This window comes from Clostridium lentum (genome assembly GCF_014287815.1).
In the GTDB taxonomy this organism is placed as follows: domain Bacteria; phylum Bacillota; class Clostridia; order Clostridiales; family Clostridiaceae; genus Clostridium; species Clostridium lentum.
The window spans coordinates 57,672-115,342 of the sequence record NZ_JACOOQ010000002.1 but is presented as its reverse complement, the minus strand read 5'-3'; the positions used below and the strand labels follow the sequence as shown (position 1 = coordinate 115,342).

General features: G+C 28.5%; 56 protein-coding genes, 1 tRNA gene and 1 pseudogene (2 of these 58 cut by a window edge). 12 read left to right on the top strand and 46 right to left on the bottom strand.

The features are described 5' to 3' along the window. The 3 genes from H8R92_RS02070 to H8R92_RS02060 all read right to left on the bottom strand — a co-directional run. Positions 1–51 carry the 5' portion of a hypothetical protein gene (locus H8R92_RS02070; protein WP_186834572.1) on the bottom strand. It extends 435 nt beyond the left edge of the window, so only the first 51 of its 486 coding nucleotides appear in the window; the start codon lies at positions 49–51; its stop codon lies off the left edge, out of view. Positions 52–74: 23 nt separating this feature from the next. Then, positions 75–596: a hypothetical protein gene (locus tag H8R92_RS02065; RefSeq protein ID WP_186834571.1), complete on the bottom strand. Its 522-nt coding sequence runs from the start codon at positions 594–596 to the stop codon at positions 75–77. A gap of 139 nt (positions 597–735) precedes the next feature. Beyond that, on the bottom strand, positions 736–1,992 hold the full coding sequence (locus H8R92_RS02060; protein WP_186834570.1) for a sn-glycerol-1-phosphate dehydrogenase: 1,257 nt from the start codon (positions 1,990–1,992) through the stop codon (positions 736–738). Between the two features lie 248 nt (positions 1,993–2,240). Here H8R92_RS02060 and H8R92_RS02055 point away from each other — a divergent pair, with 248 nt between their 5' ends. Continuing rightward, positions 2,241–3,134 (top strand): LysR family transcriptional regulator, encoded by an 894-nt coding sequence (locus tag H8R92_RS02055; protein WP_186834569.1) that lies wholly within the window; start codon positions 2,241–2,243, stop codon positions 3,132–3,134. Positions 3,135–3,171: 37 nt separating this feature from the next. On the opposite strand, the gene cls is transcribed toward H8R92_RS02055, so the two are convergent. The 11 genes from cls to H8R92_RS02000 all read right to left on the bottom strand — a co-directional run bounded on the left by cls (position 3,172) and on the right by H8R92_RS02000 (position 14,745). After that, positions 3,172–4,599 (bottom strand): cardiolipin synthase, encoded by a 1,428-nt coding sequence (cls, locus tag H8R92_RS02050; protein WP_186834568.1) that lies wholly within the window; start codon positions 4,597–4,599, stop codon positions 3,172–3,174. 260 nt (positions 4,600–4,859) lie between these two features. Beyond that, positions 4,860–5,474 (bottom strand): superoxide dismutase, encoded by a 615-nt coding sequence (locus H8R92_RS02045; RefSeq protein WP_022213080.1) that lies wholly within the window; start codon positions 5,472–5,474, stop codon positions 4,860–4,862. A 63-nt stretch (positions 5,475–5,537) separates the two neighbouring features. After that, on the bottom strand, positions 5,538–7,328 hold the full coding sequence (locus H8R92_RS02040) for an FUSC family protein (protein ID WP_186834567.1): 1,791 nt from the start codon (positions 7,326–7,328) through the stop codon (positions 5,538–5,540). Between the two features lie 156 nt (positions 7,329–7,484). After that, positions 7,485–8,012 (bottom strand): hypothetical protein, encoded by a 528-nt coding sequence (locus tag H8R92_RS02035; RefSeq protein ID WP_186834566.1) that lies wholly within the window; start codon positions 8,010–8,012, stop codon positions 7,485–7,487. Positions 8,013–8,211: 199 nt separating this feature from the next. Then, on the bottom strand, positions 8,212–10,509 hold the full coding sequence (gshAB, locus tag H8R92_RS02030; RefSeq protein ID WP_186834565.1) for a bifunctional glutamate--cysteine ligase GshA/glutathione synthetase GshB: 2,298 nt from the start codon (positions 10,507–10,509) through the stop codon (positions 8,212–8,214). Positions 10,510–10,589: 80 nt separating this feature from the next. Next, entirely contained in the window at positions 10,590–11,900 is a 1,311-nt protein-coding gene (locus H8R92_RS02025; protein WP_186834564.1) for an MATE family efflux transporter, read from the bottom strand. A 124-nt stretch (positions 11,901–12,024) separates the two neighbouring features. Then, on the bottom strand, positions 12,025–12,336 hold the full coding sequence (locus tag H8R92_RS02020) for an ArsR/SmtB family transcription factor (protein ID WP_186834563.1): 312 nt from the start codon (positions 12,334–12,336) through the stop codon (positions 12,025–12,027). Between the two features lie 182 nt (positions 12,337–12,518). Further along, a complete protein-coding gene (locus tag H8R92_RS02015; protein WP_022213085.1) occupies positions 12,519–13,184 on the bottom strand; it encodes an ABC-2 transporter permease in 666 nt (221 codons plus the stop codon). A 2-nt stretch (positions 13,185–13,186) separates the two neighbouring features. Next, entirely contained in the window at positions 13,187–14,041 is an 855-nt protein-coding gene (locus H8R92_RS02010; protein WP_186834562.1) for an ABC transporter ATP-binding protein, read from the bottom strand. After that, positions 14,034–14,417 carry a GntR family transcriptional regulator gene (locus tag H8R92_RS02005; RefSeq protein ID WP_022166860.1) on the bottom strand — a complete coding sequence of 128 codons (384 nt, stop codon included), beginning with the start codon at positions 14,415–14,417 and terminating at the stop codon, positions 14,034–14,036. The genes H8R92_RS02010 and H8R92_RS02005 overlap by 8 nt, the downstream gene beginning before the upstream one ends. Before the next feature lie 145 nt (positions 14,418–14,562). Beyond that, on the bottom strand, positions 14,563–14,745 hold the full coding sequence (locus H8R92_RS02000; RefSeq protein WP_022213088.1) for a DUF1858 domain-containing protein: 183 nt from the start codon (positions 14,743–14,745) through the stop codon (positions 14,563–14,565). Between the two features lie 154 nt (positions 14,746–14,899). Between H8R92_RS02000 and H8R92_RS01995 the strand changes: the two genes are divergently transcribed. Continuing rightward, complete coding sequence (locus H8R92_RS01995) at positions 14,900–15,295, top strand: RrF2 family transcriptional regulator (protein WP_022213089.1); 396 nt, start codon at positions 14,900–14,902, stop codon at positions 15,293–15,295. A 221-nt stretch (positions 15,296–15,516) separates the two neighbouring features. Here H8R92_RS01995 and H8R92_RS01990 read toward each other — a convergent pair whose 3' ends face one another. The 3 genes from H8R92_RS01990 to H8R92_RS01980 all read right to left on the bottom strand — a co-directional run bounded on the left by H8R92_RS01990 (position 15,517) and on the right by H8R92_RS01980 (position 18,162). Next, positions 15,517–16,221, bottom strand: coding sequence for an LrgB family protein (locus H8R92_RS01990; protein WP_022213090.1), 705 nt, complete (start codon positions 16,219–16,221; stop codon positions 15,517–15,519). Beyond that, positions 16,205–16,576 carry a CidA/LrgA family protein gene (locus tag H8R92_RS01985; protein ID WP_186834561.1) on the bottom strand — a complete coding sequence of 124 codons (372 nt, stop codon included), beginning with the start codon at positions 16,574–16,576 and terminating at the stop codon, positions 16,205–16,207. Before H8R92_RS01985 ends, H8R92_RS01990 begins: the two co-directional genes overlap by 17 nt. A gap of 332 nt (positions 16,577–16,908) precedes the next feature. Further along, positions 16,909–18,162: a transposase gene (locus tag H8R92_RS01980; protein ID WP_494545900.1), complete on the bottom strand. Its 1,254-nt coding sequence runs from the start codon at positions 18,160–18,162 to the stop codon at positions 16,909–16,911. 130 nt (positions 18,163–18,292) lie between these two features. On the opposite strand from H8R92_RS01980, the gene H8R92_RS01975 reads away from it, so the two are divergent. Next, entirely contained in the window at positions 18,293–19,231 is a 939-nt protein-coding gene (locus H8R92_RS01975) for an L-lactate dehydrogenase (protein WP_022213092.1), read from the top strand. Positions 19,232–19,289: 58 nt separating this feature from the next. Here the strand turns inward: H8R92_RS01975 and nifJ are convergent, their stop codons facing one another. Beyond that, entirely contained in the window at positions 19,290–22,808 is a 3,519-nt protein-coding gene (gene nifJ, locus H8R92_RS01970; protein ID WP_186834560.1) for a pyruvate:ferredoxin (flavodoxin) oxidoreductase, read from the bottom strand. A 219-nt stretch (positions 22,809–23,027) separates the two neighbouring features. Between nifJ and H8R92_RS01965 the strand changes: the two genes are divergently transcribed. Next, positions 23,028–23,103: transfer RNA gene (locus H8R92_RS01965), tRNA-Met, on the top strand. A gap of 39 nt (positions 23,104–23,142) precedes the next feature. Here the strand turns inward: H8R92_RS01965 and H8R92_RS01960 are convergent. The 5 genes from H8R92_RS01960 to H8R92_RS01940 all read right to left on the bottom strand — a co-directional run bounded on the left by H8R92_RS01960 (position 23,143) and on the right by H8R92_RS01940 (position 28,223). Then, a complete protein-coding gene (locus H8R92_RS01960; protein ID WP_186834559.1) occupies positions 23,143–24,798 on the bottom strand; it encodes a sensor histidine kinase in 1,656 nt (551 codons plus the stop codon). A 226-nt stretch (positions 24,799–25,024) separates the two neighbouring features. Beyond that, on the bottom strand, positions 25,025–25,648 hold the full coding sequence (locus tag H8R92_RS01955) for a cyclase family protein (protein WP_022213095.1): 624 nt from the start codon (positions 25,646–25,648) through the stop codon (positions 25,025–25,027). A 170-nt stretch (positions 25,649–25,818) separates the two neighbouring features. After that, positions 25,819–26,265: a dUTP diphosphatase gene (locus H8R92_RS01950; RefSeq protein ID WP_022213096.1), complete on the bottom strand. Its 447-nt coding sequence runs from the start codon at positions 26,263–26,265 to the stop codon at positions 25,819–25,821. 103 nt (positions 26,266–26,368) lie between these two features. Continuing rightward, positions 26,369–26,806, bottom strand: coding sequence for a hypothetical protein (locus H8R92_RS01945; protein WP_022213097.1), 438 nt, complete (start codon positions 26,804–26,806; stop codon positions 26,369–26,371). 127 nt (positions 26,807–26,933) lie between these two features. Next, positions 26,934–28,223, bottom strand: coding sequence for a uracil-xanthine permease family protein (locus tag H8R92_RS01940; RefSeq protein WP_186834558.1), 1,290 nt, complete (start codon positions 28,221–28,223; stop codon positions 26,934–26,936). A 384-nt stretch (positions 28,224–28,607) separates the two neighbouring features. On the opposite strand from H8R92_RS01940, the gene H8R92_RS01935 reads away from it, so the two are divergent. Further along, positions 28,608–29,333 (top strand): polysaccharide deacetylase family protein, encoded by a 726-nt coding sequence (locus H8R92_RS01935; RefSeq protein ID WP_186834557.1) that lies wholly within the window; start codon positions 28,608–28,610, stop codon positions 29,331–29,333. A 129-nt stretch (positions 29,334–29,462) separates the two neighbouring features. Here the strand turns inward: H8R92_RS01935 and H8R92_RS01930 are convergent, their stop codons facing one another. The 7 genes from H8R92_RS01930 to H8R92_RS01900 form a co-directional block, all read right to left on the bottom strand. Further along, positions 29,463–30,845: an MATE family efflux transporter gene (locus H8R92_RS01930; protein ID WP_186834556.1), complete on the bottom strand. Its 1,383-nt coding sequence runs from the start codon at positions 30,843–30,845 to the stop codon at positions 29,463–29,465. A 248-nt stretch (positions 30,846–31,093) separates the two neighbouring features. Further along, on the bottom strand, positions 31,094–31,276 hold the full coding sequence (locus H8R92_RS01925) for a DUF4250 domain-containing protein (protein ID WP_022213102.1): 183 nt from the start codon (positions 31,274–31,276) through the stop codon (positions 31,094–31,096). A gap of 246 nt (positions 31,277–31,522) precedes the next feature. Next, positions 31,523–32,392: a tRNA 2-thiocytidine biosynthesis TtcA family protein gene (locus H8R92_RS01920; protein ID WP_186834555.1), complete on the bottom strand. Its 870-nt coding sequence runs from the start codon at positions 32,390–32,392 to the stop codon at positions 31,523–31,525. A 152-nt stretch (positions 32,393–32,544) separates the two neighbouring features. After that, positions 32,545–32,889 (bottom strand): BRCT domain-containing protein, encoded by a 345-nt coding sequence (locus H8R92_RS01915; protein ID WP_186834554.1) that lies wholly within the window; start codon positions 32,887–32,889, stop codon positions 32,545–32,547. A gap of 120 nt (positions 32,890–33,009) precedes the next feature. Next, a complete protein-coding gene (locus H8R92_RS01910) occupies positions 33,010–34,650 on the bottom strand; it encodes a site-specific integrase (protein ID WP_186834553.1) in 1,641 nt (546 codons plus the stop codon). Positions 34,651–34,728: 78 nt separating this feature from the next. After that, a complete protein-coding gene (locus H8R92_RS01905; protein WP_022213107.1) occupies positions 34,729–35,466 on the bottom strand; it encodes a metallophosphoesterase family protein in 738 nt (245 codons plus the stop codon). A 38-nt stretch (positions 35,467–35,504) separates the two neighbouring features. After that, a complete protein-coding gene (locus H8R92_RS01900) occupies positions 35,505–36,374 on the bottom strand; it encodes a hypothetical protein (RefSeq protein WP_022213108.1) in 870 nt (289 codons plus the stop codon). 162 nt (positions 36,375–36,536) lie between these two features. On the opposite strand from H8R92_RS01900, the gene H8R92_RS01895 reads away from it, so the two are divergent. Then, on the top strand, positions 36,537–36,692 hold the full coding sequence (locus H8R92_RS01895; RefSeq protein WP_022213109.1) for a hypothetical protein: 156 nt from the start codon (positions 36,537–36,539) through the stop codon (positions 36,690–36,692). Between the two features lie 56 nt (positions 36,693–36,748). On the opposite strand, the gene H8R92_RS01890 is transcribed toward H8R92_RS01895, so the two are convergent. The 3 genes from H8R92_RS01890 to pepV all read right to left on the bottom strand — a co-directional run bounded on the left by H8R92_RS01890 (position 36,749) and on the right by pepV (position 40,844). Further along, the gene (locus H8R92_RS01890) at positions 36,749–38,098 is read right to left on the bottom strand and encodes an FAD-binding oxidoreductase (protein ID WP_186834620.1); all 1,350 of its coding nucleotides are present in this window, start codon (positions 38,096–38,098) and stop codon (positions 36,749–36,751) included. A 103-nt stretch (positions 38,099–38,201) separates the two neighbouring features. Further along, entirely contained in the window at positions 38,202–39,416 is a 1,215-nt protein-coding gene (gene pepT, locus H8R92_RS01885) for a peptidase T (RefSeq protein ID WP_186834552.1), read from the bottom strand. Between the two features lie 24 nt (positions 39,417–39,440). Then, positions 39,441–40,844 (bottom strand): dipeptidase PepV, encoded by a 1,404-nt coding sequence (pepV, locus tag H8R92_RS01880; RefSeq protein ID WP_186834551.1) that lies wholly within the window; start codon positions 40,842–40,844, stop codon positions 39,441–39,443. A gap of 243 nt (positions 40,845–41,087) precedes the next feature. Between pepV and H8R92_RS01875 the strand changes: the two genes are divergently transcribed. Genes H8R92_RS01875 through H8R92_RS01865 form a run of 3 tightly spaced genes read left to right on the top strand, consistent with a single transcriptional unit; the run spans position 41,088 to position 42,199 of the window. Beyond that, positions 41,088–41,357, top strand: a complete 270-nt coding sequence (locus H8R92_RS01875; protein WP_022213113.1) for a spore coat associated protein CotJA — start codon at positions 41,088–41,090, stop codon at positions 41,355–41,357. Beyond that, positions 41,354–41,617, top strand: a complete 264-nt coding sequence (locus tag H8R92_RS01870) for a spore coat protein CotJB (protein ID WP_330606852.1) — start codon at positions 41,354–41,356, stop codon at positions 41,615–41,617. Before H8R92_RS01875 ends, H8R92_RS01870 begins: the two co-directional genes overlap by 4 nt. 3 nt (positions 41,618–41,620) lie before the next feature. Continuing rightward, the gene (locus H8R92_RS01865; protein WP_022213115.1) at positions 41,621–42,199 is read left to right on the top strand and encodes a manganese catalase family protein; all 579 of its coding nucleotides are present in this window, start codon (positions 41,621–41,623) and stop codon (positions 42,197–42,199) included. Between the two features lie 207 nt (positions 42,200–42,406). Here H8R92_RS01865 and H8R92_RS13565 read toward each other — a convergent pair whose 3' ends face one another. The 4 genes from H8R92_RS13565 to codB all read right to left on the bottom strand — a co-directional run bounded on the left by H8R92_RS13565 (position 42,407) and on the right by codB (position 46,801). Beyond that, positions 42,407–42,997 carry a zinc-ribbon domain containing protein gene (locus H8R92_RS13565; protein ID WP_022213116.1) on the bottom strand — a complete coding sequence of 197 codons (591 nt, stop codon included), beginning with the start codon at positions 42,995–42,997 and terminating at the stop codon, positions 42,407–42,409. Between the two features lie 219 nt (positions 42,998–43,216). Then, positions 43,217–44,128 (bottom strand): DUF2935 domain-containing protein, encoded by a 912-nt coding sequence (locus H8R92_RS01855; protein ID WP_022167511.1) that lies wholly within the window; start codon positions 44,126–44,128, stop codon positions 43,217–43,219. 147 nt (positions 44,129–44,275) lie between these two features. Continuing rightward, positions 44,276–45,541: a cytosine deaminase gene (locus H8R92_RS01850; protein WP_022213118.1), complete on the bottom strand. Its 1,266-nt coding sequence runs from the start codon at positions 45,539–45,541 to the stop codon at positions 44,276–44,278. A 12-nt stretch (positions 45,542–45,553) separates the two neighbouring features. Further along, positions 45,554–46,801: a cytosine permease gene (codB, locus tag H8R92_RS01845; RefSeq protein WP_022167509.1), complete on the bottom strand. Its 1,248-nt coding sequence runs from the start codon at positions 46,799–46,801 to the stop codon at positions 45,554–45,556. Positions 46,802–47,191: 390 nt separating this feature from the next. Between codB and H8R92_RS01840 the strand changes: the two genes are divergently transcribed. Then, the gene (locus tag H8R92_RS01840) at positions 47,192–47,407 is read left to right on the top strand and encodes a hypothetical protein (protein WP_022167508.1); all 216 of its coding nucleotides are present in this window, start codon (positions 47,192–47,194) and stop codon (positions 47,405–47,407) included. Between the two features lie 4 nt (positions 47,408–47,411). Beyond that, on the top strand, positions 47,412–47,714 hold the full coding sequence (locus H8R92_RS01835; protein WP_186834550.1) for a spore coat protein: 303 nt from the start codon (positions 47,412–47,414) through the stop codon (positions 47,712–47,714). 119 nt (positions 47,715–47,833) lie between these two features. Here the strand turns inward: H8R92_RS01835 and H8R92_RS01830 are convergent, their stop codons facing one another. The 5 genes and pseudogenes from H8R92_RS01830 to H8R92_RS01805 form a co-directional block, all read right to left on the bottom strand. Next, positions 47,834–48,466, bottom strand: a complete 633-nt coding sequence (locus tag H8R92_RS01830; RefSeq protein ID WP_207722788.1) for a YczE/YyaS/YitT family protein — start codon at positions 48,464–48,466, stop codon at positions 47,834–47,836. A 180-nt stretch (positions 48,467–48,646) separates the two neighbouring features. Beyond that, a pseudogene (locus tag H8R92_RS01825) lies at positions 48,647–49,056 on the bottom strand (peptide deformylase). Between the two features lie 128 nt (positions 49,057–49,184). Then, positions 49,185–49,955 (bottom strand): formate/nitrite transporter family protein, encoded by a 771-nt coding sequence (locus tag H8R92_RS01820; RefSeq protein ID WP_022167504.1) that lies wholly within the window; start codon positions 49,953–49,955, stop codon positions 49,185–49,187. Positions 49,956–50,594: 639 nt separating this feature from the next. Further along, positions 50,595–51,185 carry a lysozyme inhibitor LprI family protein gene (locus H8R92_RS01810; RefSeq protein WP_186834548.1) on the bottom strand — a complete coding sequence of 197 codons (591 nt, stop codon included), beginning with the start codon at positions 51,183–51,185 and terminating at the stop codon, positions 50,595–50,597. Between the two features lie 336 nt (positions 51,186–51,521). Further along, a complete protein-coding gene (locus tag H8R92_RS01805; RefSeq protein WP_186834547.1) occupies positions 51,522–51,767 on the bottom strand; it encodes a hypothetical protein in 246 nt (81 codons plus the stop codon). 212 nt (positions 51,768–51,979) lie between these two features. Between H8R92_RS01805 and H8R92_RS01800 the strand changes: the two genes are divergently transcribed. Then, positions 51,980–53,413 (top strand): IS1182 family transposase, encoded by a 1,434-nt coding sequence (locus H8R92_RS01800; protein ID WP_186834546.1) that lies wholly within the window; start codon positions 51,980–51,982, stop codon positions 53,411–53,413. A gap of 232 nt (positions 53,414–53,645) precedes the next feature. Here H8R92_RS01800 and H8R92_RS01795 read toward each other — a convergent pair whose 3' ends face one another. From H8R92_RS01795 to H8R92_RS01780, 4 genes are all read right to left on the bottom strand, one after another. Continuing rightward, positions 53,646–55,202, bottom strand: a complete 1,557-nt coding sequence (locus H8R92_RS01795; protein ID WP_186834545.1) for an ABC-F family ATP-binding cassette domain-containing protein — start codon at positions 55,200–55,202, stop codon at positions 53,646–53,648. 103 nt (positions 55,203–55,305) lie between these two features. Continuing rightward, positions 55,306–55,863 (bottom strand): DUF3867 domain-containing protein, encoded by a 558-nt coding sequence (locus H8R92_RS01790; RefSeq protein ID WP_186834544.1) that lies wholly within the window; start codon positions 55,861–55,863, stop codon positions 55,306–55,308. A 68-nt stretch (positions 55,864–55,931) separates the two neighbouring features. Beyond that, positions 55,932–56,969 (bottom strand): ABC transporter substrate-binding protein, encoded by a 1,038-nt coding sequence (locus tag H8R92_RS01785; RefSeq protein WP_022213128.1) that lies wholly within the window; start codon positions 56,967–56,969, stop codon positions 55,932–55,934. A 341-nt stretch (positions 56,970–57,310) separates the two neighbouring features. Then, positions 57,311–57,671, bottom strand: partial view of a RidA family protein gene (locus H8R92_RS01780; RefSeq protein WP_022213129.1) — the 3' portion only. 17 nt of this gene lie beyond the right edge of the window; the window shows 361 of its 378 coding nt (coding positions 18–378); its start codon lies beyond the right edge, outside the window — the gene reads right to left on this strand; the stop codon is at positions 57,311–57,313.

Here is a 57,671-nt window from a genome sequence, read left to right as displayed (position 1 = left end):
TAAGCTTATGATTATTGATATACTACTAAATACAATAGTTAAAATCTCCATTTTATTCCCCCACTCATTAGTTTTTAACTTATTTCTATTTTTTCTTTTATATCTCTATATAAATCTACATTTAAACTTACCCATATTCCATACCTTTCTAATTGTTCTAAACTTATCTCAATATTTTTATAGTCCTCTCGGTTAATATCCTTTGACAATTTTAAAATAACTTTTTGTTCATCATTATCAAGCCACATATCTAAATCAGATATTGATTTTGATGCTAATATATTACTTAAATACATTATGCTATGTAATATATTAAATTTATTTTCTACATTGTAATTATTCATCTTTATTAATACCATTTCATTTTTTATAAATGTAACTTGTTCTTCTTTAGTCTCTAATTTTGTTTCTTCTTTATTTATTATTTCATCAAGTGTGCTATGTAAATTATTTATGGATTTCTCATTGCAATCAATCATTAGTTTTGTATCTTTATTTAATTCTCTTGATAACTTGTTAAAGTGTTCTGATTGATAAACAGCTATACAGCTTATCAAAATAGATAAAACCCCACAAAAAACCGCTATAATTACCATTATCTTCTCCTTAAACTTATTTTTCGTTATTTTACTTAATATTATATAATAGACCTAAATAATACACAATATTTTATTATAACTATATTAATTTATTGTAAATAAGAAATGCTATATTTCTACAGCATTTCTAATATTTTTAATATTCTAACATTTTTGAAATTCTCATAAGAGTAAGTCTATTTCTCACGTATGGTAATACTCTAATGCTATTTTGCTTTACATCATTAGACAACCCTATCTCTTCTAATGTTGTAACAGCTTTTGCTCTCTTTAATGTATTCTTTACAAAGTCTAAGGTAGGAAGTTTTTCTAATATTTCAGCAATACTTTCTAATCTATTTTGTAAGATAACTTTATTTACATTTAATAAAGGATCTGGTGTATTTTCTTTCATAATAGAATCATACATTTCTCTACTCTTAAATACTTCCTTTAGCATATCCTCTTCCAAACCATAATATTTTTTGACTCTACATCTACCATTTTCAATGGATTTTTTTATTTTCTTATATTCTTCCATTACCAATATTAAACCTACTGATACTTTTTCACCATGATATGCATCTAAATGTTTATTAATAACTTCCATTTCCCATAAGTGAGACATATGATGCTCTGCTCCTGAAGCTGGTCTTGAATTTCCTATTATCTGCATTGCAAGTCCTGATAAAATTAAAGCATACATCAATTGTTCATAAGCCTCCAACTTACCAAGAACTAAATCATCTACACATTCACAAAGTTTATTTACTGCATCTATTTCCATATTGCATACTTTATTACAAATATACTCCCCAATTACTATACTTGAAATTTTCCAGTCTACTAAAGCTGTATATTTTCCTATTAAATCCGATACCCCTGATGCAGTAAGCCTATATGGTGCTTCTTTAAATATATCTGTATCTGCTACTACATAAATAGGTGATACTGCAGTAAATGTTTTTTTATCCCCTTTCCAAGTCATAGCAGCTACTGTAGATACAAATCCATCTACACTCGCTGCTGTAGGAACAGATATAAAAGGAATATCTTTATTATATGCCACATATCTAGTTATATCATGAATAGTTCCTGAACCTAATGCTATTAAAACATCATTTTCTACCGATAAGCACTCATATACCTTTTGTACTGCTATTTCATTGGCATGAAGATTTTCAGACTTTAAATTTATAAACTTTCCTTTTGGAATAATTTCTTTAATTTCTTCCCCTGCTGCAGCATAAGTATTTTCATCACATATTATTGTTATGTTTTTAAATCCCTCTTTTTCCATAATCATTGAAAGCTTTTTAATAGCTTCACTTTCAATTATTATATCCTTCACCATAATTTTATGTTCCTTACCACATCCACAAAATCCTATAAACTTATTAATGTCTACTCTCATATATCCTCACCATCCATCTATAATATTCTATATGTAAAATTATACCATTTTTATATTGAAATAAGGATATATTAATTGAAAATAATACACAAGTAATAAAGAGTACTATTTCCTTAAATATTACTTGTATAGTATAATCTTCATATATTATATTCATAAGTAAAATAAATATTAAAAATAATTATCATTAATATTTTTAATAATAAACTTATATTTTACTTTCATTATTACTTTGAAGGGAGAATCTTATGCTAGAAGAATTAAAAACTTTCATTGCCGTAGTAGAACATAAAAATTTTACTAGAGCTGGTGAATACTTAAACTTATCACAACCAAGCGTTAGTACCCATATAAAAAACTTAGAAAGCTCCTTTGATGTTACATTAATAAATCGTTCTGTTAAACAAAAAAACATATGTATCACAGAAAATGGATATAAATTATATGAAAAAGCAAAAGAAATAATAAATTTACTTGATATTACATATATAGAAGTTAAAGATAATAATAACTCCTTAAAAGGTACTTTAAAGATAGGTACAAGTCTTACAATTGGAGAATATTTTCTTCCTAAGTTTATCTCAATTTTTTCAAAGAAATATCCAGACATAGATGTGGAAATTGTTATTGAAAACACTTCTTTAATATGTTCACATCTAAAAGACTTAACTCTTGATATTGGACTTATAGAAGGAACCCCTACCCTAGGAAGTTTTAATCAAGAATATTTCCTAAAGGACCAACTGGTTTTAGCCTTTAATCCTAGTAATAACCAACTGATTAACATCAAATCCTATGAAGAGCTAAATAATCACTTATGGATTGTAAGGGAAGATGGTTCCGGAAGCAGGGAATATTTCAATATGTTCTTGGAAAGCAATAAAATAATTCCTAATAAAATATTAGTTTTAGGTAGTAACTCTGCTATTAAGGAAGCTGTAAAAAATAATCTTGGCATCACTCTTACCTCAAGTTTAGTTACTGAAGCAGCCGTTGCAAATAGAGAAATTTGTATCAATACCTTTAATGATAAGTATTATAGATATTTCTCTTATATAACACCAAAAAACATTACCATGTCAAAAACAATTCAAGTCTTTATCGATGAACTAAATGATTTTTCAAAAAAAACTAGCTGCTAATAAAAAACATGGATTGCATTAATCCATGTTTTTTATTCTATAATATTGAAGAAAATAGCTTTGACAATCCTTCTTTAATTTTAGTTTTATTATTTCTTCCTTTATACATCTCTAAAGTAAGCTCATTACTTTTTGTAATATCTTTTTCAAATTGCTCTTTCTGCTTACACGCTATTTCACTAGAATATATGTATGCATTTATTTCAAAGTTTAATTCAAAACTTCTTGTATCCATGTTTGCTGTACCAATAGAGCAAATCTCATCATCTATAACAAGAGTTTTAGCATGTAAAAATGCATTTCTATCATAATGGTATATCTTTACTCCAAAATCTAAAAGATCACCTGCATAGAAAAGATTAGCCCAATAAACAAATGGATGATCTCCTTTTCCAGGAATCATTATTCTTACATCCACACCAGATAATGCAGCAAGCTTCAAAGCATCAGATATACTATTATCTATAATTAAATATGGCGATTGTATATAAATATAATTTCTTGCTTTTTGAATCATTTTTAAATAAGCAAGCTTAATTTCAAATCTATCACTAAGATTAGGGCCACTTGATAATATTTGAACCCCCTTATCACCTGCACTTTCTATACTATTTTCTGCAAATACCTCTTGTATATCTACTTCTTCTTTAGTAGCATATCTCCAATCAGCTAAAAATCTCGAATTTAAATCCTTAACAGCATCACCTTCTATTTTTACATGAGTATCTCTCCAGTAACCAAATTTCTCATCCTTACCTAAATATTCATCTCCAACGTTAAAACCTCCAACAAAGCCTACTTTATTGTCAATAACAACAATTTTACGATGATTTCTAAAATTCATATTTAAATTTACAATTTTTAGCCAAGATGGGAAAAATTCACCAGTTTTCCCCCCTAATGAAGTTAATTTTTTAAGTACTCTTCTATTCAACGTCCTGCTACCAACAGAATCATATAAAAGCCTTACTTCTACACCTTTTGAAGCTTTCTCTTCTAAAACTGATAGTATCTCGCTTCCTATTCCATCTGTTTTAAATATGTAAAATTCTATATTTATACTCTTTTCAGCTTTTCTTAAAGAATCTAGTAAAACACTGAAAAATTCTTTTCCATCGCTATACATCATCACTTGATTTTTTTCTCTATATGGCGAATATCCCATTCTCTCTATGGAGTTAATCATATCATAATTTTTATTGTCTTTTTCAAGATAACCTTCCTTCTGTGTCTTCCTCATATAATCTTTGAATAACTTTAATTCAATTTCTTTAATGCCAAACATATTAGCATTATTAATTTTTCTTCCCAATAATAAAAATGCAATAAATCCCACCAATGGAGCAATATAAATTACAAGCACCCATGCTATTATACTATTGGCTGATCTCTTTTCTTTGAAAATCATATAAAAAATAGCAAAGAAATTTATTATATCTATTATCATCCTTACTATTTGAAACATTGCTATCACCTCTTTTTTATTATGTCTATTTACCTTACTAATTAAGTATAACAAAAAAAAGAAAATATTAAAATGTATCTTTCAGTATACCTTAAGATAAGTATCTAATATATTCTTTGGATCATCTTCAACCATAAAAACCTTTTCCATATTTATCCTCAATTAAACATAGTCACATAGAAAACTATATATATTAAAAAGGAACCTTACGGCTCCTTTTACCATTACTTTATAAAGTTATAAATTCCTTATATACGCCTTTAGACTTTTCCATTATATAGTTCCTCTACCTTGGCCCAATTTATTATCTGCCATATGTTTTCTAAATATTTACCTCTTAAATTCTTATATTTTAAATAATAAGCATGTTCCCATACATCTATACATAAAATCGGTTTAAAACCACATATAAGTGGTGTATCTTGATTAAGTGTATTCATGACATGAAGCCTGCCATACTTTTCCTTCACAAGAAAGCTATATCCTGATCCAAATCTATTTAATGCATTTTCATTTATAAGTTCTCTTAACTGTTCAAAAGAACCGTACTGTTTTTTTATTCTATCCATTAGTTTTCCTTCTGGTTTCCTTTTAGGCTTAGGATATAAAATTGAAAAGTACAAATTATGATTATATACCCCTCCACCGTTGTTTATTACTTTTTCTCGTATTTCTTTAGGTATTTTTTTAGGATTCATTAATATATCCTCTAATGTTTTACCCTTTGTAAAATCCTCATATCCTTTAAGTACCTTATTCAAATTATCAACATAACCTTGTAAATGCTTAGTATAGTGAATTTCTACTGTTTCCTTATCTATATAAGGTTCCAATGCATTAAATAAATATGGAAGATATATTTTTTCGTATTTCATTATATTTCCTTTCAATATTAATTACTACACTACTATATATGCAAAAATCTATTTTCTTTATCACTATCCATTAAAAACCATATTTGCTTTATTAAATTCTTCATATGCTTTTATGATATTATCTTTTCCTTTCTTTTTAACATTAAAATTAAAAAGTGTATCATAGGATGTTTTAATTAAATAATAATTATTCATATCTATGAATTGATTAATTTTATCATCACCATATTGCATATTTCTGAGATTGAGCTTTTGCATAAGAAGCATCAAATGAATTATTACATCCCTTATATTATTAATATTTTCATTATTATTTAAATAATCTCTACTATCTTCTATTACATATTTATTATATAGCTTGATTTTTTTCACCAGCTGCCTTACTCCATCTTTAAGCCTGTATGGGAATATAACCTTATTGGCTACTAAGACCAATATCACTCCATCTATTACATATATTATTCTTAAAAATATTAATACATTTATATTTTCAGTTAGTGAAGATACGCAAATTGATGCCACAGCTGCAAACAATGAAATCTTATAATACTCTTTAAATCCATATAAAAGATATAGTGAGCAAATTAGAATTAATATAGTTATGAATTTATTATCAACCATATTAATAATAATTCCAGTAATCAATATAGCTAATATATTTCCTTTAATTCTATCTCTTGCTTTTGTTATAGTATCTTCATAATATGGTTGCATAATAGACATTATTGTTATAATGGCCCATATTATTTTATAAAATCCTAAAAACTCTCCTACTAAAAGTGCTATTGTCAATGTTATAGACATTCTTATAGCAAACTTAAACCTTATACTATTTACATTAAAATATTCTTTAAAAACATTTTTGAAGATATCTAAATGAGACCTTTGCCATTCTTTGTATACTTTATTTATTTCTTTTTTATTCATTTCAGATAAACGCATTATGTTCTTATATACCTCCATAAATATATCCCCAACAATTGGGAATACTTCACTCTTATTAATATTATCATCAATAAATAATTGAACTTTTTCTTCTAAGTCATCTACCTCTATATTTCCTGCGGCATATTTTTCTAATCCATCTAAAAGCTGCTCTATATCACAAAGCTCCTTTTCCTTTAAGCTTTTTTCTAAAGCTATATCTTTTAAAAGTAAATTAAAATATTCTAAATTTATCAAAAGATTAAATTGAATAATCCCTATATTGGTAGTTAGGTATTTCCTATGTCTGCTTATGTATACTTTATAAGTTAACTCTCTCATCTTTCCAGTACATTTATTTTTAAGTTCATCTGAATAGTCATTACTTTTAATATTTTCCACCTGCTCTTTTAACATTCTTATATATACAACTATGCTATTACCTAATACAGATTTTTCATTTATTTTCTTTATAAAGCTTGCTGATACAATAACCGCTACCCCAAAAAGCACAGAATAAAGCCTTTCTGGTAATTCACTAAAAGATACCGTAGAATATTGAGTAAATATATAGAGCATAACAAATGGCTTATAAAAAGTTAAATCATATTGTGAAATTATGCTGTACATAATTAAAAATATTGCTATAAAATTTATTATTATTCCACTATAAAGATTTAATGATGATATAAATGAAGTAACTACTATAAGCATATCTAAAATAATTAACCACATAACTTTATAGAAAGTCTTAACATAAAAATTCTGTCTTCCTAATACTGTTGATGTTAATGCAATAGGAAAAGCTATCATTATATTTTTAACTCCAAATAATATCCATACACCAAACATGGTTATAACTGCTACCGTCCCATTTTTAAACATGCCATATAAATTAACATTATATTTTTTTACTAAACTTTTAAACATAAAAATAACTCTATCCTTTCCTTTATGGATAAAGTTATTTTTATCTTTATATGAATTTTTTATTAAATACAAAAAATTGTAGAAGAATTTAAGGTACTAATGGAATCTGGCCAAAACTAGCTTATATTGCTACTGTTAATATAAAATAAATGAAATTTATTTATTAAATATTGGACTTATTCCTTGTGCATAATTTCTCTTTATATTTCCAAAAAGGCTTACTGATTCATCTAGCTCTTCTTGCTCCTTAGTCTTTTCTTGTTCTTTTACATCTAAAGTTGTCAATGAGTTCTTTTCTTGTGCTGTTAAAATTGGTTCTAAGGCTATGTCCTCTTCTTCATCATTAATTATATTATTATTTAATTCTAATTCTTCAGCTTCACTTTCATTTTCTTCTAATTGAATTACTGGAGTTCTCTCAACAGTTATCGTATCTTCTCTTTGCTTATTAAATGCAGTTTCTTTAATAATCATTTCTATATTCTTAATAGCAACTTCATGTATTTGTGAATTATACATAGTACTACAGTCAACTGTAATAGAAGTATCTGCAATTTGTGCAATTCTTCCTTTAATTGATACTGATTTATATTCTAATGATACTATATCATCACTTTTAAAAACTATAATTTCTCCATTATGTTCAACTTTTAAAACTTTAATATTTTCTACATTTACCTTCATTTTACCTTCTCCATTCTATATATATATATCATAATTTATAATACTACATATTTTATATATAATAAACACTTGAATGATGAGTATACTTCAATAATTTAGTCTACTCATACTACTTCATATCTACTTTCCTTTCCATATGCAAATAAAGGAATTTCCTTTATTTGCAGCTCCCTTATCTATATTTTATTTAAATAAAGTTCTATACAAGTTCTAATAACTTAAGTACTTCTACAGCAATTTTTCTTTCTGTACCTATAAATGGATATGAGTGTATATGTATTGCTGGATTAAAGTTAATTTCTATTATTGCGTAATTAGTATTTTCATCACTATAATCCTCTAACATCATATCCACACCGCAAATCTTAGCACCAGCTGCTTTACTTGCCTTTACAGCGATATCCTTGAATTTTTGTGGTATATCATCTGTATAATCTATACTATCTCCTCCAGTGCTGATATTGGAATTCTCTCTTAAATATACTGTTTCTCCTGCAAGTGGTACATAGTCAAAATCCTTATTTTGTTGCTTTAAAAATATAGCTTCATTTTCACCAAGGTTTATTTTTTCAAGAGGTGTTACATATCCCTTACCTCTTAAAGGATTTTTATTTTTTAATTCAACTAATTCTCTTATGGTTTTTACTCCATCACCTAAAACATTTGCTGGCACTCTATGAAGTATTCCTACAACTTTATCATCAATAACCAAGAACCTATATTCTTTTCCTTTGATAAACTCTTCAATTAACACTGTTTTATCAAACTTAAATGCTATTTCAAAAGCTCTTTCTATATCTTCTGCATTTGCTCCTTCAGGAAATATGTTTATTCCAGTACCAAAATTAGTTGATTTAGGCTTTATAACTATAGGCTTTCCTATATAATTATTTATACAAATCTTTGCTTCTGCAAGACTATCGAACTCTTCACCAACTGGAACCTTGATACCTTCTTTAGCTAATACCTTTTTAGTAACAGTTTTATTTTCCATGATAAGTACTGTTACATAATTATCCTTTGATGTCTTCGTGGCTTGCTTTACATATTCAACCTTTTCTCCCTTTGTTAAAGAAATAAAGTTTTCGCTTCTATCTACTATATCAGTCTTAATTCCTCTTTTTATAGCTTCCTTCATTAATATCTGAGTAGAAAGTTCTAAATCCTCAAATCCCTCTAACTTAAATCTATTATTATAAGCACTTTCCTTATAACCTTCAGCTAAATCTACATTAGCCTTTATATATCCTTTTTCTTCTATCAGTTTTCTATACTTATAGGCATATGTTAATGAGCTATCTGCCATTTTTGCTATTGCTTCATTGATTATATCTTCTTTTCCTAAATTCAGCTCTGAATTCATAGCTTTCATTTCATTTAGTATTTCTAAGCCCCAGCTTCTTCTATCAATTATTTCTCCATCTTTAATTAAATCAACATTTTCTATGCCATATTTTGCAACTAAGTGTTGATTTCTTACAGCTTCTTGCTGCCACTTATCATAACTGCTTTCTTCTTTAATAAGCATATATATATTTAATAATTGAAGGAAATATAAATCATTTAAGCTTATACCACCCTTTTCAAATGGGTTTATATCGATACTTCTATATTCTAGATAGCTAATTCCATCTTCTAGTAATGAATTTAAGAAATTTTTAGGATTCTTAGCTTTTAATCTTACCTGGCTATATAATTCCTTATAGCTATCTATCACTCCATCATTTACATATTTATTGATGCTTTCAACATAATCTTCTACCGTATCATAATTTGGATAAAGTTCTTCTTTGTTTCTATATCCACATTCTCCATTTCTATGAGAAACTGCACCATCTACAGTATACCCATCTTCACTTATCTGTTTAAGCTTACAGCTGCATCCATTTAAAAAGCTTTCATGTATTACAGGTGCTGCACCTAAAAGATAAACTATAATCCATCTATATCTTAAATAATTTCTTGCAACCTTTAAATATATAGAATTTTTATACTCCTTGTATGTTAATTCCTTGTCACTACTTTCATATAATTTTCTTATAATCTCTTCATTAAAAGAATAATTATAATGAATTCCTGATATAAGTTGCTTCTTTCCACCATATTTTTTTAAAAGCTTATTTCTATATTCTTCAGCTTCTCTTCCCTCTTCACTATATTTAGCTACAGGTATTTCATCATCTTCTGGAATAAAACATGGCATTGATTGTGGCCATAAAATTTCATCACCTATCTCTAAAGCTACTATGTCATAAAGTGCCTTTGAAAAACTATATGTTTCTTCTATTTTATCTAAGGCAGGAGTTATTATTTCCACCTGACTCTCTGAAAAATCTGTAGTTATATAAGGATTTAAAACTTTATCTCCAAATATCCCTGGATGATCTGTAAATGATAAATATCCATTTTTATCAACTCTTAACATTTCTCGCTCTATACCACAATTTCCTTTTAAAAGTTGCTGTGGTATAAATAACTCTTTAATTTTCTTTAACATTTTTTATATTCCTTCCTTAAATTCTCTATAATTATATCTAATATAATCTATTAAATTTATCTGGTCAAATACTTATAAAACTATAACTTCATCTTAACAACGATCAAGTACATAATGTATGATGTTATACCTTTTAATATACTTGAAATGGAAATACTCATCCATACTCCATTTATACCAAATCTTCCTACAAACATCAAAGCCATAGGTATTCTTAATGCTGTAAAGACAATACTTATAAGTGATGGTATCTTCGGTAATCCAAGACCTGTAAATGTTCCATTGGATATAGTTTCTATAGTGCTAAATATTTGTGAAAAAGCCACTATCCTTAAATAATCAGCTGCAATTATTATAGTTTCATTTTCACTAATAAAAAGCTTAATTATGGGCCTATTTAAAAAGACAAATACAAATACCATCATTAGAGAATAAAGTATACCTAATTTTAATGCTGTTTTATATCCTTCCTTAATCCTATTATATTTGCCTGCACCAAAGTTTTGTCCTACAAAACTTGATATAGCTCCATGAAGTCCACCTATCACCATATATGTTATAGATTCAATCTGCAGACCAATTTTTTGAGCTGCTATGGCATTTGCACCAAAACCACCAATTATTCTTGCCAAAACTATATTTATCAAGGTAAATAATACTCTTTGGAAAGACATTGGAATTCCTAAGACACAAATTTCTTTAACTTTTACAAAATCTAATTTAACACCTCTATAATATCTTAAAAAGCTCATAGATTTTCTTCTATATAATAAAAACATGATAATATTAGCTACCAAGGTTGCCAAAGCAGCTCCTGATACCCCCATATTAAATATATATATGAATATTGGATCTAATATTATATTTGAAACAATTCCTATGGCACTTATAATTAATGCTATTTTATTGTTGCCATAACTTCCTATAATTTTAGAATATAGCATATTAAAAAATCCAAAAAATAAAATTGGTCCATTAATAGCTAAATAATAAAATGAATTTCTTTCTACTATAGTATTATTTAAATTTAAAAAGTCTATAAATATTTTTCCACAAAATATCAATAATAAGCCATAGCTTAATGCTATTATTAAATTTATAACTAACCCAGCATTAATGTATTCCTTTTCTTTTTCAGTTTCTTTCCTGCCAATAGCTTGTGCAAGTTTTATGGTAGTCCCTATTACCACCATTGAATTTATTGCATAGCCTAGACCTACAAAAAAACTTGATGATCCCACACTAGCTACTGCATCACTTCCCACTGCACCAACCCAAAGCATATCAATAAGATTATAGGTGAATTGTAAAAGTGAAGTTGCCATTATTGGTAGTGCAAGCACCGTTAGTACATTTATTACTTTTCCCTTAGTTAAATCTATCTTTTTCATCTTAACTCTACTCCTAAATATAGATATTTATCTATATTTAATATAAATGACTATCTATATAGTGTCAATCTATAAGTTTTCATGAATAAATAATAAAAACCCCAGCTATAACTGAAGTTTTCTGCTATTGCTCTATTTCATTGCCATTAATATCCATGTCTTTATTAGTGATAGATTTTATAAATTTAATGAGTTCCTTAGCACTTTCATTGCTTATTTTATAATAATTCCAAGTTCCACACTTTCTTGCTTCCACCAATCCACATTCTATTAATACTTTCATATGATGTGATAATGTAGGTTGAGTAAAATTAAAATGTTCTAATATCTTGCATCCACATTTCTCCTCATATGATAATAAGTCAATGATCTTTAATCTATTCACATCACTTAAAGCTTTAAATATTCTTGAATTAACTTCATATTTATCGTCCATACAAATCCTCCACTAATCATATATTCCTTTTATAAAATAAAAAAAGGAATACAGACTCTCTCTATATTCCTCAATATATCTCACTATTTTTTTAATGTCAATATTTCTTTATACAATACCCTAATTTGATATAGCCTTGCTTCAATTATAAAGTTACAAGGTAGTTTTCACCATATACTTTTTTATGCAGTTCTATTTATATATAGCCTTTGTGATACTATATTAGATATTTCAAATATTAATAAGCCACATAATATTAAGAAAATGCTGACCATAACTGGATTATTTTCTATATATGCTGCTATTGCTTTAAATTTTTCTGTAGATTCTCCCATTAAACTCCCAAGAAGAGGAACTCCTATTGCTATCACAAAAAAAGGTACATAAGTGAAAATCTTTCCTTTAGTATATCCTAATTTAAAATATGCTGGAAGCTGTAATGACACTAATATAAGTGACATAAAAAAACCTGTTACTAAAACAAATAATAGTTCACTATACTCCAAGCCTTGTTTTAAAATCACATTTCCAACTATCATAATAATATAAGAAAGTATAGTAAAAAATATCATTGTCCCTAAAGTAAAGATATATCTTCCATTAACAATATTTCGCTTCTTTAATGACAAGGTACCATAAAAATTCTCTATATTATTTTTTTCACTTAAGGCAAAAGGATAGCTTACCATTATTACACCATAAAACATAGCTATAAATGACATCATATATATATTTTTAGTGGTTATTATCACTGGAATAGATACTGCAAATAATAATAGCATATACTTCTTCAAATATGGCTTTACCATAAATAAATCTAATTTTGCAAACTTACAAACTTTTTCCATTATTACATGGCCTCCTTATTCATATAAATCATAATTTCATCAAGAGATGCTTTTTCAATAATTACCTTGCTAGAGAACCCTACAGCTTTCTTAAGCTCAATAAGCCCTTCAAAACCTGTGCTATGCATTCTTAAGCCAATGATTTCTTTCTTCTGGCTTTCTGTGATATCTTCTTTTCCACCCTTGATAATGCAATATTTCTCTAAAAACTCATCCTTTTCTCCTGTAAAAATAATCTTGCCATTATTTATATAAGTTATATAATCAGCTATTTTTTCTATATCAGAAGTTATATGTGAAGAAAATATTACGCTTTTTTCTTCATCTTCTATATAATCTCTTAATATATCTAAAAATTCATCTCTGGCCACTGGATCTAAACCACTAGTAGGTTCATCTAAGATTAAAAGCTTTGCTTCGTGAGAAAAGGCCACTGCTATCATCAGCTTCATTCTCATTCCTCTAGACAAATCTTTAACTTTCTTATCTCTAGCTAAATTAAATTCCTTTAAATACTTTTCATATATGCTGCTGTTCCAATTCTTATAAAACATACTTACAGCTTTTTCAACATCATTTAGAGTCCAATCTTCTAAGTAATAGCATTCATCAAATACTACACCAATTTGCTCCTTAATCCTTTCTTCCTCTCTTATATTATCAAGGCCAAAAACCTTTATTTCTCCAGAGTCTCTCTTTATCATATTTAATATAAGCTTAATAGTAGTAGTCTTTCCTGCTCCATTAGCACCTATAAAGCCCATAATATACCCCTTTGGCAAATTAAAAGATATATTATCTATTTTAAACTTTTTATAATCCTTAGTAATGTTGTTTATCTCTAATACATTATTCATAACTTTCCTCCTCTAAGATAAAATCCAACATATTTTTTAATTCTTCTCTGCTAAGCTGCGCCCTTTTAGCTGCCACAATAGCTTTTTCAAAGCATTCTTCTATTTCTCTAAGTTGCTGTTCTTTTAACATCTCGTTATCTTGAGCTAGTACATAGCATCCCTTTCCTTGAACATTTGTTACAAATCCTTCATATTGCAAATCATTATATGCTCTAGTGGTGGTTATTACACTAACTTTTAATTCTTTAGCCAATTGCCTTATAGAAGGAAGCATTTCCCCTTCCTGTAATTCACCTGAAAGAATAGAACTTTTAATTCCTTCCTTTATTTGTTCATATATAGGAATCCCTGAACTATTTGATATAACTATTCTCATAATTACCTCTTTTCCAACTGTATTTAAAGTCATTACTGTATATATTCTATATATACAGTATATACTCCTTACATTAATTGTCAACACTTTCTAAAAAAATAAACTCACAGAAAATATCTTCTGTGAGTTTATTACTATACTTATACTATTTATTTAATGCTTCTAATAATTCTGTTAAGTTTATTCCATGAATTTCTGCTGCATCTTCAATACATTCAGCTTGTGCTGATGGACATCCTACACACCCCATACCAAAGCCCATTAATATTTCAGGTGCATTTGCTTTCATCTTTATTACTTCACCAATTGTCATATCTTTAGTTATCATTATATGTACCTCCATTTATCTAAATAATATTTTTGCATTTATTCTATAAATAATATATCATAAGAGAATAAAATGTTCAATTGAAATGCACATTTTATTTTACATTATTTTTTGATAAAATAATACTTATTAGCAAAAGAAAAGAGGACTATATATGCAACTTTCAAAATTTACTGATTACTCTTTCAGAGCTCTTATTTATTTAGCAGATAAAAAAGATTCCTTAGCTACTGTTGAGGAATTAGCTAATGCTTTAGATATTTCTGAACATCACTTAAAAAAGATAATTCATAAGCTAGCAAAAACAAATTATGTTATTTCCATCAAAGGGCGTGGTGGTGGTTTAAAACTAGGAATGGAGCCTAAAGATATAAATCTAGGGGAAATACTTAAAATTACAGAAGACAATTTAAATATTGTTGAATGTTTTAATAATCCAGAAAACTGCCCATTAATGACTGGTGGTTGTAAACTTAAATACATTATTTCTAACTCTCTTGAAAAATTCATTAAAGAATTTTCAAAATATAGCTTAGAAGACATACTTTAAAAATCAAACAGTGCATATTGCTTTTCTTATGCACTTAATTAAGTCAACATAAATAGCTAAGTTAAGTCGTAAATATCACTTCGCTTATTTATTAGTTTAGCAAAGCTACAAACTAATTTACCTAAGCGAAGCTTAATTTACTTAGCAAAGGGAATTAACATTTTACCTTTTCAGTTGTAACTTCTTAACTATAGCTATACTAAATTTAACTAATAAAGTATTTATGTAATTAAATTAATAAATAATTGATATGTAGCTGGTGCTATAAAAACAGTCATAATTCCAGCAACACCTATGGAAAGACTACTCATTGCCCCTTCTATTTCCCCCATTTCTAAAGCCTTTGTTGTTCCTAAAGCATGAGATGACGTTCCAATTGCTACTCCAATGGCAACTTGATTTTTTATCTTAAATACTTTACATACTATTGGTGCTATGACAGCTCCAATAATTCCTGTTATTAATATTGCCAATACTGTAATAGGTATGATACCGCCTAATTGACTTGATATTTCAATTCCTATGGGTGTAGTTACAGATTTAGGTAAAAGAGAGGCTATTATTTCTTCATTTAAATCAAACACTACACAAGATATAATAATTGATATTACACCTATAATAGTACCAATAAAAATTCCTACTACTATTGGAACAGCATATCTTTTTAAATTATCTAACTGATTATAAAGAGGTACTGCAAGTACAACCGTTGCAGGCCCTAAGAACATATTGATGAAATCTCCACCTACATTGTATATTTCTACATCTATATTAAATAATAACAAAAATACTATTACCATTATTATTGATACTAAAAGTGGATTTAATAATACTATTCCAGTTTTTTTTCTAATAATTAATGCCAATTCAAATGCTATAAGAGAAATAACCACCCCAAAAAGCATATTATTAATTAAGCTTTCCATCTTTATCACCTTCTTTTTTATTAGCTATTTTTTGAACTACTAGTCCTGTACATATCATAGTAATTGCAGTTGTTACAAAACATACAATTAATAACTGTAACCATATATTTTTTATTACTGAAAAAGATGATATTAAACCTACTCCAGCAGGTATAAAGAAAAATGCCAAATGCTCTAAGAAAAAGTTAGAAATGGTGCTTATTTGTTCTACCTTTATTACTTTTAAATACAATAATAAAAATAATATAACCATTCCTATCACATTGCCAGGTATAGGAACTCCAGTAATATCTGTTATTAATACTCCTAAGAGATATATACCAAAAATTATTATGGCTTCTCTAAATAACTTCATTTTTCCACTCTCCTTAATGTTTTTATCTTATTATTCTACAATCCTCATGATGATTATAACACTTATTTTTCAGTGTTATAAAATTTTCAAAAAATTAAAATAATTCTTCTCCTGTCTATAGTACTCTCTATAATCATAAATTATATTGAAAAGAATAAATTCATGGGGCTGTCGCAATAGCGGATAAAAAAATCCGTTAGCGATAGCTCCTTTTCTATACTTTTATAAAATTTAAGGCATATTTTATGATATGGATAGACATTATTTAAAAATAGACGCACTTTAATAAAGCTAACAGAAAAAACTTGAAAAATTTAACTATTAAGCTTCTTTTAGCTCAAATAAATACTTACCAGTTCGGTTATATTGTATTTTATTATGTAATTTATTAACATTATGAGCAATAGCAAGTCTAAATCTTCTTTCCTTTGTCGATTAAACTTTTTTGAAGTTTCAAATTTTTTAGTTCTTTTCTCCAATGGAATTTTAGAATTATTTCCTTTAATGCATTGACTCTTATAGTTGCAATTACTACAGTCCTCACATATATAAATTGTCTTTACACTTTCATATCCAGCATCGGCAACTATTTTTAAATATTTAAAATTTGAATTTTCTTCCATACTTTTAAGAAATAGTATCAATGTAGTTGTGTCTGTTAGCTCAGGACCAACAGTAAGCCACGTAATATATTCAGCATCCACCCCATGTTGCACATTATAAGCTGGTTTAAGTTGTCCATTTTTCATAGCATCTTCTTTCATTCTCATAAATGTAGCATCAATATCCGTTTTTGAGTAACTATTTCTATTTCCGCAAGTGTATACCTTTCTATTATATTCTTTAAATTTTAAAAGATATTCTTCGAGTTTCTCTATAGACTTTTGTAAAGTAGTTTTTCTTTTACCACATCCGTGGACGAACTCTATTCCTTCTAAATTTTTTAATTCATAAAGTTTTTTCCTAAGCTTTTTTACATGCTTCATTTGTACTTTATCTTTATAAATTAATTTAATTCCATAAAGTTCTTCACATTCTTTTACAAGGTCGGCTATTTTTATTAACAATTTAGATAGATTTTTTGTTACAGCTTTTTTCCAAACAAAAGTATATTTATTAGCACAAGCTTCTATTTTAGTACCATCAATAAATATTGACTTACCTGATATTTCCCCAATTTTATAAAGAAACTTGGTTACTTCTGATAAAAGTCTTTTAGCACATGGAGCAAAGTGTAAACTTCTAAACCTTGCAAATGTTGAATGGTCCGGTGGCGAAGCTCCTTCTAGTAGAAACATAAAATTGATATCTCTTCTACATGCAGTTTCTATGTCTCTTGAAGAGTAAAGTCCATTCATATATCCATAAAGCATAATTTTCAGCATATTCATTGGTGATACTTGATTTTCTCTTATTTTAGAATAAGTAGAATATAGCTCAGTTAAATCCATCTCCTCCACAAACAGGCTTAGCAATCTCACCGAATCATTATCTGAAATTATGCACTCTATATCAAAAGGAAGTTTTAATTGATAAAACTTTCGATTTATAGTATAATTCTTGTGTAAGATTTTTTTAAAGTACATAAAAATATTTTACCATACATCTCAGACTCATGGAGTTTGAGATTTATTTTTTAACAAAAATGAGCTGTGCACTAATTATTTAGTGCGACAGCCCCATATGGCTATTAATATTATAAAGGAGTGTTTATTAATGAGTAAAATATCTATAATTGGTGCAGGTTCAATTGGTGCTACTACAGCCTTTGCTCTATTACAAAAAGGAGTTGCCACAGAAATAATCCTTAATGATATAAATCAAGAAAAAGCTTTAGGTGAAGTACTTGATCTAATACATGGAAGTTCCCTTTGTAAACCTTGTAAGATTTCACTGGGAACCCTTGAAGATACAGCAAATTCAGATATAATTATTATAACTGCTGGTTTAGCTCAAAAACCTGGAGAAACAAGATTAGATTTAGTTGATAAGAACTATAATATCTTTAAAAGCTTTATTCCAACCTTAGCTAAGCTAAGTCCTAATTCTATCCTTTTAGTAGTTTCAAATCCTGTAGATATACTAACCTACATGACATATAAGTTATCTGGATTCCCTAAAAACAGAGTTATTGGTTCCGGTACTGTTCTAGATACTGCTAGACTAAGAAGCTTACTGGGAAAATACTTCGAAATTGATGGTAGAAATGTTGAAGGATATGTACTTGGTGAACATGGTGATAGTGAATTTGTTGCTTGGTCAGAACTATCTATCGGAAATATTCCTGTTAAGAGCTTCTCAGAACAGTTTAATATAGAATGGGATAAAGAAACGGAAAATGTTATTGCTACAGATGTAAAAAATGCAGCATATGAAGTTATCAATAGGAAAGGTGCTACTGCTTTTTCAGTTGCCCTTGCACTAGTTAGAATAGTTGAAGCATTTTTAGGTGATGAAAAATCTATCCTTACAGTTTCCACACTACTAGAAGATTACCTTGGCGTAAGCAATGCTTACTTAAGTGTTCCTACTATTGTTGGAAAAAATGGTATTGAAAAAGTTCTTGATATTTCATTAAGCGATGAAGAAAAGGTAAAATTCATCAATTCCGCTAACTTAATGAAAGAATATATAGATAGCATTGATAATAAATAGCTGTATTAAATACTGGTAGTAAATAATAAAGCATAGCTTTTTAGCTATGCTTTATTGTTTAATTTATTTCTGATAACTTCTTATACATATCATATCTTCTAATAGCATCTTCCTTAGTTCTTGCAAATAATTCTTCTGCAAGTTCTGGATATACCTTGGCTAAAGCAGAATATCTTACTTCTCTCATTAGGAAATCATTAAATAAATCATAATTTGGTGCTTTAGAATCTAAAGAAAATGCTGGTTTTTGTCCTACTAAATCTGGATTGTATCTATATAATTGCCAGTATCCACAAGCTACTGCCTTCTTTTGTTCACCTGGTGTATCTCCCATTCCTGATATAATTCCATGATTTATACATGGAGCATAAGCAATTATAAGAGATGGTCCATTATAGCTTTCAGCTTCTGCTATTGCTTTAACTGTTTGATTCATATCAGCCCCTAAGCATACTTGTGCTACATAAACATAACCATAAGTCATAGCCATTAGTCCTAAATCTTTCTTTCTTATTCTCTTACCTGATGCAGCAAATTTTGCTACTGCTGCAGTTGGTGTTGATTTTGATGCTTGCCCTCCTGTATTAGAGTATATTTCTGTATCCATTACTAAGACATTAACATCTTCTCCACTGGCAAGTACATGGTCTAATCCACCATAACCAATGTCATATGCCCAACCATCTCCGCCAAAAATCCATTGTGATCTTTTAACTAAAAATCCTTCATCCTTCTTTATTGCCTTAGCTAGTTCACTTTCTTCATTTTTTAAAGCTGCTTTAACTTTTTCAGCTCTCTCTCTTGTTCCTTCACTTTCATCTTTATTTTCAAGCCACTCTCTTAAAACAGATTTAACATCTTGGCTCATGTCACTTTCCAATGCTTTTTCAATATTACTTGCTATTCTTTCTCTTACAGCCTTAACTCCTAAATACATTCCAAGTCCATATTCTGCGTTATCTTCAAATAATGAATTTGCCCATGCTGGTCCATGACCATTTTGATTCTTTGAATATGCTGTAGCAGCTCCTGCTGCAGCCCATATTGACGTACATCCTGTAGCATTAGCTATCATCATTCTATCACCAAATAACTGAGTTACAAGTTTAGCATATGGAGTTTCTCCACACCCTGCACAAGCACCTGAGTATTCAAGCAAAGGCCTCTCAAATTGACTTCCTTTAACTGTAGCTTTCTTCATAGGATTTGCTTTATCTTTAACCTTATCTGTAGCATAATTCCAAGGTTCTATTTGATTATGCTGAGTTTGTTGTGGTCTCATTATCAATGCTTTTCCTGGTGCTGGACAAATTTCTGCGCAATTTCCACATCCTACGCAATCTAAAGGACTTACACCTATAGTAAAATACTTAAGCTCTGGATCTTTAATTCCTTTAGCATTTATTACCTTAAAATATTTAGGTGTCTGTGCTTTTTCATCTTCATTTAATAAAAATGGTCTTATTGTAGCATGTGGACATACATATGAACACTGATTACATTGAATACAATTTTCAGGAATCCATTCTGGAACATTTACTGCAATGCCTCTCTTTTCAAATCTTGTAGTACCTGATTCAAAAGTATCTCCAGCTCCAGTTTCTACAAATTTTGAAACAGCTAATTTATTACCTTGTAATTTATTTATAGGCTCACATATCTCTCTATAGAAATCAGTTAAATGTTTTTCTATTTTTTCTTCGTTATCTGTAGCATCTTTCCATGAATCTGGTACATTTATCTTTTTAACGGAATTAATACCTGCATCAATGGCAGCAAAATTCATATTGACTACTTTTTCACCTTTTTTACCATAAGAAGTTACAACTGCTTCTTTTAAATACTTAATAGCATCTTCTACAGGTATTATATTAGCTAGTTTAAAGAATACTGATTGCATAATCATATTTATTCTTCCGCCAAGACCTATTTCTTGAGCTATTTTAACAGCATTTATTGTATAAAAATTAATATTATTTTTAGCTATATAACTCTTTAAACTTCCTGGAAGCTTTTCTTCTAATTCTTCTTCATTCCAAATAGTATTTAAAACTAAAGTACCATTTTTCCTTAATCCCTCTACTATATTATATGAAAATACATATGATTGATTATGACAAGCAATATAATGTACTGAATCTATTTCATAATGTGACTTAATAGGTTTATCTCCAAATCTTAAATGTGAAATAGTTATACCGCCTGATTTTTTAGAATCATATGAAAAATAACCTTGAGCATACATATCAGTATGATCTCCAATTATCTTAATGGCAGTTTTATTAGCTCCAACTGTTCCATCTGAACCTAATCCCCAAAACTTACAAGCAGTAATACCTTCTGGTGTTACATCAATATTTTTTACTTCTTCTAAAGATGTATATGTTACATCATCATCTATTCCTATAGTAAACCTATTCTTTGGATTATCCTTACAAAGATTTTCATAGACAGCTACAATATGTGATGGATTTGGATCTTTAGAACCTAATCCAAATCTTCCACCAACTACTACTGGTGCATCTTCCATTTCACTTACTGCCTTAAGTACATCTAAATATAAAGGCTCACCTGAAGCTCCAGGTTCCTTTGTCTTATCAAGTACAGCAATTTTCTTAACAGTCTTAGGAATTTCAGCTAATAATCTTTCATAGCTGAAAGGTCTATATAATCTTACTTTTATCAAACCAACTTTTTGACCTTTATCCATCAAGTAGTCAATGGTTTCTTCTATTACTTCAGCTACAGCTCCCATTGCTATTATTATTCTATCTGCATCTAATGCTCCATAATAATCAAAACAGTGATATTCCCTTCCTGTAATGTGTTTTATCTTATCCATGTATTCCTCTACTATATCTGGTATAGCATCAATATATTTATTGATTGATTCACACATTTGGAAATATACATCTGGATTCTGATTTGTTCCTCTTATAACTGGATGATCTGGATTTAATCCATATCTTCTAAATCTTTCTAATGCTTCTTGGTCTATAAACCCTTCTAGATCTTTACTTTCAATCACCTCTATCTTTTGTAATTCATGCGAAATTCTAAATCCATCAAAAAAGTTTATAAAAGGCATTTGTGCTTTTATAGCAGATAAATGTGCAACTGCTGATAAATCCATAACTTCCTGCACAGATCCTTCACAAAGCATTGCTATACCAGTTTGTCTCGCTGCCATAACATCTTGATGATCTCCAAAAATACTTAATGAAGATGTGGCTATAGCTCTTGCTGCAACGTGAACAACACCTGGAAGCCTTTCTCCTACTAGTTTATATAAATTTGGAATCATAAGTAATAATCCTTGAGATGCTGTATATGTAGTCCCAAGAGTTCCTGCTTGCAAAGCTCCATGAAGTGCTCCAGCTGCCCCTGCTTCAGATTGCATTTCAACAACTTTTACAGGTTGACCAAAAATATTTTTTCTTCCTTTAGCTACCCATTCATCAACATGTTCAGCCATAGGAGATGAAGGAGTAATAGGAAATATTGATGCTACTTCAGTAAACATATAAGATATATGGGCAGCTGCTGTATTTCCATCCATTGTCTTCATTTTTCTCATTATCAGTTCCTCACTTTCCTTTCTTCACTATATAATTATTTTTTATCAAATTAAAATTAATATACCTTCATAGTATTTTTATTATTTAGTTAACTATGCAATTATCTTTTATAAAATTTTCTTTATGTTATAATAAAAAAAATTATATATAGTTGACTTTTAAAAATTATAGGCATATAATTAAATTATACCTCAAGTAAACGTTTAAATATATGATGTCGCGGGGTGGAGCAGTCGGTAGCTCGTCGGGCTCATAACCCGAAGGTCATAGGTTCAAATCCTATCCCCGCAACCAAAAAAGAAGTTTAAAACATTTAAACTTCTTTTTTTAGTATTAATATAATTCATATATATCTGAAAATTCTATATGTATTTTTTGTACCAATGGTTTACTTTCAGCATCCATTACTTTATTATAAACATCTAATTCTTCATCAATTTTAATATTAGGTAATTTAACAACAAATTCACTGCCTTTAGAAACTTTTTCTAAATATACTTCTCCATCATGTAACTCTACTAATGACTTAACTAAAGCTAATCCTATACCGCTTCCTTCTTTTTTTCTATTAAAGGACTTATCTTCTTGAACAAATCTATTAAATATTTCTTCTCTAATATCCTCTGAAATTCCAATACCATCATCTTTAACCCTAATAAAAACATACTTCTCATCAGCTTCAATAAAAACCGAAATATTGCCATTATTATCAGTAAATTTAATAGCATTAGATAATAAATTTAATATTACCCTTTCCATACTTTCAGGATCACATCGTATTTTTAACTCTTCTATATATGTATCAAAAACTATATTTATATTCTTTGATTCCACATATGGAACAATTGATAATGTAATGTCTTCTACTAAACTTACAATTTCACAATTAATAAATATAAGCTTCATATATCCAGAATCAATTTTAGTCATATCCACAAGATTATTTACTAACCGCAATAGTCTATAACAATTTTGTTTTAATGTATGCTCATATTTATTATAAGCATCACTTAAAGATTTTTCACCATTTTTTTTATTTATATCCAATAATTGAATACAAGAATAAATTATATTAATAGGAGTTTTTATTTCATGAGACAAATTAGCAAAAAATTGACTTTTAGCTTTTTCTATTTCCTTTATTTCTTTATATTTTATTTTTAGTTCATCAAAACCACTTACTTTATTATTTAAACTTATACTTTCCTGAATTTTCCTTATAACTTCTATATATAATCCAATTAATAATATAGTATAAGCAATTAATGTTAACATTTTATTATATTCTAAAATCTTGTCACTATACTTAAAAAATATATCAAAATAAAATATCCTTCTAATTGTAAATATACTAATAGTTGTTATAAATATTGTATATATAAACTTATTTTTTCGTATACATCTTATTGACAATAATATTAGTAGTATAAAATAGTAAATTAATACACTTCCTTGCAGAATATTCCATAAAATTTTATTATTGCTTATTAAAATATAATTTACATTAAATTTCACCTCTATAAATGTAACAACAAAGTTTATTATCATTGCTAAAATAATAGATATTCTCTTATTTTTAAGAATTTTATTGGCATATTTACCTTCATTAAAAATTGCTATTGTAAGTAAAAAAACTCTAAAAACAAAAGTAAATGTTATTAAATGTTGTATTAATACATTATAGCTATTAATAAAATTCACATAAATATATTCAATTAAAATACTTACATATGATAATGTTAATATAAAAAATTCATTATTTCTATACATATAATAGTATAATATGCAAGTTGGAATAGCTATTATCCCTATAACTATATTAATTGAATTCAAGTCTTCAAGTATAGGCAAACTATTTATACTATTAATGTCTATTATCTGTATTCCTAAGATAGCACACCCTAAAAAAATAATTGTAGTAAATAGCATGTACATAATATGTTTTCTGTTTTTATCTCTATAATCCATTTGTTCACTCTTTAAAATCATATAGCTATAATCTCTTTTCCATCAATATTTATTTCTAATAATAACATAAATTGTCTAATTATGCTATATTTAAATATAGTAATATTTTCAATACTAGCTAATAATAGTTAAGTGAATGTTTTATTGATTTAGATGAAATATTATAATTAGATTACACAAGGAAATATATTTTATCCTATTTTTTCATACTTATTTTACATTTCCCCCCATATGCTTTTTCCTAAAATTAATACCCCTGATATTGAGCAAAGGCTCTAACCAAGCTAGCTTCTGCATTAATTTTTAATGGTTGAGCAAAAACTTCAAACTTTTCAACATATACTAAATCTTTTAAATTTGTTATGTTTTCTAACAATGCAATATCATTCTTTAAAAGTATCTTATGAATATTGTATGGATGCTTATCAGGAGAAGGAGCATCAATTCCTATCATTTTTATTTTCTTAACTACTAAAAATTCAGCAAATTCCTCACTTATCACTGGATGATCTTCAAAATAATCATCTTGACCAAACTTACTGCTACATCCAGTGTAAAATAAAACTATATCATTTTCCTTAATCTTTTTATAGTATTCTTCCTTTAAATTGATAATATCTTCTCCTACTACATTAATTAATACACCGTTTCCAATAAATCTGTCCAGCGGATATTCACTTATATATTTGCTATTTTCACACATATGCATAGGTATATCTATATGAGTTCCTACATGCAGTCCTGTACTTATATTATAAGCAGTATAACCGTCCTTTTCCAAATCTGCTGCTTGTTTAATACTAAAACTTTCATCTCCAGGATATACCTTTGTATCATTATCTATTATTTGAGTTAAATCAACATACTTCATAAGTTTATATCTCTCCTTCTAAAAGCTTTTATTTTTTCCTAATTTTACCACATTATTTATTATAAGACAACAATTGACTTTGTCAATATTTACATACATTTAAAATTATGCTTTATATATATCACTAAAGGGTTTATATTAAAAACTTTTAATATAAACCCTTTAAATATCTATTTCACCCCCGTAGTTCCAAATCCTCCACGATCAGAATTTCCAAAGTTATCAACTTCTTCAAGCTCTATTTCTGGCATTACTTCCATAATTCTAAATTGACCTATTTTATCACCTTTTCTTATCCAAGTACCATTCTTTTCATTGTCTTTTCCTTGTAGGCAATATACTGGCATATGCCATTGATCATTATCTCCTATATATGTATCATCAACAACCCCTACACTGTTTGTTTGAATTATTCCCCATGTTTTAAAAGTTGAACTTCTTGGTGCTAAATGTCCTTCCCATCCTTGTGGTAATTCTAAAGCAAAACCTAACGGTATCATCTCTCTCTCATTTACAGGTACAAACACATCTTTATTGGCATAAACATCAATCCAATTACCTTTGCTTATCTTTTCCAATTTCCTTGCTTCTTCAAAATATTTAATTCTTATCTTCATATTTTAATCCTTTCTTTTGTACTATATTCAAATCCTTTTTTATATAGTATCATATATTTTATTGGGATGATAGGATATAATTACAAACCTATCATCTCATTTATCATTTCCTTATCTTATTAATTACAAGAACAGTTTCTTCCTGATTTTCCTCATCTATTGTAACTTCATTCCATTCCATATATGTCGGTTTCTGAAAAAATCTTCTATCTACAATAGCTATCACTCTATAACTACCTTTTTTCAAATTTACAAAAGTAACTTGGCCTTTTTCATTTGTTAATTTTGATGAAATAAGCCTCGGTGAAATTCCATTTAACATGTACAAATTTATTTTACTAGAAGATATTAACGTTCCATCTTTACTACCTAATTTAGATATAACATTTATCTTCCCTCTAATATCTACATTTTCCTTTTTATTATTTTCTACCGGCTCTACCTCATAACTTTCATAAGTTACTATATTTTCTTCAGTGATATTAGGTACTATCTCTTTATCGTCTATACTTCCATAATCATCATCTATTTTAATTTTCATCTTCACCTCTCCTTTTATCATATATTGACATAATATGCTTAAATCCTAATTTTGTGATAAAAAATTAAAATTCACTATAAAGACAAAAAATGAGGCTTAGTTTTAACCAGCCTCATTTCTAATAATACTATTTATTTTTTCTATATGTTAAATTCATAACTTGATTTAAAATAACACCAACAATTCCTGCTAAACTTAATCCTGAAATACTAACACTGCTTGTTACTCTAATTCCTATAGGAGTACTTAAAATATTTCCTGATAAACCAATAAATAATATGGCTATAATTATTATTATATTTTGAATATTCATCTCAACTTTTTCTCTTTTTATTGTTTGCACTCCAACAATAGCTATCATTGAAAATAGCATCAAACTTATTCCACCCATAACTGGGCTTGGCATAGTTACTATTACTGCTCTAAATTTACCTATAAAGCTTAATAGTATTGCAAATACTGCTGTTATTCTTAATATTGAAGGATCATAATTTTTAGTTATTGCAAGTACTCCTGTATTTTCTCCATAAGTAGTATTTGCTGGTCCTCCAATTAGTCCTGCTGCAAAAGTTGCTAATCCATCTCCTAGCATTGTTCTATTTAAACCTGGATCTTCAATAAAGTTTTTTCCTACTACTTGACCATTGGTTGTTATATCTCCAACATGCTCCATAAATACTGCTAATACTACAGGAACAATTATTACTATGGCTGATAAATCAAACTTAGGAAGAGTAAAATTTGGTACTGCTAGAAGTGCTGCTTCTGATATAGCTCCTGTTTCAACTATTCCCATAACATATGAAATTCCATATCCTACAACTACTGCTATTAATATTGCTACCTGCTTTAACATTCCTTTGCCATAATGTTTAATTATTAAAGCTAAACCTAAAGTTACAGCTGCTATTAAAACATTTCTTATTGCTCCTGTTTCTCCGCCTAACAATCCATTAACTCCAGCATTTTTTAATGCATCTGGAATTAAATTAAGTCCTATAACCATTATCATTGGTCCTACCACTTGTGCTGGTAATACTTTTCTAATTTTATCTACACCAATCTTCTTAATTATAAAAGATAATATTACATAAATCAGCCCTACTGTTACAATTCCACCTTGTGCATATCTTAAATCTCCATATTCTTTTGCCACCACTTGAATTACTGGAATAAATGCAAAAGATGATCCTAAGAATACTGGAACCTTTCCTTTTGTACAAAGATGAAATATTAATGTTCCAAGCCCTGCTGAAAACAATGCTACTGCTGGATCTAACCCTGTTAATAAAGGTACTAATACTGTTGCTCCAAACATTGCAATAAGATGCTGAAACCCTAATATGCCCTTAAAAAATCCGTTTCCAACTTTCGCTTTCTTTAAATCCTTACTTATTTCTTCTGTAAATTGCACCATATGTGGTCACTCTCCTCTTAATTTAATATAACAATGTTACTTGTCTTAACTAGCTAAAAGCCAATTTTCTTAAGGAGAAACTCTATTTCTCCCTTTATAGCCTCTCTGGACTATTATTAAAGGTATTTACATCAAAAAAGCTCCTTACCTGGTCGGTAAGAAGCTATAGATATCACAAAAAAACATAGAATACCACTATATGCTACTTTCCGACCTCTCTGGATCGCTTTAAAGATAAATCTTAAACTAATTATACATAGATGCTTTACTTTTTGCAATGCTAAATCACATATTTTTCTACTTTATTTTAATATTATTCGGAAATACTATAAATATGATTAATTTAATTTTTTTACTTCCTATATTTTGAAAGGAGACTTTTTTATGTGTAATTTTTTTAAAAAAACATCATTTTTCTTGTTGTTTCTAATGTTGATTGCTCCTTTTTTTAAGGTGAGATGTGAAGAATGTTCCCTAGAAGAAGAAAGTAAGAAAACCGTCTATCTTACCTTCGATGACGGTCCTGGAGGTAAAGTAACCCAAGAAGTCTTGGACACTTTACAAAAAGAAAATGTTCCTGCAACTTTTTTTATAATTGGTAATCAAGTCTGCGGACAAGAAAATATTATCTTACGAATGAAAAATGAAGGTCACAGCTTAGGACTACATAGTTTTTCTCATGATAGAAATATTTTGTATAGAAGTAATGGTGATTTCATTAATGAAATGAAAAAATGTCAAGATGAATTATTTAGGGTTACAGGGGATTACTACACTATTTTAAGATTTCCCTTTGGTAGCAATAATAGTACCTATAAATTAACTAAAACCATGGTTGATTGTGTACATCAAAACGGCTTCACTATTTACGATTGGACTCAGGATACATTAGATGGCGCTAACCCTAATTCTCCTCCTGAACAAATTTTAAATAGAGCTATTTCTACTAAAGATACGGTGGTAATTTTAATGCATACTTCAAATATTAATATTAATTCTGCCAAAGCTCTTCCTAGTATAATTAAGTATTATAAATCTCAAGGATATATATTTAAAAAAATAACTTCTCATACTGATGAAATTTATAAAATAACAAGACCCAACTGTTAGTTTAATGATGAGTGATGAATTAATAAATAAACTTTCTTAAATAGAGTTTAGAAAATATTATTTATCAGAAACTTTTTAAGTTTCATTATTAATTCATCATTAATTCATTATTAACTAAATTGTGACAATTTAACTAATTGAATTAACGCAGCTACATTCACTGTTTAATTTCTTAAAGGACTTTAGTACCATGAAATAAAAGGCTATAACTAAAAGTATTCCTTTCACCACACTAGAAAGACTTATACTCCACCAGACTCCATCTACACCTAAAGCTAAGCTACTTGCAAGAATTAAGGCTGCTGGCACTCTTAATCCTGTAAAAATTGTACTTATAACAGATGGAATCATAGTTTTTCCAACGCCAAAGAATGCTCCAGTAGTAGTTATTTCTAAACACATAAATACCTGTGAATATCCTAGTATCCTTAAATAATCTGCTCCCTGCTTTATTACTTCAGGTTCATTTATAAATAAGGAGAATAACCATTCACCACCAAATATCAACAATCCAGTAGCAAATATTCCAAGAATAGATGATAGCATTAATGTTTTCTTGTAACCTTCTTTTACTCTTTCATATTGACCTGCTCCATAATTTTGTCCTACAAAAGCTGTTAAAGCAGCTGAAAAACCATCTGCTGTCATCCATGAAATTGATTCTATTTGTGAACCTACCTTCTGTACTGCTATAGGTGTTGCTCCCCATTCTGCAATTATTCTGCCTATTAGCATTGCAAAAAATGAAAATAAGCAATTTTGTGTTGCTGAAGGAGTTCCCCACTTAATAATTTCTTTAGCACTATTTTTTTCTAAATATTTAAAGCTCTTTCTATTTATCCTATAACCCATTTTATAAAATACATAAATAAATATTAATGTTACCATAACTTGTGACAATACTGTTGCAAATGCTGCACCTTTTACTCCCATTGCCTTAAAAGGACCAATACCAAATATCATCACAGGATCTAATACTATATTTATAATTAAGCCTATTGTATTTACTTTAAAGGGAAGTTTGCTATTACCTGAAGCAGTTATTATCCCTGTAAATTGAGGATTCAAAAAAGCACAAATCATCCCTAATGATACAATTACCAAATAGCTTGTTGCCATAGATATTATTTCTTTATCTCCTAATTTAAAAAATTCAATTAATACATCCTTAAAAATAAGTAAAAATGCTGTATATGCTATTGCAATTATACTACACATAAAAATACTTGTATGTATATATATGTCCTTCTTATTCTCATCTTTTTTTCCTATAGCTTGAGAAACCCCTACTTGTGCTCCAGTTTTTGTAATCATAACTAAAGAATTGCCAAACCAAGTAAAAAAGCTTGCAGTACCTACTGCTGCAACTGCTGCACTTCCAACCTTACCAATCCACATCATATCCACTAAGCTGTACGCCATTTGAATAAAAGATGTACCTAAGATTGGTATTGATAGTGTTAATAATGTTTTAAATATATCACCTTTCACCAAATCAACAGTTTTTTTCATAAGCTCCTCCTTTATTTTTTTACAAAAGAAAAAGACGAAGTTCGCCTTTTTATTAGGTATTTATCTAATTATCCTCTTCTTTTGAAACTCTCTTTTTATCATCTAATATTATTTTTACTAAGGCTGTTGATGCTGCAACTAAAGCCGCCAGTTTCAAACTTTTTTTTAATTTCATTTTATGTTTCACCTCACCTATATAATATTAAATACTCTTTCACAATTATACTCTTTTATTCTTATAGAGTAAATTATTTAAATTGATTTAATTGAGTATTATATTCATATCCTACTTTTGATAGCTTCTTAATCAATTCATCTTTATCTATATCTGCATCCTCACAATACTGGTCTAAACTATCATAAAAATCTCTTAACTTCATATTTACAATACTAACTAATATATTAGAATCCATATCTAATAAACTACTCATAAATTTTTCCTCCTATATCTAATTATATATTAATAAAAGCTGCCAAAAAAGGCAGCTTCCACCATTATACTAGAATTACTAAGCTTAGCTTCATTTTATTTTTCCTTACCTACTGAATTAACTTCTGGTACTCTAGCAGCATCATTTTTTTTATGCCCTTTATAACGCTCATGTTCCCAACTTGCTCTTTGATCTTTCTTTGCCATAATACCACCTCCAATAATAGTATTGATATTATGGATATTTTTATTCTAAAGGATTTTCTGGATCTAAGAATGAATATTTCTCTCCATCCTTTTCCCATCCTAAAATTGAATTCATATTTACATTTGTTGCTGACTTAAATATTGATTTATCTACATCTTTAAAATTCTTCTTTAATTCAGCTATCATATCCTTTATTTCATGTCTCTTATTACCAATCTTCTCTGCTGCAACCATGCATGCACAGTTTAATGGCCAAAGACCTGTATATCTGATAAATCTCTTTATATACTCTTCTTCCACAAGATAAAGTGGTCTTATAAGTTCTATTCCTTCAAAATTATCTGCTTGAAGTTTTGGTAGCATGGTTTTGAAATTACCTGCATATAAAACATTTAGCATAGTAGTTTCTATTACATCATTATAATGATGTCCAAGAGCTAACTTGTTACATCCAAGTTCTCTTGCCTTATTATATAATGACCCTCTTCTCATTCTTGCACATAAATAACAAGGATAATCTTTTGCCTTTTCATCAATAATTTCAAAAATTCTTGATTCATATATATGTACAGGAATATTTAAGTGTTGGCAGTTTTCCTCTAATAGTTCTCTTATTTGAGGATGATATCCTGGATCCATAGCTATGAACTCTAGTTCAAATTTTGTTTGTCCATGCTTTTGAAGTTCTTGGAATAACTTTGCCATAAGAAGCGAATCTTTTCCTCCAGAAATAGCTACTGCTATTTTGTCTCCTTCCTCCACTAACTTATACTCTTTTATTGCTTTAATAAATTTAGACCATATAGGTTTTCTATATTTCTTTACAAGACTTCTTTCAATTTCTTCAAGAGTCTTCTTTTCCTCTTCTGGTACTATTCTTGGGCATCCTTGTCCTGCTATACCGCTCATACTATCACCTCATATTTAACTTATGTTTAACTTTTTATCTTAAAAATCCTTTAATTCACTAACTTAAATTATTTTACTTAATTTATTTCATAAAAGCAACTCTATAATTATTGGTGAACATCACCATCTCTTTCAATATTCATAAGCTCCTGCTATATATTTAATATATCTAAGCTTAATTCAATTTCTTTAATATCATTTTCTTCATCTTTTCCCATTAATATATTATAAAAATCATCACAACTTATTATTTTACATCCCATTTTTTTTGCTTTTATAAGCTTTCCGCCAGGCTTCTCTCCAACAATTAATAGAGTTGTTCTACTAGTAACAGTACTTTCAACTTTTGCTCTGCAGTTTCTTGCAAATTGAGCTAACTCCCACCTTACTGTAAAACCTCTTCCGGTAAAAACCACAACTTCATTCTCTAATGTTTTTCTGCCTTCATCATAATTAAAATTTCTAGAATCTACTCTATCAATCATTACTTCTGTCATTCCTCTTAGTTTATCTTAATATATTTATATATTATCTAAATATATTTATAAAAGCAAAATTTAATTTATTTCTGGCAATACTTTTAAAAATAAAGGAGCTTTGTTTACAGCTCCTTTTAACTATCCTAAATATTCCATATATTTGAGAATATATTTATCTTTATTCTTCATAGTTTCCTTTATTTTATTTTTTTGCAAATTACTTATAAAACCTTCATCATATAAAAAATTAAAATAATGACTAAGAGCATAAATTTGTGCTTTTATGCTACTTACACTGGTGGCACAAGTAGAAATAAACCATTCTCCTAAATACCTATCAACCATCATATTATCAATTTTCTTAAGTTCTTCTTCACTTTCATAACATAAAAAATCACATATAAACAACTCTATATTTCTACAATATAAAAGAGCTGTTTTTTCCTTAAGTCTCTTTTCTTCAATAAGATACTTGGCAAATTTATTAATATGTTCTTCTGCAAAATAATATAGTTCATCTTCCTTATCATTAATTATGTTCATAAATTTATGAATTATATTTTCATCTTTGCCATATAACTCCTTACATTCTTTATACTTTTCAAGTACATCTCTTTTTTCGTGTTTTGCTTGCTTCACAAATTTTTCCACATTATTCATATGGAAGTTAGATTCTTTATTTTCTTTTATCTTTTCACCATACATCTTTAATAGTTCTAAACCTAACTTAGTTAAGTTATGACCTATTTCATCATTAAAAACATTGGCAGCTTTTTCAAAAAAATCATTACTTTCCTTAAGACCGCATATTATTTCTTCAATTAAAAATGTTCCTAAATATGTTGGTGCTAACAATCCTAAATAATATGAAAATACTGTAGTAAAATAAATATCAAAATACACTCTTATTTCTGTACCCATTATAAAAGCACCTACATTATCACCCATAAGTACCTGTGCAAACTTTATAGTTTCTAAAATATTCTTATCTTCTGTAAGTTGGTCTATATTTTCAATAAAATTATTGGCAAAAGGTAATAATTCATCTATAAACCTATTAAAATCCTCTTCTTTTATGTCATTATTTAAAAATTCTATTATCTGCTTTCTTGTTGCTTTCTTTTGAACATTATTAATATTATTTATATTTCTCATGGTTATGTTAATGGTTGCTTGGAAAATCCTATTTAATTTCTCCTTATTCGACAACATCTTAAAATCTATATAGCTTCCACTCACTTGAAAACATTTACAGTTTATTGCTCTTATTTCTTCAATAATATTTAGTTCCTGACATAATTGAACTAGATAATTTACATAATACAAACTTTGAATGGTAAACTTTTTAACTACACTATCACTAATAGTTAAAATTTTTTCACATTGATTTTGAAATATTATTGAAGGATTAGCTACATTCATCAACATATCTATATCATTAATAATAGGATGTTCCTCTAAACTACAATATTGAAATTCTACATGAAGATTTAAGCTATTATCCTTTAAATCATAAAGTAATACAGGTAAAATTACATAATTGCCTGGAAACCTTTGTTGAACTATATTATTAATTAAATAATTTGGAGTTATATATGTTTCATTTATCATAGAAGAAAAGAGCCAGTTTCTAAAAATTTCATCCTTTATTTTTAATAATTCTTTCTTTTCTTTGTTTTTTAGAAGATCATACTGTTCTTTAAATTCATTAATAAAATCTAAAAATAATTCCTCTATATAAGCATTATTTTTTATATATTCAATTACCCCTGATTTCATAAATTTAACTCCTTTTGTAAGATTATTATTTTACTAATTATTATTACCAAAGTTAAATAATATAAATCATAAAGATAATTACAATCTCAAAAATTTTCCACTTCTAATTTCTTTTATGAAAATATCTAAATCTGGTATTTGCTTTTCTATTGCTTCTGCTATTACTTTCTCATTATCATATTTTACCCTTCTGAAGTTTACTCCAAAAGAAGCCTTCTCCTTAAAGCCATATTCCCCTTCAAGTATTACATAAGAAGCCATTGGTATATTATCATAAGGACATCCTACACTCCCTACATTAAACAATATCTTTCCATCCTCAAGATAGTCAATAAACGCACCATGAATATCTCCATATCCAACAATATCAGATTTAATCCCCTCATTATCTAGCCTGCTGATTTTAGGAATATCAAACATTTTTAACTTTTCCTCAATTTCAAGATTAGGATACATTCTTAAATATACATCTTCACTATGAGCATGAAATAACCTAACAAATCTTCCACTTAAATAAAATCCTACAGATTCTGGTAAACCTCTTAAGTATTGTAGTCTCTCATCACCTATCCTATCTAAATACCATTTATTTCTTTCCTCCATTTTATGAGAAAGAAACTTATCCCAATTTCCAGCCACTACAATATCACATTTATATCTACAAAAATCTATAACTCTTTTACAGCTTGGGCCCTTACCAACTAAGTCCCCTAGACATATTATCTTATCTATATCATTTTTCTTTATATCATCAAATACAGCTTCTAAAGCTGGCATATTTCCGTGAATATCAGATATTATTGCTATTTTACTCAATTTATACTCCTCCCCAAAATATATTTTTAAATATATAATTATTGTTTAGTTTTTATATCTATCATTTGTTCAACTACTCCATATAATTCCTCATTAAATATAGATAACTTATCATATAATTCTGTTATATCCTTTTCTGCTTTTAAAGAAAATTCTTTTCTTTTTTCAATATCATCTAACCCTAAATTTGCAAGCTTCATCATCTCACTATCAACTACACATATATTCTTTAAAGCTCTTATATTTTCCTTATCAAAAGTATCTTCTAAAGCTCTCTTTAATTCACCTTCTTTTATATTGGCAAGAGTGATATTAAATTCATCTATAGTCTTATTAATCCATTTTATATCATCACTTTTTATATACGCATCATTGCTATTATAGAATCCATTTCCTTTTTCATCTTCTTTGAATGCCCCACTTATTATATCTTCAATTATCCTATTAATCTTTGAGTAATAGCTCATAAATATTATTTCTATCTTAGTAAACTCATAACCTTTATATGCTGAATCTCCTTCCGTAAATAAATTATCTCTTAATTCATCAACTATATCACTATCTATAGTTAAAAAACCTGTACTAAAATTTCCTGATTCAGCTCCTATAAAAGCAGCCCTTTCTGTCATTATTATTTTACTATTTTTATCTAAATTAAAGCTACTATTTATTTTATTGATTCTTTTTATATTTTCACCTTTTATAGTATCAATATCAGATATTACTGTTATTTTCCCCTTTAAAGACTTTAATGAATCCATAAGCTGAATATTTCTCTGACTCTTGCCAAAAGCCATTATGTAAATTTCTTTGGCTTCCTGTAACTTGCCTAATATGTATTTATAGCAACATTCATCACTAGACTGTACAACTTTATAGTAATCACTTATATTTGTTTCAAAAATCATATTTTTGACCCCTTTCTTTTTTGCTTTTAAAAATATTGTATTACTTTTTGTAAAAACTATCTATATTTTTATAAATATCATTTATTACCTAATTTTTTTATTTATTTTACTGTTCATTTCAACTAAAATATTATACATAAAAATAAAAAGAGGTAATTAAAGATGAAAATTGAAAAAAAAAGCTCTAATGCTTCATTGATTTGTCCAATTTGTGGCGATACAATGAAGGATTTCAATTATGCATATGATAATAAGCAATATGGTAAAAATTATTACAAATGTGACACATGTGGTCATAAAGAATGCATTGTCAAATAATTTTTTCATAAAAACCAGGGATAAAATTCATTAAGAACTTTTATCCCCTTTTCTTTTTATAACCTTATGGACTGTTCAAAATCAAAAAAGTTATATGGATCATATTTCTCTTTGATTTTTCTTAATTTTTCTTTAAACGGACCATAATATTCATCTTCATAACTATCTAATTCCTTTAAAGGGAAATTAATAAATGAACCTTTAGTCATCGTCTTTAATAGCCTAAACTTTTCCAACATCCATTTTTTATTTTCTGGAGCATACTTTTGCTCTTCCCATAATACTTGGAAGCCCATTATTGCTTCAGCATCTCTATAGTAAAAACTAGTATTCTCTTTAGGTATTTCTTTTATTACTCCTCCTAGCCCATAAAAAGACAATGCTGCATATTCAGCTGACTTAGGTATATCTGAAATAACATCCACCATCTTAATTATTTCCTCTTCACTATAATCATCATATACAAATCTTCCAGATGACTTATATTTTTCATACTCTGGATGACTATCTTGAATTTTTCTATTGGCTTCAAGAACAGTAATATATTCCAGATTAAAATCACTATTTATTCCTATATCTTTAAATGGTTTTAAAGCTTCCATAGTCTCTTTTTCATTACCATAAAACAGCCCTGTAATTTTTATCCCAGTACCTTTATGCATGGAATTATATATGGCAGTTTTTAAATTAAGCCTTATATCTAAGCTCTTAAATTCCTTTTGCCAAAGCTTAAATATTAGAACCTTTTCATCAATAGTTAAATTAGGATAATCTATATTTATCAAGGTAGCCTTATTAATTTTATGAGGAAGTTTAAATTTCATAGCAGTAACAATACCAAAATTCCCTCCACCACATCCTCTAAGTGCCCAGAACAAATCACTATTAACCTTTTTATCAGCTAATATTTTTTCTCCTTTATAATTAATGAGCTCCACTTGTAAAAGGCTATCAATCCCTAATCCTAAAAGCCTACTAGAATATCCCCAACCTCCACCTAAGGTAAAACCAACTACCCCGACTGTTGGACATCCTCCTCCTGGAAATGGATAGCCGGCACCACAAACAGCTTCATAAAGTTCTCTATTTCTTACTCCACCTTCTATGGTAACTGTTCTTTCTTCTTCATTTATGTATATTTTATTCATTAAGCTTATATCTATTACTAAGATATCATTACCATTGGAAAATCCCTCATAATGATGTCTTCCGCTTCTTATCCTAAAAGGTAATTTTTCTCTTGCTGCAAAGGCCATAGCCTCTATTATTTCATCCTCATTTTTACAAAAAACTATTGCTAGCGGATATTTTTCTACTCCTCTATTCCAGCCTTGCCTTTCTTCTTCATAAGCAAAATCATCTTTGGTAATGACTTTTCCTTTTAACTTTGCAAAATCCACCTTCATTCTCCCACCTACTTTATCTTTAGATTTCTTATAAAAAAAGCCTCCTGAAAATGGCTGCAATATCTCCTCTACTGCAGCCATTTAAATTTGGCTTAATTCATAACTATTTAGCGTAATTTTTTAAGATTTCTACTATTATATCTGTACATATATCCATGCCTTCAACAGTTATATGTTCATACTCACCATGATAAGCAAATCCACCTGTACCTAAGTTAGGACAAGGTAATCCCATATAGCTTAATGTAGCTCCATCAGTACCACCTCTTATTGGCTCAATTATTGGCGTTACATTTAAAGCCTTCATGGCAGCTATAGCATTATCTATTAAATGCATACATGGCTTAACATGTTCTGCCATATTCTTATATTGATCTGATATAGTAATTTTTACTGTACCTTCTCCATATTTTTCATTTAGTAATTTTTCAGCTAATAATAAAGTTGCTTTTTTAGCCTCTAATTTGTTATTATCATGGTCTCTTAAGATATAACTCATCTTAGCATAATCTGTATTGCCGCTGAAACTTTCTAAATAATAAAATCCTTCATAACCTTCAGTATGTTCAGGTTTTTCACCTTCTGGAAGCATTCCATTTAACTCTATACCTACATTCACAGCATTAATCATGGTATTTTTTGCACTTCCAGGATGCACAGAAACACCATGTATTTCTATTTCTGCTGCAGAGGCATTAAAGTTCTCATAAGAAATCTCACCTTCCATACCTCCATCTATTGTATAAGCAAAGTCTGCTCCAAAGTTCTTTACATCAAAATGAGCAGCACCTCTACCAACTTCCTCATCTGGCGTAAAGCCTACACATATCTTTCCATGAGGTATATTTTCATTAATTATTCTTTCACAAGCTGTAAGTATTTCTGCTATACCAGCCTTATCATCTGCCCCTAAAAGTGTATTTCCATCTGTTGTTATAAGTGTTCTTCCCTTTAATTCTTTTAAATGCGGAAATTTACTAACTGATATAACAGTGCCATTTAATAAAGTAATATCTTCACCGTTATAATTTTCTACTATTTGTGGATTTACATTTTCTCCTGGAGCTGCTGGTGCAGTATCAAGGTGTGCTATAAGCCCTATAGATTTTCTATCTTCATATCCTTCAGTTGCTGGAATATATCCATATACATAGCACTTATCATCAACTCTTACATCTTTTAATCCTAATGCTTTCATTTCTTCCACCAACATATGAGCTAAATCAAATTGTCTCATTGTTGATGGTACAATTTCAGATTTTGGATCAGACATAGTATAAACCTTAACGTATTTTAATAATCTTTCATATGCTTTCATAATCAATCTCTCCTTAACTATATTCTAGCTGCAAAGTTGAATTATTGCTTCAGTAAATATCTTGGCACTTAAAATTAATTCATCTACTACGGCAAATTCATCATCACCATGCATATTATTATCAGTTCCTGGCATTGTACATCCAAATGCCACACCATTTTTTAAGTTATGGACATATGTGCCTCCTCCAATGGCAAGACACTCTCCCTTTTGACCGCTATATTTTTCATAACAACTTAAAAGTGTTTGAACAAATTCTGAATTTTCATCAACATGATGTCCTGGTAAAACTTCACATGGTTCTAAAATGATACCATTATCCTTTAAATTCTTTGCCACAACATCTCTTAAATTTTCGTTAGTAGCACAAAGTGGTGCTCTACAATCAAAAGTTCCTTTTAAGGAAGTCATATTATATTCAAAGATAGTAAATGATAAAGTAAGTTCTCCTGATACTTCATCACTGATATTCACTCCTATAGCTTTTCCTTTATAGTCTCCATGTGGGAATAATTTATTTACAGCACATAACCTTTTAAATCCTTCACTTTCTGCAAAAGGCATTTCACATAATAATTCAAGCATAGCAGTAAGTGCATTATTACCACTTTCAGGATAAGCTGCATGTGCTCCTGTACCTCTTATATTAATTACACATTTATTATCTTCTTCTGTAATTTTATATGTTATACCTAAAGGTAAAAATTTTCTTTCACAATAGCCTAAAAGCTCATTGTAACTTATACCTTCTATCACTGCAGAAGCTCTGTCTGGAATAACATTCACCTTTACCCCTGAATTTACAGAAACTATCCTTGGAAGCTTTTTATCTTCTTCAAATTCTGCTCTAAATTCTGGCTTAAAACTTCCCTTTTCAACATTTATAAGAGGAAAATCTGCATCTGGCGAAAAAGTCATAGGTGCTTCTTCTTCTCTATTATAATAGTACTTTATATCTGAACTTCCACACTCTTCATCAGTTCCAAGAATAAGCCTCACATTCTTATTTAATGGAATATTTAAATCTTTTACCGCCTTCATGGCATATAAAGCTGTTACCGCTGGTCCCTTATCGTCAGAAGCTCCTCTTCCATAAAGCCTTCCATCCTTTATTATAGGTTCAAAGGGCTTTGTCACTGTCCATTCATCACTTACTGGTACTACATCTAAGTGTGCTAAAATATCTAATGCCTTTTCTTTTTCATTAAAGTCTACTGCTCCTACATAATTTTCATAATTTTTAGTGACAAATCCCATAGAAGCTGCCATACTTAATGCTTCTTCTAAAACCTTAGCAGGTCCTTCACCAAAAGGCATCCCATCTTTAGCTTCACCTTTATCACTCCTTATTTTTATAAGCTTAAATATATCATTAATCATTTCATCCTTATGGATATTGAAATATTCTTCAATTTTATCTTTATACACCTTATGCCCTCTCTTTCTAAATAAAATTATATTACTATTTTAATACTTTATTATTCTTATTTCTATAACTATCCTAAAGATTCTTTCTTAAAGGGAAAGTTTATATTTCATTATTTTCCCATAACTAAAAACACTCTTATTATATCGACATTTATTTATCTACTTTTTATTTTTTAACACTTTTTCTCTTTTTATTGCATAATATTATCTTGTACAATATTTATTAATGAAAGGATATATATCATGTACTTTTATAGAAAAGACGATTGTATAAAATGTAATGATTGTATGAATGATCCTTGTGATGCTTCTTGTAACACAGCCTGTAATCCAAAAGTAAATTGTTATGAATCTTATAAAGTATTTGCTCCCAATATATATGCAAAACCTTATATTACTTTACAGCCTTATGAACATTTATTTAATTTAAGTGATGCTTTTTATGCTGGCACTATTTTTAAAGATCTTTATAGCCCTTATTGCGATGTAAAATATGTTAAGGGGGTTAAATGATGGATAGAGAAGATTTATTAAATAATATTAGAAAAATGTTATTTTATTGTGTTGATTTAAATCTTTATACTGACAGTTTCCCATGTTGCGAAAAATCCACTGAAGATTATGAAATAATGTCTTCAAAATTAAAAAAAGCAATTTATGAATACGAACAACAATATGGTCCTTTAATTAATTTCGGATTAGCTTATATGCAAAATCCTAAAGCTTGGATAGATACCCCTTGGCCATGGGAAAAATGTAAGGATGGTGAATAATATATGTGGTGCTATGTAAAAACTCTTCAATATCCTGTTAATTTAAAATGTTCAGATTTAAGTATGGCAAAACTTCTTATTACTCAATTTGGTGGCCCTGATGGCGAACTATCAGCAGCTCTAAGATATTTAAGCCAAAGATTTTCTATGCCTACCAATAAATCTAAAGGTATGCTAAATGATATTGGCACAGAAGAAATGGCCCACGTTGAAATAATTGCCACAATGGTTCATCAAATAATGGAAAACTCTACAATAGATGAAATAAAAAAAGCAGGTCTTGCTGGCCATTATGCAGATCATGGTAAAGGTGTGTATCCTACAGATGCTACAGGTAATCCTTGGAGTGCTACCTTTTTTCAATCTAAAGGTGATGTAATAGCTGATTTACATGAAAATTTAGCTGCAGAACAAAAAGCTCGAGCAACATATGAATGGCTTTTAAATTTAACAGATGATTACGAAATCAAAAAAATTCTGGGATTCTTAAGAGAAAGAGAAGTAGTTCATTATCAAAGATTTGGTGAAACACTAATGCACGTACAAGAGAATCTCTCTCATAAAAATCCAAATTGTAAATAAAACAAACTAGCTATCACAGATAGCTAGTTTTTATGTTATATATTTCAAAATATGATAATAATAAGAATATCAAATATTATAACTGAAATATATTAGAAATCAAAATTGGTATGGCAAAAAATATCAATGCTTTTAATATATTATGTTTTACAAGATTTACCCCCATATTAAACTTTCCCCTTAAGCTAAAATTCCACCTCTTTATTTCTATTGTCTATTATAATATTCAATTCCATCAGATGGCTTAAAATATGTTCTTATATATCCATCTTTTGATACAAAGACAATTTCATTATTCTCTGCATCATAATATATATCATCTCCGTCTTCTGCTTCCTGCTTATGTTTAGAAGAAGCTGAAGTTACTACTTCATTAGCCCCCTCTAAATAATCTTCTTTTGTTGTATAACCAAATTCACCACCATGCTTTAAGAAATGCTCCTCCCATAAATTATCATTACGGAATTCTAAAACACCATCTGCTTTTTGGCTTTGTAGCACACTTCCTATGTTTAAGGCATCAAAATTTATATTAAATACCTTACCTATAAATGATAAAAGAAGTACTACTGCCACTATAATAATATTTCTAAATTTTTTACTTTTATTCTTACTGTTAATCCTTTGGATATTAGTCTCTTTTATACTCTCTTTTTCATTATTATTTATATTCTTATTTTTCTTTCTACATTCACTACATCTCTTTGGCAGATTAAGACCCTTATCATTATAAAATTTTATTTCTGAATCTGTCAGTGTAAATTCCTCTCCACATTGTTTACACTTTCTTTTACCCACTATGTACCTCCAATTATCTTCATTTTTATATTAACCATATATTCTCTTAATAAATTTTCAAATAATATAAATATATTTATTATGTTATCATATAATAAAAAGGAAATCTATTTTTTATACTTGTGATTATTATATGATTATAAGATTTAGGTTTATATATAATTTAAAATCAATAAGAGCAGGTAAAAAACCTGCTCTTCTGCTACATTATTTAAAGCTTTATTCTTCATAAGCTTCTAAAATCCTTAAATAATGATTTGCTTCCCTTAGCACATGGTCTGAAAGAAGTGGTAGGATTATTGACTTTATCTCACATCCTAATATGCCCTTGGTGGCTGCCTTCTTAAAATCAATTAATTTGGCTGTCTCAATCAATGTATCACTTACAATAGTGGTACTGGTAGCTTCATTAATATCAGATGTTTTTTTCATTAACTCTTTAAATTTCTTAGCAAACTTATCAGCAGAATTTATGAGCTTTTCTTCACTTGGATCAAGCATCCCTCTAATAAACATGGCATGCTCCATGAAGATTTCATTCCAAAATCTCTCTACTTTTTTAATTTTATATTGCTCTATATCAATATTATTTTCAAGATCTTTTATATTCTGCTGGTACTTTTTAGCCTCTTCTATTATATGTTCAAGCATCATAGGGTAATTAGAAGTAAATAGCTTACAGCTAATCACTTCTTCTAAAACCTTCTCTTTAAAGCATATTAACTTGTCTAGCATCTTTATAGCCCTGCAATTTAAATTCTTTACACAATCTGAAGTCTTCACATCAGCTATTTTCTTATTTTTACATTGAAGATGACTTTCCATTAAAGTTATCTTGCAATTAATCTCTAAGCCTGTATAATACTTTGTTTTCTTTTCAGCTTCTAAAGTATATTCTGTGAAAATCTCTCCTGAATCTATTATACTTTCCCTAACAATACCATTGGCAAGCTTTACTACTTCTAATAAAAACTTTTCAAAACTAACTTTATAATTTTCTGCTTCCTTAATTAACCTGGTATTCTTTCCTGCAAATCCAGCTTCTAAAAACAATAAGTGCTCTTTCATTATCCTTCCCCAAAAAAGATGTAGTTCCAGTGACTGCATGACATATTCTTCTCTACTTATCATATTTTTGCTCCATATAAGTTTTTTATATTATGCTATAAAAAATTTAATTCTATTACTTACCTTGCTCTTCCATCAGCCATCTGGTAATTTTCCTCTAGCAAAAAAGAGCTAGCTATGAGCACTAACTCTTTTTAAAAACATTCTCCACTATCTTTTAAATGTCACTTCTTTTTCTTCATTCATATTTATATAGGACTTGCTTGGTATAGTTTTAGCAATTACTCTTCCTTCTCTTATAGAATATAAAACTTCCGCTCTTCTTCTAACGGCATCATATCCGCTTTCAGCATTTAGTAATATTAAATTCCCTGGCTTGCCTATTTCAATTCCATATTTATCTTCTATATTTAATGTTCTTGCACTATTAGTTGAGATAAATTTTAATGATTCATTTATATCATCATAACCCATCATCTGACATACATGTAAACCAAAATGAACTACTTCTAACATATTTCCTGTTCCCATTGGATACCATGGATCAAATATATCATCATGACCAAAGCATACATTAATTCCTGCTTCATTTAATTCTTTAACTCTTGTTATTCCTCTTCTCTTTGGATATGTATCAAATCTTCCTTGTAAATGTGTATTTACTAAAGGATTAGACACAAAGTTTATTCCTGACATCTTTAATAATCTAAAAAGTTTATATGTATATGCATTGTTATATGAACCCATAGCAGTAGTATGGCTTGCTGTTACTTTATTCTTTAAACCACTTTCTAAAGCTCTTGTTGCTACAACTTCTAAAAATCTTGATTGCTCATCATCTATTTCATCACAATGAACATCCACTAATACATCATACTTTTTAGCTAATTCAAAAATCTTATTTATAGATTCTACCCCATATTCTCTTGTAAACTCAAAGTGTGGTATAGCTCCAATAACATCTGCTCCTAATTTTATAGCCTCTTCAACTAATTCTAACCCATTAGGATATGAAAGAATTCCTTCTTGTGGGAAAGCAACTATTTGTAAAGTAACATAATCCTTAACTTCTTCTCTTACTTCTACCATTGCTTTTAATGCAACTAAACTCTCATCAGTCACATCCACATGAGTTCTAATAAATTGAATTCCATTTGCAACTTGCCATTCAATAGCTTTTTTAGCTCTATTTTTAACATCTTCTTTTGTTAAAAACTCTTTTCTTTGAGACCATCTTTCAATTCCTTCAAAAAGCGTACCACTTTTATTCCACTCTGGCTCTCCAGCTGTTAATGTAGTATCTAAATGAATATGTGGTTCTATAAAAGGAGCTGAAGCTAATGCTCCATTTCCTTCTATAATTTCTTCACCTTCCTTAGCTTGAATTTCTTCAGCTATTGCTTCAAATTTTCCATCTGTTATTCTTATATCAAATAATCCATCTCTATCTAAAAGTCTTACTTTCTTAATTAACATAATATTATCACCTTATCTGTTAGTTATTTTTGTTCCTATTACATAAACTAAAATTGTTGTTACTATTGCATTTAATGCTATAACTCCTACCGACACAACATTAGCCACTATAAATCCTACTAAAAATGCTACTATTGCAATCCAATTTATATTTTTAAATTTTGTATTATCCATAGTATCATATTTTCTTTTCTTTACAAAGAAGTAATCTGCTATTATTATTCCACCTACTGGAGGAAGCATTGAATTTAGAAAAGTTAAGAATGCTGTAAAATTATTATTTAGCCATATTGAGCCTACTGTTCCAATTAATCCACATGCTATTACTAATTTCTTTTTAGGAAGCTTTGTTATATTTGAAAGTCCTAATGCTGATGTATATAAAGCATTATCATTAGTTGTCCATATATTTAATCCTAAAACCAATATTGCAGGTATTACTAATCCTTGAGAGAACATTACATCTGCTATATCAGAATTTCCTGTAACCATTGCTCCTACAGCTCCAAATAAGAACATCAATGAATTTCCTATAAAGAATGCTACAACTGTAGTTGATACTGCAACTTTTTTATTTTTTGAGAATCTAGCAAAGTCTGGTGTTGCTGTTCCTCCACTTATAAATGAACCTACACATAAAGTTACCGCCGTTACTAATGCCATTTTAGTAGTTGGTTCTATGTTCATTAATCCTTGAACTCCACCTACTGAACTTGTTGCCATTGCTACTGATGTACTACCTAATACTGCTATTGCTGGAACAGCTATAGCACTTAATATTGTTAGTGACTTCATTCCAAAGTAAGCTGTTGCCGTCATTAATATACCTGTAATTGCTACTAAAAGATATAAATTTATATTAAATCTATTTGCCACTGGTATTGCAAACATTGCTATACCTACTCCAAACCAACCTATTTGAGTTATACTAGTTATAAATGATGCTACATATGATCCCTTTTCTCCAAAAGAATATCTAGCAAGCAAATGCATTGAAAGTCCTGTATCTGCCCCTATATATGCCAGTGCTCCTGTGTAACATGCCAATATTAAATTACCTATAACTACTGCTATAAAGAAATCTTTTAAAGGTAAACCTGTCCCTAAGTTTCCTCCTGTCAACATACTTGCTGAGAAGAATGTAAAACCAAGCATTACTACAAACATTGAAAAGAATCCCTTTTTATCTTTCTGATGAACATGTTCTAAAGCATAATCATGATCATCTATTCTTTCTTCCATTATTAATTTTTCTTCCATTTTTAATCCTCCTAAATTGTATATTTAGGAAAACCAGTACTTATGTGCAAAAAACGACCCTTCTAAAAATATAGAAAGGTCGTTTACACATATAATTAGATATTCATATTAAGCACGTAAAATACTTTCATATTTTGCATATATCACGCTATTCTTTAATTCTATCTAATTATTTTATCTGCCGTATTCTTTCGACCTTATTAGTCTCTCTGGACTAAATTTAAAGGACTAGTTTTCTTGAAGACATTATATACTTTTTTGTCGGAATAAGTCAATATAATTTTATTTTATTTTTATTGCATAAAATTCCTAGGATAATTTAAAGCTTATGACACATCCTAAGATATATGTTTTTTAATTTTTAAAAATTTTATTAGGAGTGATATCAATATGAAGCAACTTTCACAAGTTGAAATTTTATCTTTAACAGCTATATTAAAAGCTGAAAGCGACGGCCTTAAAATGCAAAGAGCTTTAAACACTGTAATTACAGATGAAGATTTAAAGAGACAGTCAGAATCAAGCATTCTAGCTGCAGAAGGAAGAATAAATGGATTAATTCAATTCATTAATGAAAATAACATTTTAACTAATAAGGAGGAATAGTAAAATGCTAAAAGTAATTGGAGATTTGATTAAAGACAATGTAAATATTGATGATAAGGTAATATCTGAAAGTATGCTGACAGCAGCAAAAGATGGAGCAATGCTTTATCTTACTTATGCTTTAACAAGTACTACTCCTGAACTTAGAGCTATTTACTCTGCTGCTATAGGTCAAATGGTAGAAGGTCATACAGCTCTTACAGCATTAGCTGTAAAAAAAGAATGGTTAAAGCCATATGAATCACCTGTGAACATGCTTTCTTGTGCCTATAATTGTGCTAGCAACACAGCTGCTAATAAGGATTAAGTCCTTACTAAATAAAAAGAGTTAGGAAAATTCCTAACTCTTTTTATATGTATATTAAATCATTAAAGTCTTGTCCAAAAAAAGCATTCTCTTTATTAATGCTTTAATATTTTATATAACTAAACTATTGCTGTACTAGTACCTAAAAACTTTTTTACTGGTCTTTCAACTATAGGTAAGAAAAATTGAATTGTAGGTCCTAAAAGTAATGTTGCTACAATTGTTCCTAAACCAAAAACTCCACCTAATAAGTATCCAGCAACTACATATGTTAAATCTAAACAAATTCTAATCCATCTATATTGAATTTTAAATGATTCTGAAATTACAAATGGAATTTCATCATGTGGCGCCACTCCTAAATTAGCAGTTTTTTGAATTGAAAAACCAATAGAAATAACTACACAACTTATAGCAACTACAAGTATACGTACCACAAAAGGCATTGATTCAATAGATAACTTTTGTATAGCTTCATTGGCTATATCTAAAAACATTCCTGCAGCAAGTGTAGCTAAAAAAGTTCCTAAACTTATTTTATTCCTTGCAAAAATTAATAATAGTACTAAAGCACAAAACATAAATATGTAATTTGCAGAACCTACAGTAATATTTAATGCCTTACTTATTCCTTGAATAAATACTACACAAGAATCTCCCCCTGTATTTGCATTTATAAAAGCAGCACATCCTATTTGAATAATAAAACATCCTAATAAAAAACAAAATATTTTTTTAATATATAGCTTCACATTAACACACAACCTTTCTTTAACATTTTTATGTTATCATTTACACTAAGTTTCGTCAATCATTTTTTTCCATTTTTCTCAGATTTATTCTATTTTTCATCATAACACTGTTTTTTATTTTTTTTATTGAAGAAAAAATGAAGCATTAAAAGTGCTTCATTACTATTAAATAATTATTTATTAAATTATTATTCCATTACAATGATCAATTTCATGCTGGATAATCTGAGCTACAAATCCTGTAAATTTTCCTTTTTGTTTTTTAAACTCTTTATCAAAGTACTCAACTTCTATACTTTCATATCTATTAGTCTTTCTAAATCCAGTTAGTGACAAACAACATTCTTCCGTTTCATAAGAATTTTTTTATCTGTTATTATAGGATTAATCATTGGAACTATCATCTCTCCTACTGAAAATACTATAATACGTTTCTTAACACCTATCATATTTGCAGCCATACCTACACAATCATCTAAATTAGCTCTTAATGTATCTATCAAATCATCAACAATATATAGATCATCCTTAGTGGCTTCTTCTGATTTCTGTGCTAAAAATAATACATCTTTCATAATTGGTTTTATCATTTCAATTCCAACCTTTCTTCTATCTATAATATACAATAACATATCTATATTATCATATTATTTTCTTATACATTTTAATAAAAAAAACTCTAATTTAGCAAACTAAATTAGAGCTCTTATTAATTATCTTATTGTGATTTTTTTGATATTAAGTAATATGGAATTGCTACAAATAGTATTCCTCCAACCATATTACCTAAAGTAACCATTCCTATATTATAAATATATCCAGATATGCTTACTGCTGCTGTTCCTGGAGCTAAAAGTGCTATAGTAAGTAATGTCATATTAGCAACACTATGTTCAAAACCACATGTTATAAAGATAAATAGGCACCAGAATATCATTACTAATTTTGATATATCATCTTTACATCTAAAAGTACACCATACTGCTAAACAAACTAGTATATTACAAAATACCCCTCTAAAGAATAATTCACTAGCTGGCAAACTCATCTTGGTAGCTGCCGTATTTGCAATAAATTCTCCAACTGATCCTTTAGCAAGCCCTGTTAAATAGAACATATATCCTGCAAGTATTGATCCTGCTAAATTACCAATAAAAGCTGCTACCCACACTTTTATAGTATCTATCCATGATACAGCTTTATTTAATGATCCAACTGTCATGATAAAATTATTACCAGTAAATAATTCAGAGCCAGCAAAAACAACTAAGCTTAAAGCTCCTCCAAAAGAAATACCCATTATGATCTTAGTGGCTGCTGATCCTGCTGCTGTAAGTAATCCTCCAATTGTAAAAATAAGCATTATGGCCATACCTACATAGATTCCTGCTAACATAGATGAAATAAAATATCCTAGCTTATTATTTTTTAATAATTGATTTTTTGCACTAGCTGCACCTGCAACTTTGTTAAACTCTTCCTTAAACATTAAATTTCCTCCATCATCATTTGTTATTTTTATAACTATCTCTTGTTAATATAATAACTTACATTACCACTTATTACCGTGATTTTTATCACACTTTTAGTATTTTTTTAGCACTTATTCTGTTTTTTATCACATTTTCTATTATTTCTTGATATTTTTTTATCAATACTTTGTCTTTAAATATACATTCTAAAGCTTTACTTTTATCTTAAACATAAAAAACCACCTCCACTTTTCATGTATAGGCAGCTTATTACCATTTCCAATCTATTTTAATAGCTTCATAATTAATTTATTTTCTTTCACTTTTTAATTCCTCCCTATAAAAATCTTCTATCTATATTTCATTATAAAGCCAAAAATAATAAGCCCCATATTACACATCTTTAAATATCTAACCATGTGTATATGAATGCTTTATTCATTACTATGCTCCTAATAAGCCACCTACAATTATCCCAAAATAAGTTCCTATTACATACCCTAAAGTTCCAATAAGCATAATTGGTCCAATAAGTTTTGTCCATCCTCTATTTGTTATTGTGATATTTTCCCTATCTATTTTATACTGTAATGACTCTTATGTAAATTTAAAGTATATAAAAAGCTAGCACTAAAATGTACTAACTTTTATTTTAATTAATCTGTCATATACTGATTTACTAATTCATAACATTTTTCCTTAGTTGCTTCATACAAAACTATATATCCTGCAACAGGCTCAAAAGTTCCTCCTTTGAACTTTGCTTCTTCTTCCCTAGCTTTTCCCTCTTTCTCCTCTATCCATTTAAGCTGTTTAATTTCTAAATCATTCATTATCTCTGGAGATAACTCCTCTTTTAGCAAAGCATAAATATCATTGAGTTCTTTATCATACATTTCATAAGCTTTTCCATAATAACTCTTCATAGCATTTGTAATACCTTCATCGGCATTCTTCTTTTCTGGTAATTCATCAAGCTTTTTTTGTATGTTATCTAATCTCTCTATATACTCGTTTCTCCTTCCTTCTACTTTACTTACTACATCCGGTATATCTGTTGTTTTAATATCTTCATTTGCTTTAGTATCATCTACTATTTGTTGTAGTTTACTACTATCAGAATCACTAATCATACTGTTACTTGTATCATTTACTGTTTGCTTTGAACTTTGATTATTACAACCAAACAGAGTACCACCAATTATGGTTATTATACTTATTGTACATACTAATTTTATCTTATTCATAAATACCTCCATACCACTTTATCACATGTAAAACAAACAAACTATTCTATGCACAGATCCTCACAAATAATACATTCAGTTTACTATTAACAACCATTTGTACAATTATTTTAAAATTTTGTAGTTAATGTACCTTGATGAAACATCATTAAATTTTAGATAGTCCTTTATCGCAATTCCACACAAAATAGCATATTTTTTAATACATCAGTAACTGTAGCTTCCTATGTTGTTGCATAAATTATATGTCATGATACTGACGATAAAAATCCAACTGTAATTGTTCCTGATAAAATTAAATATAATATTATCTTTCTAATTCCTATAATTCCTTTATTATTTTTTAAAATTTTTCTTACAAAATAAAACATTTAATAGAAAATAAGTATCAATAATCATTATACTTAAATTTTTCAATGTTCTAGTTTCACTTAAATCAAATCCATAAAAGCCTATGCTCATAATAAGAACTCCATAAATAACAAGTAAAAATAAAACAAGCAAAATAAAATAATCTTTATCAGTTTTTAATTTTGTAATATTAAAAAAAAAAATTTTACTATCTTCATCTTTATTTTTCATTAAACAAAACCCCTTTTTATATATAATTTTACCATATATTCTAATAATTTCAATAACAGTTTATCTGACTCATTCTTTTCACTATAAACAAAAAGAAACTCCCCTAAAGGAGTTTCTTCCAGACTGTTGACAAAGTGTCAGCAGTCTTTATTTTTATCCAAATATGTAATATAATTTAAAATATATAAATTTGTTACATAGAGGTTTTATCAATGATAAACGAAAGAAAAGAAGCACAAAGTGAAATAGAAGTAGTAATGTTAGAAGAATTAGTCCCACAAGACCATTTATTAAGGAAAATTGATAAATATATAGATTTTTCATTCATTAGGGATTTAACTAGGGATTTGTATTATCATACAAATGGTCGACCAGCTGTTGATCCAGTAGTATTATTTAAAATGTTATTTATAGGATATCTTTATGGCATACGCTCCAAAAGGCAGTTAGTTAAAGATATAGAAGTAAATTTAGCATATAGATGGTTTTTAGGATATTCAATTACAGAGAAAATTCCAGATTCATCTACAATAAGTCAGAATAGAATTAGAAGATTTAAAGGTACTGATATTCCACAGAAAATATTTGATAATATAGTTCTTCAATCTATAGAAAAAGGTTTAGTTGGAGGTAAAATTCTTTATTCTGATTCAACTCATATAAAAGCAAATGCTAATAAAAGAAAGTTTGAAAAAGTTGAAGTAGACGTAACTCCTAAGGAATATATAGAACAGTTAGATATTGATGTTAATGAAGATAGAGAGAATCGTAATAAAAAGCCTTTAAAACCAAGAAAATTCAAAAAAGAAACAAAAGAAATTAAGAAAAGTACAACTGATCCTGATAGTGGATATATGATGAGAGATAATAAACCCGAAGGCTTTTTTTATTTAGACCATAGAACTGTAGATAGTAAAAACAATATAATTATGGATGTTCATGTTACCCCTGGTAACGTAAGCGATAGCGAACCGATATTAAAGAGAATAGATAGAATTAAAGAAACATTTAATATAAAACCTAAGTATCTTGGTTTAGATGCAGGATATTCAACTAATCCTATTTTTAAAGGAATAACAGATAGAGATATAATACCTGTTGTTGCATATAGACGTTCTCCTCATAAAAAAGGAATGTATACAAAGAATAAGTATATATATGATTATGATAAAGACATATATATTTGTCCCAATAATGTTGCACTAATATATAAAACAACGACCCGTGAAGGCTATAAGGAATACAGATGCTTTGAAGAAATATGTATGTGTTGTCCTCACAAAGATAAATGCCTTGGAGAAAAAGCTAAATATAAAATAATTAGAAGACATGTTTGGGAAAATCATAAAGACGATAATAAAAATTTTCTTAAAACCGAGAAGGGAAAAGGTATTTACAATAGAAGGAAAGAAACGGTTGAGCGAAGCTTCGCAGATTCAAAAAATCTGCATGGGCTTCGCTATGCTCGCTTCCGTGGACACGAAAAAGTGTCCGAACAATGTCTGCTAACTGCAGCAGTACAGAATATGAAAAAGATAGCAACAAGACTATCTTTGTTATTTTCATATTATATTAGTAATTTTAATTATATTATGTATTTCAAACTTTATCCACAACTAGTAAACAAAAACCCTCTGCTTTTTTAACAGGGGGTTTTTCAACAAACTGAAAGAAACTCCCCTAAAGGAGTTTCTTCATTAACTATTAACTTCTATCTCTTATTTATTAACTATAAAGTTATATTTCTCATGCTACTTATCACTTCATATTAATGCACTAAAATTCAACCAATCAAATTAATTTTCCATTTTTAATTTTTAATTTTCCTAAGCATTCATCACTGATAATTCATAATTAACTCTATCTCTAACTTAACCACTAAACTACTTTAGTTGTCCAATCCTCACAGTTCCAAATATCAGTAACTACATCTCTGTAAAATTCAGGTTCGTGACATACTAGAAGAACTGATCCTTTGTATTCTCTAATGGCTTTCTTAAGTTCATCCTTAGCTTCAACATCTAAGTGATTAGTAGGTTCGTCTAAGATTAAGATATTTGTTTCTTCATTAATAAGCTTACATAATCTTACCTTTGCTTGTTCTCCCCCACTTAATACGCAAACTTTACTTTCAATATGCTTAGTTGTTAAACCACATTTTGCTAAAGCAGATCTTATTTCATATTGAGTCTTAGACGGGAATTGCTCCCAAACTTCTTCAATACAAGTATTATAGTTTGCTTCTTTTATTTCTTGTTCAAAATAACCTATTTGCTGATAATCTCCTAAATGAACCTCTCCACTAAGTGCAGGTATTTTGCCCATTAAGCTCTTTAAAAGAGTCGTCTTTCCTAAACCATTTGCTCCAACAAGAGCAATCTTTTGACCTCTTTCCATTGATATATTTAATGGTTTTGTTAATGGTTCATTGTATCCTATAACAAGATCCTTAGTTTCAAAGATAACCTTACCTGAAGTTCTTCCTTGCTTAAAGTTAAACTCTGGCTTTGGTTTTTCAGCTGCAAGTTCAATCATTTCCATCTTATCAAGCTTCTTTTGTCTAGCCTTAGCCATACCACTTGTAGCAACTCTTGCTTTATTTCTTGCAACGAAATCTTTAAGTTGTGCTACTTCAGCTTGTTGTCTTTCATAAGCAGCTTGTAATTGTGCCTTATTTGCTTCATATATTCTTTGGAATTCATAGTAATCACCAACATATCTTGTAAGCTGTCTATTTTCCACATGATATATTAAATTAATTACTGAATTTAAGAATGGAATATCATGGGATATTAATATAAAAGCATTTTCATAATTTTGTAAGAATCTCTTTAACCACTCTATATGTTCTTCATCAAGATAGTTAGTAGGCTCATCAAGTAATAATATATCTGGTGTTTCTAGTAATAATTTTGCCAGTAGTACCTTAGTTCTTTGTCCTCCACTAAGCTCAGTAACATCTCTATCTAAACCTACATCTAAAAGTCCAAGACCTTTTGCTACTTCTTCTGCTTTTGCATCTATTACATAAAACCCATTGTTATCTAGCATATCTTGAATAACCGCTGTTCTTTCAAGGGCCTTATTCATTTCATCATCAGTCATTTCTCCCATTCTTCCATAAAGCTCATTCATTTCTGCTTCCATATCAAATAGGTATTTAAATGCACTTCTTAGTACTTCTCTTATAGTTAATCCTTTTTCAAGTTCAGCATGTTGATCCATGTAGCCAACTCTAACTCTATTGCTCCAAATTACTTTTCCTTCATCAGGCATAAGCTTTCCTGTAATTATATTCATAAAAGTAGATTTACCTTCACCGTTAGCACCTATTAATCCTACGTGCTCACCTTTAAGTAATCTAAATGATACATCTTCAAATATAGCTCTATCGCCAAAACCATGGCTGATATTCTTTACTGTTAGTACACTCATCTTATTCCTCCTAAGCGTAAAAATAGAGTGCGAAACATAAATTCACACTCTATTTATTATACATTATATTAAGCTAAAATAAATAGAAATTTCTTTCTAAATTTTAGTAATCATATGCTTTGCTATAATCACAAATAATAACTTTTAATTTATCATCATTTAAAGTCTTCTTATATGAACATAAAAATTCATTTAATTCAGTATCAACTAAGTCAACTTTATCTTTGCTTCTTATTATTACATTATGATCATCTAATAAGATAATTACATTATTTTTATCATTTTTGATGTAATATTCAGTAGTTGGCTTTACCTTAATTCTATCTTTATATTTCTCCTGAAAACTCATGGTCTTCCTAGCTTGTTCATAATCTAGCGAATTATTAGTTAATTTATCTAAACCTAGTGATTTAATTTGCTCTTCAAAACCTTTAGTATCTAATCCATATCTCTCCATAAGTTTAGTTTGAATCTTTAAAAATTTATCTTGAGAAATATTGTTATTTTCCATATATGCTGTCATTTCTTTTGTGAATTCAGCCATAGTCAATTTACCTTCAGCCATCTTATAGTATAAGCTATATATATAAGACTCGAAATTATCTATGTCTTTTTCATTTACTTTGTTCTTAAGTTCATTAAAATCAATTATCTTATCCATTCAGCTTACCCTCCTAAGCACCATTTATTATTTATTATATACCAACTTTATTCATTATACTACTATTTTTAGCTCTTCACTTCCAACCATACTTTTTCGTATTTTAATAATTCTTCTTCATTTAAATACTTATAACTTTCACATCTATTCATAATTTCTTCTGGCATATATGCACCTGGATTATTTCTTACCTCCTCATCCTGCTCCATCATAGCACCTTCATGTGGAGTAGTATAACCTATTTCCTCGGCAACTCTATACGCACTGTCTTTTTCACATAAAAAGTTAATAAATGTTTCTGCTGCTGATTTATTTTTTGTGCCTTTTGGAATTACTAATGAATCTATCCAGAAATTAGCACCTTCCTTTGGTACTATATATTTTAAATAATCATATTCATCTGCTAAAGTAAGTCCTTCTCCTGACCAAATCATTGCAATAGCTCTCTCACCAGATATCATTAAATCTTTAACATTATCAGCTCCATAAATAGTTCCTAATTTCTTTTGCTCAATTAAGGCAGCTTTAGCCGCTGAAAGTTCTACTTCATCAGTGCTATTTAATGGATATCCTAAATATTTAAGTGCCATACCTATAGCATCTCTTTGAGAATCTAAAACAAATATTTCATCTTTATATTTAGGATTCCACATGTCACTCCAACTATTTATATCTTCACTAATTAGTTCTGTGTTATATATTATTCCTATAGTTCCATTCATATATGGAAGCGAATAAACATTACCTGGATCAAAGCTTTTATTTAAATTACTTGATAAAAGTTCAGTCCAATTAGGAATATTTTGTTTATCTAACGCTTCTAATCTACCTTCCGAAATCAGTCTTTCCACCATATAATCTCCTGGTACTGCCACATCATATTGAGTCTTACCTGAAGTAAGTTCCTGATACATTGCTTCATTATCATCAACAAATACTTCATTTACTTTTATATTATATTTTTCTTCAAACTCATCTATTAACCCTTCTGCAATATTTTCTCCCCAATTTAAAAAGTTAATTGTAGTTTTTTCATCTTTTTTGCATGATATCATTGTTGCAGATATCATAATGAAAACCGTAAAAATAGCTATTATCTTTTTCATTTATTATTTTCCTTTCAATAAATATGTATTGTTCTATAAATAATATATGCAAATATACAACGTATATTTGCATATTAATTTGCTATCTAAATTTTCTTTAACCACTTCTATTATAACAGAAGAAATATACTCATTATCATCTTTTAATAGAATCTTTTCTATTTTTTTCAACATATGTAATATGTACTTATTATACTGCAAATTTTGCTATAATAACAGGCATTTCTGCTTATTTTTTATTTCTCTAAATATTATTTAAATATATGTAAATTTTTAATCAAAAAACTAAATCATTTTTAATAATAATTTAGCTTTTTTTAAACTTTTCATTGAATTTTATACTATTTAATAGCTATAGCCTCTATTTCTATAATTGCTCCCTTAGGTAACTTAGCTACTTGTACACAACTTCTTGCTGGTAGGTTATCCTTGAAATAATCCCCATAAATTTCATTAACTTTTTCAAAATCATTAAGGTCTTGAAGAAAAATCGTTGTTTTAATCACCTTTTCTAAAGAACTTCCTGCTGCTTCTAAGACAGCTGAAAGATTTGCCATAACTTGTACAGTTGCTTTGCTAATTTCAGTTACTAATTCTCCATTTTCAGGATTTAATGGAATTTGACCAGAAGTAAATACTAAATCTCCTACTATCATTCCTTGAGAGTATGGTCCAATTGCTGATGGTGCTTTTTTAGTTGAT

What these genes read in the sequence shown, in the direction of transcription:
- H8R92_RS02065 (WP_186834571.1), bottom strand. Translation starts at nt 596, where the DNA reads ATGGTAATTATAGCGGTTTTTTGTGGGGTTTTATCTATTTTGATAAGC.
- H8R92_RS02060 (WP_186834570.1), bottom strand. Translation starts at nt 1,992, where the DNA reads ATGAGAGTAGACATTAATAAGTTTATAGGATTTTGTGGATGTGGTAAG.
- H8R92_RS02055 (WP_186834569.1), top strand. Translation starts at nt 2,241, where the DNA reads ATGCTAGAAGAATTAAAAACTTTCATTGCCGTAGTAGAACATAAAAAT.
- cls (WP_186834568.1), bottom strand. Translation starts at nt 4,599, where the DNA reads ATGTTTCAAATAGTAAGGATGATAATAGATATAATAAATTTCTTTGCT.
- H8R92_RS02045 (WP_022213080.1), bottom strand. Translation starts at nt 5,474, where the DNA reads ATGAAATACGAAAAAATATATCTTCCATATTTATTTAATGCATTGGAA.
- H8R92_RS02040 (WP_186834567.1), bottom strand. Translation starts at nt 7,328, where the DNA reads ATGTTTAAAAGTTTAGTAAAAAAATATAATGTTAATTTATATGGCATG.
- H8R92_RS02035 (WP_186834566.1), bottom strand. Translation starts at nt 8,012, where the DNA reads ATGAAGGTAAATGTAGAAAATATTAAAGTTTTAAAAGTTGAACATAAT.
- gshAB (WP_186834565.1), bottom strand. Translation starts at nt 10,509, where the DNA reads ATGTTAAAGAAAATTAAAGAGTTATTTATACCACAGCAACTTTTAAAA.
- H8R92_RS02025 (WP_186834564.1), bottom strand. Translation starts at nt 11,900, where the DNA reads ATGAAAAAGATAGATTTAACTAAGGGAAAAGTAATAAATGTACTAACG.
- H8R92_RS02020 (WP_186834563.1), bottom strand. Translation starts at nt 12,336, where the DNA reads ATGGACGATAAATATGAAGTTAATTCAAGAATATTTAAAGCTTTAAGT.
- H8R92_RS02015 (WP_022213085.1), bottom strand. Translation starts at nt 13,184, where the DNA reads ATGGAAAAAGTTTGTAAGTTTGCAAAATTAGATTTATTTATGGTAAAG.
- H8R92_RS02010 (WP_186834562.1), bottom strand. Translation starts at nt 14,041, where the DNA reads ATGAATAATGTATTAGAGATAAACAACATTACTAAGGATTATAAAAAG.
- H8R92_RS02005 (WP_022166860.1), bottom strand. Translation starts at nt 14,417, where the DNA reads ATGAGAATAGTTATATCAAATAGTTCAGGGATTCCTATATATGAACAA.
- H8R92_RS02000 (WP_022213088.1), bottom strand. Translation starts at nt 14,745, where the DNA reads ATGATAACTAAAGATATGACAATTGGTGAAGTAATAAAGATGAAAGCA.
- H8R92_RS01995 (WP_022213089.1), top strand. Translation starts at nt 14,900, where the DNA reads ATGCAACTTTCAAAATTTACTGATTACTCTTTCAGAGCTCTTATTTAT.
- H8R92_RS01990 (WP_022213090.1), bottom strand. Translation starts at nt 16,221, where the DNA reads ATGGAAAGCTTAATTAATAATATGCTTTTTGGGGTGGTTATTTCTCTT.
- H8R92_RS01985 (WP_186834561.1), bottom strand. Translation starts at nt 16,576, where the DNA reads ATGAAGTTATTTAGAGAAGCCATAATAATTTTTGGTATATATCTCTTA.
- H8R92_RS01980 (WP_494545900.1), bottom strand. Translation starts at nt 18,162, where the DNA reads ATGTACTTTAAAAAAATCTTACACAAGAATTATACTATAAATCGAAAG.
- H8R92_RS01975 (WP_022213092.1), top strand. Translation starts at nt 18,293, where the DNA reads ATGAGTAAAATATCTATAATTGGTGCAGGTTCAATTGGTGCTACTACA.
- nifJ (WP_186834560.1), bottom strand. Translation starts at nt 22,808, where the DNA reads ATGAGAAAAATGAAGACAATGGATGGAAATACAGCAGCTGCCCATATA.
- H8R92_RS01960 (WP_186834559.1), bottom strand. Translation starts at nt 24,798, where the DNA reads ATGATTTTAAAGAGTGAACAAATGGATTATAGAGATAAAAACAGAAAA.
- H8R92_RS01955 (WP_022213095.1), bottom strand. Translation starts at nt 25,648, where the DNA reads ATGAAGTATGTTGATTTAACTCAAATAATAGATAATGATACAAAGGTA.
- H8R92_RS01950 (WP_022213096.1), bottom strand. Translation starts at nt 26,265, where the DNA reads ATGAAGATAAGAATTAAATATTTTGAAGAAGCAAGGAAATTGGAAAAG.
- H8R92_RS01945 (WP_022213097.1), bottom strand. Translation starts at nt 26,806, where the DNA reads ATGAAAATTAAAATAGATGATGATTATGGAAGTATAGACGATAAAGAG.
- H8R92_RS01940 (WP_186834558.1), bottom strand. Translation starts at nt 28,223, where the DNA reads ATGGTGCAATTTACAGAAGAAATAAGTAAGGATTTAAAGAAAGCGAAA.
- H8R92_RS01935 (WP_186834557.1), top strand. Translation starts at nt 28,608, where the DNA reads ATGTGTAATTTTTTTAAAAAAACATCATTTTTCTTGTTGTTTCTAATG.
- H8R92_RS01930 (WP_186834556.1), bottom strand. Translation starts at nt 30,845, where the DNA reads ATGAAAAAAACTGTTGATTTGGTGAAAGGTGATATATTTAAAACATTA.
- H8R92_RS01925 (WP_022213102.1), bottom strand. Translation starts at nt 31,276, where the DNA reads ATGAGTAGTTTATTAGATATGGATTCTAATATATTAGTTAGTATTGTA.
- H8R92_RS01920 (WP_186834555.1), bottom strand. Translation starts at nt 32,392, where the DNA reads ATGAGCGGTATAGCAGGACAAGGATGCCCAAGAATAGTACCAGAAGAG.
- H8R92_RS01915 (WP_186834554.1), bottom strand. Translation starts at nt 32,889, where the DNA reads ATGACAGAAGTAATGATTGATAGAGTAGATTCTAGAAATTTTAATTAT.
- H8R92_RS01910 (WP_186834553.1), bottom strand. Translation starts at nt 34,650, where the DNA reads ATGAAATCAGGGGTAATTGAATATATAAAAAATAATGCTTATATAGAG.
- H8R92_RS01900 (WP_022213108.1), bottom strand. Translation starts at nt 36,374, where the DNA reads ATGATTTTTGAAACAAATATAAGTGATTACTATAAAGTTGTACAGTCT.
- H8R92_RS01895 (WP_022213109.1), top strand. Translation starts at nt 36,537, where the DNA reads ATGAAAATTGAAAAAAAAAGCTCTAATGCTTCATTGATTTGTCCAATT.
- H8R92_RS01890 (WP_186834620.1), bottom strand. Translation starts at nt 38,098, where the DNA reads ATGAAGGTGGATTTTGCAAAGTTAAAAGGAAAAGTCATTACCAAAGAT.
- pepT (WP_186834552.1), bottom strand. Translation starts at nt 39,416, where the DNA reads ATGAAAGCATATGAAAGATTATTAAAATACGTTAAGGTTTATACTATG.
- H8R92_RS01875 (WP_022213113.1), top strand. Translation starts at nt 41,088, where the DNA reads ATGTACTTTTATAGAAAAGACGATTGTATAAAATGTAATGATTGTATG.
- H8R92_RS01870 (WP_330606852.1), top strand. Translation starts at nt 41,354, where the DNA reads ATGATGGATAGAGAAGATTTATTAAATAATATTAGAAAAATGTTATTT.
- H8R92_RS01865 (WP_022213115.1), top strand. Translation starts at nt 41,621, where the DNA reads ATGTGGTGCTATGTAAAAACTCTTCAATATCCTGTTAATTTAAAATGT.
- H8R92_RS01855 (WP_022167511.1), bottom strand. Translation starts at nt 44,128, where the DNA reads ATGATAAGTAGAGAAGAATATGTCATGCAGTCACTGGAACTACATCTT.
- H8R92_RS01850 (WP_022213118.1), bottom strand. Translation starts at nt 45,541, where the DNA reads ATGTTAATTAAGAAAGTAAGACTTTTAGATAGAGATGGATTATTTGAT.
- codB (WP_022167509.1), bottom strand. Translation starts at nt 46,801, where the DNA reads ATGGAAGAAAAATTAATAATGGAAGAAAGAATAGATGATCATGATTAT.
- H8R92_RS01840 (WP_022167508.1), top strand. Translation starts at nt 47,192, where the DNA reads ATGAAGCAACTTTCACAAGTTGAAATTTTATCTTTAACAGCTATATTA.
- H8R92_RS01835 (WP_186834550.1), top strand. Translation starts at nt 47,412, where the DNA reads ATGCTAAAAGTAATTGGAGATTTGATTAAAGACAATGTAAATATTGAT.
- H8R92_RS01820 (WP_022167504.1), bottom strand. Translation starts at nt 49,955, where the DNA reads ATGTTTAAGGAAGAGTTTAACAAAGTTGCAGGTGCAGCTAGTGCAAAA.
- H8R92_RS01810 (WP_186834548.1), bottom strand. Translation starts at nt 51,185, where the DNA reads ATGAATAAGATAAAATTAGTATGTACAATAAGTATAATAACCATAATT.
- H8R92_RS01805 (WP_186834547.1), bottom strand. Translation starts at nt 51,767, where the DNA reads ATGAAAAATAAAGATGAAGATAGTAAAATTTTTTTTTTTAATATTACA.
- H8R92_RS01800 (WP_186834546.1), top strand. Translation starts at nt 51,980, where the DNA reads ATGATAAACGAAAGAAAAGAAGCACAAAGTGAAATAGAAGTAGTAATG.
- H8R92_RS01795 (WP_186834545.1), bottom strand. Translation starts at nt 55,202, where the DNA reads ATGAGTGTACTAACAGTAAAGAATATCAGCCATGGTTTTGGCGATAGA.
- H8R92_RS01790 (WP_186834544.1), bottom strand. Translation starts at nt 55,863, where the DNA reads ATGGATAAGATAATTGATTTTAATGAACTTAAGAACAAAGTAAATGAA.
- H8R92_RS01785 (WP_022213128.1), bottom strand. Translation starts at nt 56,969, where the DNA reads ATGAAAAAGATAATAGCTATTTTTACGGTTTTCATTATGATATCTGCA.